This window comes from Sphingomonas spermidinifaciens (genome assembly GCF_002351485.1).
In the GTDB taxonomy this organism is placed as follows: domain Bacteria; phylum Pseudomonadota; class Alphaproteobacteria; order Sphingomonadales; family Sphingomonadaceae; genus Sphingomonas; species Sphingomonas spermidinifaciens.
In genome coordinates, this window is the sequence record NZ_NWMW01000003.1 from 285,128 (window position 1) to 341,671 (window position 56,544).

The following is a 56,544-nucleotide window of genomic DNA, read 5'->3' on the forward strand; positions in this document are numbered from 1 at the left end:
TAACTTTCCGTTAATTTGCGCGCCGGGGCCAAACGACCCCGCTGGAGAAAAATGATGCATGACGTCCTGTTCCGGGAAATCTACGGCGACACGCTTCGCCCCTTCTGAAATCCTGAAACGGTCTCGGATCGATGCGCGCTGCGGATCGATCCGAGCCTTTCCTTCCGAGTTGATCTCGACAAAGGCATCCCGAGGGGTGCCTTTTCTCGTTGCCGTGGCGATGGTTGACCCTCCGGCTTGCCACTGGCAGTGGCCCAAGTTTAGGCGCTCAGGCCGAGCGGCGGCAGCAAGGGTTCGACATGCGCATTGTGATGATCGGTTCGGGCTATGTCGGCCTCGTGTCGGGCGCGTGCTTGGCCGATTTCGGCCATGACGTGGTTTGCGTGGACAAGGATGCGGGCAAGATCGACCGCCTGAAGGCCGGCGGCATCCCGATCTATGAGCCCGGCCTCGATGATCTCGTTGCCAAGAATGTGGCGGCCGGCCGGCTGTCTTTTACTACCGATCTGGCCGGCCCGGTTGGCGAGGCCGAGGTCGTGTTCATTGGCGTCGGCACGCCGACGCGCCGCGGCGATGGCCATGCCGACCTCTCCTATGTCTACGGCGCCGCGCGCGAGATTGCGGCGGCGCTCCGGCGATTCACCGTCGTCGTTACAAAGTCGACCGTCCCCGTCGGCACCGGCGATGAAGTCGAGCGAATCATCCGCGAAACCAATCCCGCCGCCGAGTTCGCGGTTGCCTCGAACCCAGAGTTCCTGCGCGAGGGCGCCGCGATCGAGGACTTCAAACGTCCCGACCGTATCGTCGTCGGCATCGAGGACGAGCGGGCCCGCGCGCCGATGGAGCAGGTCTATCGCCCGCTCTATCTCAACAAGGCGCCCGTCCTGTTCACTCGCCGTCGGACGAGCGAGCTCATCAAATATGCCGCTAACGCCTTTCTCGCGATGAAGATCACCTTCATCAACGAGATTGCCGACCTGTGCGAGAAGGTCGGCGCCGACGTGCAGGAAGTGTCGCGCGGCATCGGCCTCGACAACCGGATTGGCGCCAAGTTCCTCCACGCCGGCCCCGGCTATGGCGGCTCCTGCTTCCCCAAGGATACGCTAGCGCTGGTCAAGACTGCGCAGGACTTCGACAGCCCGCTGCGGCTGATCGAGACCACTGTCGCGGTCAACGACACGCGCAAGCGGGCGATGGCCCGCAAGGTCGTCGCCGCCATGGGCGGCGATGTCCGGGGCAAGACGATCGCGATGCTCGGGCTGACCTTCAAGCCCAACACCGACGACATGCGCGAGGCGCCGTCGATCTCGATCATCCAGGCGTTGCAGGACGCCGGCGCCACGATTCGCGCCTACGACCCCGAAGGGATGGAGGCGGCGCGGCCGATGCTGGAGAACGTTCATTACGCCAGGTCGGCCTATGACGCGGCGGAGGGTTCGGCGGCGGTCGTGATCGTCACCGAATGGGATGCCTTCCGTGCCCTCGACCTCGCGCGCCTGAAGTCGCTGATGGCCGAACCGCTGCTCGTCGATCTGCGCAACATCTACCGCGCGGAGAATGTCGTTGCGGAGGGGCTTCGTTACGTCAGCATTGGCCGGCCACAGGACGAGGATGGCGAAAAGCTCGCTGCCGCCGCCGAATAGTCATATGCCGCCGTCGGTCACGTCGTGACCGGCGACTTCCAGTCCCGCCGTCAGCGCCGCGACACAGGCATCGACCGTCGCCGGATCGGTGCCGCGCACGACGAAGTTCGCGCCGGTCCGCCCCTCGCGGAAGAAGGGGTAGCTGCCGATCGCGACGGCCGCTTCCTCGCCGTTCCCGCGAAAGCCGCGCTCGGTCTGGCGGAGGAGGTCGGCGACCTCGCTCTCGGCCACCCAGCAGCCGATCGTCCGCGCGATTACCGGGCGGCCGCCCTCGAGCGTCCCCGTCAGCGCATCGAGCATCCCCGCGGTGATGTGCGGCACGCCGGCCAGGATGAAGATGTTGCCATGGCGGATCCCCGGCGCCCCCGACACTCGATTGACGATCAGCTCGGCCCCCGCCGGCACCCGCGCCATCCGAAGCCGAGCTTCGGTCAGGCCGCCGCGCGTCTCATAATATTTCTCTAGCACCGCCCGAGCCTCGGGATGAATAACGACCTCGACGCCCAGCGCCACTGCGATCGCATCGACGGTGATGTCGTCATGCGTCGGCCCGATCCCGCCGGTGGTGAAGCAATAATCGCAGCGGTCTCGGATGGCGTTCACCGCCTCGACGATCGCCGCCTCGCGGTCGGCGACCACGCGCGCCTCGGTCAGGCGGATGCCCTGAACGTTGAGCCAGGTCGCAAGCTGGGCAATGTTCTTGTCCTGCGTCCGGCCCGACAGGATTTCGTCGCCGATCACCACAATGCCGGCGGTCCAGATACGCTCGCTCATGACGCGGGCCATAGCGCGCGCCCGCCCCCTCGCAAATCCCCCGCCAAAGGGCTATGTCGCAGGCATGACCGAGTATGTGACCGTTGCCCCCGACCAGCCACTCTCGCGCAGCGGCGCGATCCACCTTTACGGGCGCGAGGCCTTCGAGGGGATGCACCGCGCCGGCCGGCTTGCGGCCGAAATCCTCGACGCGATCGTGCCGCTGATGGTGCCGGGCACCGAGACGCGGACGATCGACGATGCGATCCGCACCAAGATGCTGGCGGCGGGCGCCGTGCCCGCGACGCTCGGCTATCGCGGCTACACGCACAGCTCGTGCATCTCGATCAACCATGTCGTTTGCCACGGCATTCCGTCGGACCGCATCCTGAAGGACGGCGACATCGTCAATGTTGACGTGACCCCGCTCCTCGACGGCTGGCACGGCGATACCAGCCGCATGTACCTGGTCGGCGATGTCGGGCTGAAGGCGCGGCGGCTGGTCGACGTCACTTACGAATGCCTGATGCTCGGGATCGAGCAGGCGCGGCCCGGCAATACGCTGGGCGACGTCGCCCATGCGGTGCAGCGCCATGCCGAGAAGCACCGCTACGGCGTCGTGCGCGATTTTTGCGGCCATGGCGTGGGCCGCCTGTTCCACGACGCGCCCGAGGTCGTCCATGTCGGCAAGCCCGGCACCGGTCCCGAGCTGCGTCCCGGCATGATCTTCACCGTCGAGCCGATGATCAACATCGGGCGCCCCGACGTGAAGCTGCTCGAGGACGGATGGACCGCGGTGACGCGCGACCGCAGCCTATCAGCGCAGTTCGAGCATTCGATCGGCATTACCGAGGACGGTTGCGAGATCTTCACCCTGTCGCCCGCCGGTTTCCATCAGCCGCCCTACGGCTGAGCCTGCCCGCCAAGCGGGCATCGACCCGCCCGATGCCTGCTTTTACGGCAATGCAAGCGGCGGCAATCGCGAGAACGCGCGGTTTTTTGGCTGGCACACTTGATGCAAAGCCCCGCGCGAGGGATGTTGGACACATCTGTTCCAACAGGCGGGGATTCGTCGCGTGAAGAAGATCGAAGCCATCATCAAGCCGTTCAAGCTCGATGAGGTGAAGGAGGCGCTGCACGATGTCGGCGTCTCGGGCATCACCGTGACCGAGGCCAAGGGCTTCGGCCGCCAGAAGGGCCACACCGAACTCTATCGCGGCGCCGAATATGTCGTCGACTTCCTGCCCAAGGTGAAGCTGGAAGTGGTGGTCGAGGATGGCCTGGCCGACCGTGTGGTCGAGGCGATCGCCGCGGCCGCGCAGACCGGGCGGATCGGCGACGGCAAGATCTTCGTCATCCCCGTCGAAACGGCGCTGCGCATCCGCACGGGCGAGCGCAACGACGACGCCATTTGACGCGACGCAGCAAAGACGCTTTGGTCAATTAGACCGCGACATTTCGTTGCGCGATTCGCGCAACCGACTTTTTGAAACGAAAGGGACTCTGAATGGCCACCGACGCCGGCACGATCGTCAAGCGCATCAAGGACGAGGAGATCGAGTGGGTCGACCTGCGCTTCACCGACCCCAAGGGCAAGTGGCAGCACCTTTCGATGGTCGCCTCGGCGCTCGATGAGGACCAGCTGACCGACGGCCTGATGTTCGACGGTTCGTCGATCGAGGGTTGGAAGGCGATCAACGAGTCCGACATGGTGCTCAAGCCAGACCTCGACGCAGTATACATCGATCCCTTCTCGGCGACGCCGATGATGATCATCTTCTGCGACGTGGTCGAGCCCTCGACGGGCGAGCTTTATGCCCGCGACCCGCGCTCGACCGCGAAGCGCGCCGAGGCGTATGTCAAGACGACGGGCATCGGCGATACCGTCTATGTCGGTCCCGAAGCCGAGTTCTTCATGTTCGATGACGTTCGGTTCGAGAACACCTATTCGTCGAGCTACTACAAGATCGACGATGTCGAGCTGCCGGGTAATTCGTCGAAGGAATATGAGGGCGGCAATATGGGCCACCGCCCGCGCGCCAAGGGGGGATATTTCCCCGTCGCGCCGGTCGACAGCGCCGTCGATATCCGCGGCGAGATGGTCTCGACCATGCTCGAAATGGGCCTGCCCTGCGACAAGCACCACCATGAGGTCGCCGCCGCGCAGCATGAGCTGGGCCTCACCTTCGGCACGCTCGTCACCACCGCCGACCGCATGCAGATCTACAAGTATGTCGTGCATCAGGTCGCGCATGCCTATGGCAAGTCGGCGACGTTCATGCCCAAGCCGATCAAGGACGACAACGGGTCGGGCATGCATACGCACATCTCGATCTGGGATGGCGGCAAGCCGCTGTTCGCGGGTGACGGCTACGCGGGCCTGAGCGACACGTGCCTCTACTTCATCGGCGGCGTCATCAAGCATGCGCGCGCGCTCAACGCCTTCACCAACCCGACCACCAACAGTTACAAGCGGCTGGTGCCGGGCTTCGAGGCGCCGGTGCTGCTCGCTTACTCGAGCCGCAACCGTTCGGCCTCGTGCCGCATCCCCTATGGCACGGGCGCCAAGTCGAAGCGCGTCGAGTTCCGCTTCCCCGACGCGCTCGCCAACCCGTATCTCTGCTACGCAGCGCTCCTGATGGCCGGCCTCGACGGCATTCAGAACAAGATCCATCCGGGTGAGGCGATGGACAAGAACCTCTACGACCTGCCGCCCGCCGAGCTGGTCAACGTCCCCACCGTCTGCGGCTCGCTCCGCGAGGCGCTGATCGCGCTGCAGGAGGACCATGAGTTCCTGCTGAAGGGCGATGTGTTCACCAAGGACCAGATCGAGGCCTATGCCGAGATCAAGTGGGCCGACGTGATCCGCTTCGAGACGACGCCGAGCCCGGTCGAATACGACATGTACTACAGCGCCTGATCCGCGCTGCGACCGCGCCCGTCGCAGCACGACAGGCGCGGTCGGCCGACGCAGGCGACCGGCGAGGCAAGCTCGCCGCGAGGCGACGTGAAAGGAGCGGGCGTCCGGCATCACCGGGCGCCCGTTTCGCGTTCGACGGAACCCATTGCCCTGCCCGCCATTCCCGCTGTCGGCAGCGTGAAAGGACAGCGCATGAGGGCAGGAAACGCAGCGATGATCGGCGGGCTGGTGGCGGGTGTCGTCACGACTGCGGCGATGTGGACCGGCCGCAAGTCCGGCGTCCTCCACAAGACGCTTGATCGCGATGCGGTCGACTGGATCGACGACACCACGGGCTCGCGCTCGCGGATCGGCGACACTGGCACGAGCCTCGTCGAGTTCGGCAATCATCTGGGCGCGTCGGCGGCCTTTGCCGGCCTCTATGCCAAAATGCGCGAGGCGTTTCCCGACGTGCCGCCCGCCGCGCTCGGCGCGCTGTTCGGCACCGGTCTCTATCTCGTCAACATTGCCGGCATTGCGCCGCTGATCGGGATTACCGAGGGCGAGGCGAAGGCCGGCCCGCAGAAAGCGACCGAGCGCTGGGCGGTGCATGTGATCCAGTCGGTCGTGACGGCGCTGGTGATGGAAAAGCTTGCCGACCGACCGAAACACGCTTGAGGACTTGGCAGCGCGGGTCGCCGCGGCCTAGCCTGCAGGTCATGAGCAAGCTCGCCCTCGCGCTCGCCGCCCTGCCCCTGCCCGCGCTCGCTCAGACACCTCCGCAGGTCGAGGCGATGCGACGGGCGGTCGCCGCCGATGCGCACCGCAACGAGGAACTGCTGGAGCGGTTGGTGACGCAGAACTCGGGCACGCTCAACCTGCCGGGCGTCAAGGCGGCGGGCGAGATCGTGCGCGCCGAGCTCGAACCGCTGGACTTTGCGGTGCAATGGGTCGAGCAGGCGAAAGTGGGCCGCGCGGGGCACGTCGTCGCACGGCACAAGGGCGACGGGCGCGGCAAGCGGCTGCTGCTGATCGGTCATCTCGACACGGTGTTCGAACCGTCCTCGTCCTTTACCGGCTTCAGGCGCGAGGGCGGGCGCGCAATCGGGCCGGGCGTGGGTGATGACAAGGGCGGCGTCGTTATCATCGTCGCGGCGCTGCGGGCGATGCAGGCGGCGGGAACGCTCAAGAATGCCGACATCACCGTTTATCTTACCGGCGACGAGGAACGCACCGGCGAGCCGCCCGAGAAGGCGCGCGAGGGCCTCGTCGCGGCTGCGCGCGCCAGTGACATCGCCCTGGAATATGAGAATCTCGCGACCGACAACGGGGTCGAATACGGCACCGTCGCACGGCGCAGTTCGACCAGCTGGGAGCTCAAGACCAGCGGCGTCACCGGCCATTCGAGCGGCATCTTCGGCGAGAGCCTGGGCTATGGCGCGATCTACGAGATGGCGCGGATCCTCGACGGGTTCCGGCGCGAGCTGCCCGAGAAGAACCTGACCTACAATGTCGGGGTAATGGCGGGCGGTACCCCGGCGGCGCTCGACGCGGCGGGCGTCGCCGCGAGCGGCAGCGGCAAGACCAACATCGTCGCCGAGACTGCGATCGCGCGCGGCGACCTGCGCACGCTGACGCCCGAGCAGGATGCGCGGGTGCGGGCGAAGATGGCGGCGATCGTCGCGCAGCACCTGCCGAAAACGGGCGCGACGCTGACCTTCTTCGACGGGATGCCGCCGATGGCGCCGAGCGAAGGCAACCGCGCGCTGCTGGCGACGCTCAACGCGGTCAATCGCAACCTGAAGCTGCCTGAAATGCCCGAATACGATCCCGCCAAGCGCGGCGCGGCGGATTCAGGCTGGGTCGCGGCGATCGTGCCGACGCTCGCGGGACTGGGGCCGGTCGGCGGCAAGGCGCATGCCGAGGGCGAGTGGGTGGACCTCTCCAGCCTGCCGCGGCAGGCGATCCGAAATGCCGTATTCCTGACGCGCCTGTCGAAGGAACCGCGAAGCCGTTGATTTGTCTTCCTGATCTATCTCAGGAGAACATTGGATGGCCCTCACCGCGCTCGCGCTCAACTGTACGCTCAAGCCTTCGGGAGAATCCTCTACCGACGCGATGATCGCGGTGCTGGCGGATGCCTTCAAAGTACACGACGTGACGATCACCGAGACGATCCGCGTCGCCGCGCATGACGTGAAGCCCGGCGTCAGCAGCGACGAGGGCGAGGGTGACGCCTGGCCCGCAATCCGCGAAAAGATCCTTGCCGCCGATATCCTGATCTTTGGGGGCCCGATCTGGATGGGCCAGATCGGCAGCGTCGCCAAGCGGGTGCTCGAACGGCTCGACGCCTTCCTTTCTGAAACCGACGATCAGGGGCGGATGCCGAGCTATTCGAAGGTCGCGGTCGCCGCGATCGTCGGCAACGAGGACGGCGCCCACTTTTCCTCGGCGCAGCTGTTCCAGTCGCTCAACGACGTCGGCTTCACCATTCCCGCGGTCGCCGCCTGCTATTGGGTTGGCGAAGCGATGGGATCAGTCGACTTCAAGGACCTGGACAAAACCCCCGAGAAGGTGACTGAGACCGCGAAGATGGTGGCGTCGAACGCCGCGCATCTGGCCGGGTTGCTGAAGGACGCGCCCTATCCGGGATAGCGCCCGGCTCACCGTCACCCCGGACCCTGTTCCGGGGCGACGGTGCAGGTCACGGGATAAGCACCGTGCTCCCGATCGTCGTGCCCGCCTCCAGTTCCTCATGCGCCTCGGCCACCGCTTCCAAGGGGAAGCGCTGGCCGATCTCCGCGCCGATCGCCCCTGAACGCAGCATCGCGAACACCTTGTCAGCATAACGCTGTCGCGCCTCGGGCGTCGTGGCATAGTGGAACAAGGTCGGCCGGGTGACGAACAGCGAGCCCTTGGCTGCGAGCACGCCGAGGTTGACGCCCTCGACCGGGCCGCTCGCATTGCCGAAGCTGACGATCAGCCCGCGCGGGGCGGCACTGTCGAGCGACGCGCTCCAGCTGGCCTTGCCCACGCTGTCGAAGATCACCGGCACGCCCGCGCCGCCGGTGATTTCGCGGACGCGCGCGGCGATGTCCTCGGACTTGTGGAGGATGACGTGGTCGGCGCCCGCCTCGCGCGCACGCGCGGCCTTCGCCTCGCTGCCGACAATCGCGATGACGTTCGCACCGACCGCCTTTAGCCAGCCGGTCAGCAGAAGCCCAACGCCGCCCGCCGCGGCCCAGACGAGGACGGTCATCCCCGCCTCGACTTTCGCGCAATCCTCGACCAGCATCGCCGCGGTCGCGCCCTTTAGCATCAGCGCAGCGGCGTCGTCGTCGCTCACGTCGTCGGGAAGGCGCACGAGCTGATCGGCGGCCACGGTCCGATGCGTCGCATAGGCGCCGCGGGTGGTGAAGGTCCCGACCCGATCGCCGACGGCGAAACCGGTCACACCCTCGCCCAGCGCCTCGATCACGCCCGCACCTTCGGACCCCAGCACCGCGGGCAGCTCGATCGGATAAAGTCCCGAGCGGTGATAGGTGTCGATGTAATTGAGCCCGATCGCCGTTGCGCGCAGCCGAACCTCGCCTGGCTCTGGCTCGGGCAACATGGTGCCGACAAAGCCGAACACCTCCGGCCCGCCGGTCTTCTCGATGCGCTGGACGTGGGTCTGCATGGGACGACTCCGATCAGTAATCGCGCGAGACGCGCACGTTGACGCTTTGCCGCCCGATCGTCGAGATGGTCGAGAGCACCGACAGCCACCTCGTGAACTGGAACTCGGCGCGCGTCGCCGAATAGCCCGCCCCGTCGCTGATGATCTCGACATAGGCGCGGCGAGTGATGAACTTGCCCGCGGCGATCGCGGTCTGCTGCCCCGTCTGCGGATCGGCGGACAGGATGCGCAGGCGGTCGAGCCCAGCCGCACGGCGCAGTGCATTGATCGGGTTGAGCCCGTCGCCCCCCTCCTGCAACGCGGCAACCGCGCCCGCCAGTTGCAGCGCCTCTGGCGCGGACAGGCTGGTGATCGAGGTGCCGAACAGGAGCCGCGAGAGAAGTTCGTCCTCGGGCAACGCAGGCACGCTCGAAAAGCCGATCTCGGGCTTCAGCGCGGTGCCGGTCACGCGGATGGTTGCATTCAGGCCCTGCGTGTCGGCGTTCGCCTGAATGTCCAGCGCGGGGTTGGCGGGGACCGAGCCGTCGAAGCGGATCGCCCCGCGCTCGAGGTCGAAGTCGCGGCCGGCGAACTCGTAATCGCCGCGGATCAGGTCGGCGCGCCCCCGGATGCGCGGGTTGGTCGGCTCGCCGTCGATGCGCAGGTTCGCCGACCATTCGCTGTCGAGGCCGAGGCCCGTTACCGACATGCCGCCCGGCGCCCGCGCGCGCAGGTCGAGCTGCCAGGGTGTGGCGACGGACACCTCTTCCTCGCCCTCGGGCAGATTGATCTCCGTGATGTTGAGCCGCGGGATCGCCGCCGCCGCCGTCGCGCGTCCAAGGCGGTAGCGACTCGAATCCAGCGTCACCTCGCCCGCGATCGTGCCGCCCGCGCCGTCGCTCCTGATGGTCACCGGGCCGCTGACCGTCGCGCCGATATCGTCGCGGTTGATGACGAGCGCATTCCGCGCCTCGAGCCTCAGGTCCATGCCGAAGCCGCGCGCGGCAGCGAGGTCGAAGGCGCCGCTGCCGCTGATCGTCCCCTGCTTGCCGTCACTCGCCTCGAACCGCTCGATGACGAGGCGCGAGCCGTCGAAACGGCCGGCGGTCTTCACGCCCGTCAGCACGGTACCCATGACCCCGCTGGCGATCCGGGCATTGTCGCTGCGGACGAGACCGCGGATGCGCGGATCGGACAGGCGGCCCGACACGTCGGCACCGATCCGCACCGGGCCGGAAAGGTCGAACAGCTCGATGCCCGTCAGCCGCCATAGCGTGTCGGCCGGCCCGCCATAGCGAAGCTGCGCAAACAGCGGTGCATTGGCGAGCCGCTCGGCCAGCGTGCCCCCGCCCAGCGGGCTCATCCGCGCCTGAGCCCGCCCGACGATGCGCCCGCCCGATGCCATGACCGCGCGGAAGCCCGCCCGGTCGGCACGGAGCACGCCGCGCAGCCCGACGTCGATCGGCGTCGCCGAGAGGACGAGGCCCGCGCGGCTGAGGCCGCGGACGGTCATGTCGATGCTGCCGGTGGGTGCGGCGCCCGGCACGCTCGCGTAGCTCAGCTTGCCCGAAGCCGATCCGCCGAGGCCGAGGCCAGGATAGCCGATATCGAGCACGCCGAGCGGCATCCGGGTCAGGCTCGCGTCGATCGTCAGTGCGTCGCCGAACCGGCCGGAGAGCTGCGCCTCGCCGCCCGCGAACGCGAATTTGGTGGGGGCGAGCGTCCAGCCATCGCCCGCGCGCCTCAATTCGGCGGCGCTCAGGAGCTTGAGCGGCCGCCCGTCGAGCTGCCCGCCGCCCGACAGCGTGTAGCGATCGGGTGCGACGCCCACATCGAAGTCGAGCGCGAAACGGCGGCCGCGGGCACCCGCCAGCGACACCTTTCCGCTGCCCGACCCGGCGCGCAGCGCGACGCTGCCGTTGAGGCGCGCGAGGCTGAGGGCACCGCGGCTGAGCCCGCGCACCTGCGTGTCGGCGGTGAGGTCGGTGCCGTCGGGGTCGAGCCGCACCGCGAAGCGCAGCCGCCCCGAGCGGACACGCGCGCCGGCAATCGCTGCGCCCTGTGCGGCGAGGTCGCCCTCGATCCGCTGAATCTCGCCCTCGGGCACGAAGCCGATGCGGCCGGACAGCCCGCCGCCCGCCACCTGGATCGCACCTGAAAAGCCGCCGGGCACGATGTCGAGCGCGCCCTGCCCGCGCGTGCCCGCCACGTCGAGCCGATCGACGACCACGCGCGCCTGCCCCCCGCGCGGCAGCAGGATCGTGCCGTTCGCGGTGAAGGGCCCCAGCCGCGAGCCGCCCGCGGCACTGTAGCGATAGCCCTCTGCCACCGGATCGAGCGCAGCAGTCACGTCGGCGAGGCCCAGCGTCTCCTGCGGCCGGGCGAGGCGAAGGCGTACGGCTGGTCGCTCGATCCGGCCGTCGAGGCTCAGCACCACCGGGCCGTATTGGCGCGACACCCCCTCCCCCGCGAAGACGAACGTCCCGTCGATCCGGCGATAGCCGTTGCCGCGCAGGTTGAGCCCCGGCGAAACGAGGCGCAGGTCGACGAAGCGGAGAATACGGTCCGGCCCCCGCTCCAGCCGGGTGACGATCCGCGGCAACCCCTGTGTCAGCGAGCGGAAGAAGGCGTTCTCAAGGCTCAGCATCCGCGCGGTACCGGTGCCGACGATCCGCGTCCCCCGACCGCCTGCGCCGGGCACGACCGATAGCCTTGTATCGACCTCGACGAGGCCAAGGCCGGGGATGCGGTAGCGGCGGAGGCCGCCCGCGAGACCGACTTCGTAGCGGCCGGTACGCAGGTCGAGGAACAGCATCACCCGGCCGTTCAGCTGGTCCGACCGCACCTGAAGCGCGTCTGCGGTGACGGCGGTGCTCGTCACCTTGAGCGGTCCGGTGACGCTTAGGTTGCGAAGGATGCCGCCCGCCACGTCGCCCACGCCCGTCACGCGCGCGGCGGTGAGCGACAGCGGCACCGTCACCGGTGTCTTCGACAGGCGGCCGCCGCCGGCGGCGCGCACCACCTCGAACCCCGTCTGGTCGAACGCCGCGCGGTCGGCGGTCAGGCGATAGTCGAAGCTCGCCCGGTCGAACGCGCCGTCCAGCGTGACGCGCGCGCGGATGTTGCGGCCGGTCATGTTAGGGAACAATGCGGGCGGGCGCAGCAGGCGGATATCGGTGACGAGATTGCGCCAGCCACTGGTCGCCAGATCGACGCCGCCCCGGCTGTCGATCGCAAGCGACGCGGTGCGCAGCGACAAGGTGCCGGTCAGCCGGCGTTCGGCAAGCGTCGCCTGTCCCGCGACCCGGATCGAGGGATGCGACAGGCGCTGGAGCCGCCCCTTAAGCAGGCTGGCGGGGGCGAGCGTGCCGTTCAGCGCATAGCGGCCGGCATCGGCGCCCAGCCGCAGATCGACGATACGCGCGGTGCCGACCTCGGCCCTTGCGGCACCGCGCCAGCGCGACCAGCTGCCGTCACCCGCGACCGCGAAGCCCACCGGCGCGCGCGTGCCGATCATTCGCGCCAGAACGCCCTCACTGCGCCCCCTGCCCCGTGCGGCAAGGTCGAAGCGGTCGCGGTCGGGCGCGGCGTCGAGCTTCAGGCGGACGAAATCGCTTCCCTGCACCAGCCCGGTCAGGTCGATCAGCGCGCGCCGATCGCGCACGGCGCCGCGCCCTACCAGCTTCGCCACGCGCCGCTGCCCCGCCACCGCCGGCGCGAGTTCGAGCCGCTCGGCCCGCAACATGCCGACATGAATGTCGAACCCGGGCAGGATCGGCCCGCGCCGTCCCGTCGGGCTGGGCTGCGGCAGCTTGTGGAGCGTCGCCACCGGCACGATCAGGCTGCGAATGTCGAGGGTGTTGCGCGCCCACGCCAGCGGCCGCCAGTCGAGCTCGGCGCGCGGTGCGCTGAAGACCAGGCCCCTCGGATCGCGGATCGTCACGTCGATCAGCGTCGCGCGGCCGTAGATCGAGCCCTCGATCCGCCCGACGCGGTACTTCATCCCGTCGCGCGGGCTAAGCGCGGCGATCCGGTCGGCGATGAAGCGGTGTCCGGGCTGGGTATCGATCAGCAGCAGCGCCGCGCCGACCGCGAGCAGCAGCACGGCGACGAGGCCGAGCAGCCAGCGCCACCAGCGGCGAGGCCTGCGCGGCGCGGGCGGCGCGGACTCGTCGTTCAAAATGCCTGCCCCAGGCTGACATAGACGGCAATGCGCGAATCGCCTGGCTGCGGGTTGATCGGCGTGCCGACATCGACGCGGATCGGGCCGAAGTTCGAATAATAGCGCACGCCGATCCCGGCCCCCACGCGGAAGTCGGTGAACTTGGGCAAGGGCGAGGTATAGATGTTGCCCGCGTCGATGAACGGCACCACGCCAAAATTGCCGAACGCCTTGACCCGCGCTTCGATCGAAAACTCGGTCAGGCTGCGCCCGCCGATCGGATCGTTGTTGAGGTCGCGCGGGCCGATCGACTGGAAGCCGTAGCCGCGCACCGACGCGCCGCCGCCCGCATAGAAGCGCCGCGAGGGCGCGATCGCGTCACGCGGCGCACCGACGATCGTGCCGAGCCGGGTGCGCGCCGCGAGCACGACGCGATCGGTAATGGGGCGATAGATGCTGGCGTCGAGCTGCGTCCGTGCATAGCCGAAGGTCGCGCCCGACAGCGACACCTCGGGCGACAGCCGCCCGCCCAGTCTGAACCCGCGCGTCGGGTTCAAGAGGTCGTCGGTGCCGTCATAGGTCAAGCTCGTCGGCAGCGCGCCGATGAAATAGGTGCGCTCGCGCGGCTCGCCGGTCGCGAGGATGACGTCCTGCTCGCGGCTGGCGGCGAGCTCGGCACCAAGCGACCAGATCCAGGCCTTCTGAAAGAAGATGTTGGTCTGTCGCTCCATCGTTCCCGCCAGCAGCAGCGTGTCCGCCGAATAGGCGTCGCGCTCCAGATGCGCCGCGGTCGCCTGCAGCGTCAGCACGCGGTCGCGTTCGTGGAAATTGTTGCGGCGGAAGGAGACACCCGCCAGCTGCTCGCGCGTGCCCGCGACGCCGCGCAGCGTCAGCGCGCCTTCGGGCGGGAACAGGTTGCGATGCGTCCAGCTCGCCTCGACCCGCGCACCCTCGCCCGTGCCATAGCCGATCTCGCCCGCGATCGTGCGCGGCGGCGCGGGGGCCATGCGGACGGCGAGATCGACGGTGCCGGGCTCGGCGCCCTTGACCGGCTCGATCCGGACGGCGCTGACCAGACCGGTCTGGATGATCGCACGGCGCAGGTCATCGACCGACCCCTGGTCGAAGCTTTCGCCCGGCTTGAAGCGGGCGATGTCCTGCACATGATCGCCGTCAAACACGCGGTTGTCGCGCGTGGTGATCCGGCCGAAGCGCAGCGCCTCGCCCGGCGTCACCTTCACGGCCAACGTTGCCGTGCGCGTCGCGTGATCGACGACGATGCGGCTCTCGCCCACCTCGGCGAAAGGAAAGCCCTCGCGCCCGATCCGCTCCTTGAGGTTCGCTTCGGCCGCGGCGATCGTGTCGGCGTTGACGGGGTCCCTCGGCTCGACCGCGAACGCCTTGCGCAGCGCCTCGGCCTTGGCCCCCGCGGGTTCGAGGCCCTCTAGCGTCACTCCGGCAAAGCGATATACGTCGCCAGGCACCGCGGTCAGTAGCACGGTCACGTCGCCCGTCACCGCCTCAACCCGCGTCTGCACCTCGGCATCGTAATAGCCCTCGGCGCGGAGCAGTTCGTTCAGCAGCCCCGCGTCCTCGCGCGCGCGGCGGTCAAGCTGGGCGGCATTTGCGGGCTTGTCCTCGCCCGCCCGAAGCGTCGAGGCCTCGTTGAAGCGCTGGCGCATCAGGTCGGTCCAGACGCCGTCCATTCCCTCGACGCGATAGCGATAGCGCGTCTCCGCCGCGACCTGTGGCACGCTGTCGGCAATCTGGGCGGGATCGGCCTTCAGGTCGGGCCAGTCGAGGCCAAGCTCGGGCATCGGTGCCAGCGGATCGCCGAAATCGAGCAACCCTTCGTCGGCTGGGCGCGCCTGCTCCTGTGCCCATGCACACGCGGGCGACAGGGCGATCAGGCCGGCGGCGGCAACGGGCCAGCATCGCCGGCGGACGGCACTCGACATGGCCATGAGCCCTATTGCGTCACCGACGCGGCGGCAATGGGGTCAATCGGCGGCGGCCAGCGCCTCCACGCGCGCCCGGTGCTCGGCCGCGCCGAACGGAAAGCGCAGGAACAGCCACGCCGCCGTCAGCGACAGGGCGAGATAGGTCCCCGCGAACAGGATCGTCAGCCAGTCGAGCGTCGCCGCCCCTACCTGCCCCGGCTTCGCCCCCTCGGGAAACCCGACCGCGGCCAGGATGAGGCCCGAGACGAAGATGCCGATGCCGCTGGTGCATTTCTGGACGAAGAACGCGCCGGCGAAGAACACGCCCTCGCTGCGCTTGCCCGTGCGCACCTCGCTATGCTCGACCACGTCGGCCATCATCGACGCGCCGAGGATCGCGGTGCCGACGCTGACCGCGGTGTTGAGCGTGTAGATCGCGAACAGGATCGGCAGCATCGCCGGCTCGCCCGGCTCGGGGAACAGCTCGGCGAGGCGAAGCGCGAAGGGCGTTGCCTGAAGCACGCCGGCGGCGGCGATCATCGACGCGGCGGCGCGCGGCTTGCCAATGACGCGCGCGAGGGCCGGTGCGCCAACAAAGGCGATGACGACGCCCGCGAACAGCACCGCCGCCAGCCAGGCGAAGGTCGCCGTCTCGAACCGCCAGACGAAGGTGTAGAGATAGTTGGACAGCGCGAAGCTGATCCCTTGGTTCGTATAGGCGAACAGCCCCGCCGCCATGAGGATGAGGAAGGGGCGGCTGCGCACCGCACCCGTCAGCTCGCGAAAGGCGGTGCCGACGCCGCCCGGCTCGATCGCCGGCCTGGGCAGGCGGGCGATCTCGCGGTGCGTGCCGATCGCCGAAACGAGGATCGCGACGAACATCGCTGCCGCGCCCGCGATGGCAAAGCCGCGATAGCCGTCCCGGTTTAGCAGGCCGTTGGTCTGCCCCGACTCCGGCACGAGGAACAGCTGATAGGCGGCGAGGAGCATCAACAGGCCGCCCGTCCAGCCGAAGATATAGCGATAGGCGGTGATCCGCGTACGCTCGTCATAATCGGCGGTCAGCTCGGGGGTCAGCGCCTGGCTCGGCACTTCATAGGCCGACACCGCCGTCCGCACGACTACGGCCGCGCCGAACAGCCAGGCGAGCGTCCAGCCCGAACTCAAGGCGGGCGGGTTCCAGAGTGCCACCCAGCCGAGCGCGATCGGCAGCGCCGCGGCGTACATCCAGGGATGACGCCGCCCCCAGCGGCTGCGCGTCCGGTCCGAGGCCACGCCAATCATCGGATCGATGACGGCGTCGAGCAGCAGCGCGCACATGACGACGAAGCCGACCTGCGCGGATGGAAGCCCCACCACCTGATTGTAGAAGAGCAGAAGGAAAGTGCCGAAGCCATTGTCCTTCACCCCATAGGCGACCGCGCCGAAGCCATAGGCGAGCGTCGTCGCGGCGGCGATGCGGCGGACGGGCGGCAGCGCATGTGCGTCGCCGCTTCGCATATCGGGTACCGTATCGCTCATCGAGAGGTGAGCCGATCAAGCCGTTTTTGGAAGATCGGGTATGTATTCGGACTTGCCATCTCGCCCCGCTTTGTCCTAGCGCTCGACACGCATAACGAAACGGGTGCGTACCGGCTCCATCGGCCCGGTCCAGCCCCGACGGAGAGGATGCCGCCCATGGCGCTCGACGCCGAAACCTTCGATACGCTGCTGGAGGCGGTGCGCCGCTTCGTCGCCGAGCGACTGCGCCCGCTGGAAGCACAGGTCGAGGCCGACGACGCGATTCCCCCCGACATCGTCGCCGAGATGCGCGACATGGGCCTGTTCGGCCTGTCGATCGCTCCCGAATATGGCGGCCTCGGCCTGTCGATGATCGAGGAAGTGCGCGTGGCGATGGAGACGGGGCGCACCACCCCGGCCTTCCGCTCGGCCTTTGGCACCAATGTCGGGATCGGCAGCCAGGGTCTCGTCATCGCCGGCACGCCCGAGCAGAAGGCCGAATGGCTGCCGCGCATCGCCAGCGGCGAGATCGTCACCAGCTTCGCGCTGACCGAACCCGATGTCGGCAGCGATTCGGGGAGCGTGAAGACTCGTGCGGTGCGGGAGGGGGACACCTACCGGCTGTCGGGGACCAAGCGCTACATCACCAATGCCGACAAGGCGGACCTGTTCACCGTCATGGCGCGCACCGGCGAGGCGGCGGGCGGACGCGGGGTCAGCGCGTTCCTCGTGCCCCGCGACCTGCCCGGCCTTCGCGTCGGGCCGCCCGAGAAGAAGATGGGACAGAAGGGCGCGCATGTCTGCGACGTCCATTTCGACGACGTGCCCGTCCCCGCCGCCAATCGGCTGGGCGAAGAGGGCGAGGGCTTTCGCATCGCCATGCAGGTGCTCGACCGCGGGCGGCTGCATATCGCCGCGGTTTGCGTGGGCGTTGCCGAGAGGCTGATCGCCGACACCGTCGCCTATGCCGCCGAACGCCGCCAGTTCGGCAAGCCCATCGCCGAGCACCAGCTGGTGCAGGCGATGATCGCCGATTCGAAGACCGAGGCGCTCGCTGCCCGCGCACTCGTCCTCGAAACCGCCGCATCGAAGGATTGCGGCAACGACGTGGTGCTCGAAAGCGCGGCGGCCAAGCTGTTCGCCAGCGAAATGGTAGGCCGCGTCGCCGACCGCGCGGTGCAGGTGCATGGCGGCGCGGGATATATCGCTGATTACGGGATCGAACGGCTCTATCGCGATGTGCGGCTTTTCCGCATCTATGAGGGGACGACTCAGATCCAGCAGATCATCGTCGCGCGCGAAACGATGAAGCGGGGAGGTTGATCATTCATAAGCTGGTCCTCGCCGCACTTGTCCTGACACCACCCGCTTTGGCGCAGGACCGCCCGGTCCCCGTGGCTGCTCGCGGCGATCACGTCGCAATCTCGGTCAGCGACCTCGACCGGAGCGCCGACTTCTACACGCGCGTGTTCGGCTTTCCCGAGTTGAAAGCGCCGGTGAGGAACCGCCGCTGGCTGGACCTGGGCGGAGGGTTCGCAATGCACCTGATCCCCGACAGGACCGCACCGGTGGGAGTGGATCGCGGCAACCACTTGGCCTTTGCGGTCGCCGATTTCGACGGCTTCGTCGCGATGCTGGTGCGTGACGGCATCCCCTTCACCGACTTCGAGGACAAGCCCTCGACCATCCAGCGCCTGCGCACCGACGGCGTGCGACAGGTCTATATCCGCGATCCCGATGGCCACCGGATCGAGGTCAACGACGCCGCGCGCCAGCGCTGAACAGGAGCACGCATGGATACCAACAGCCTCTTCCGCCTCGACGGTCGCGTGGCGCTCGTCACCGGCGGGTCGCGCGGCATCGGCCGGATGATCGCGACGGGCTTCGTCGGCATGGGTGCGCGCGTCTATGTGAGCTCGCGCAAGGCCGACGCGTGCGAGGCGACTGCGGGCGAGCTAGGCGAGAACGCCATCGCCCTGCCCGCCGATGTCTCGACGGTCGAGGGCTGCCGCGCACTCGCCACCGCGATCGGAGAGCGCGAGGGGGCGCTCGACATCCTCGTCAACAATGCCGGCGCGGCGTGGGGAGAGGCGTTCGACACCTTCCCCGAGACGGGCTGGGACAAGGTGATGAACCTGAACGTCAAGTCGCCCTTTTTCCTGACGCAGGCGCTTCACTCCCTACTGAAGGCGAGCGGCGCGGGCGGGCGGCCGGCCAAGGTCATGAATATCACCTCGATCGACGGCCAGCGGCCCAACCCCTGGGAAACCTATAGCTATCAGGCGTCGAAGGCGGCGCTCATCCACCTCACTCGCCGCATGGCCGCGCGGCTGATCCGCGACAATATCGCCGTCACGTCGCTCGCGCCCGGCGCCTTCGCCAGCGACATGAACAAGGCGGCGCGCGACCATGGTGAGACTGTAGCCAAGGCAATTCCCGCAGGCCGCATCGGCGAAGCGGAGGACATGGCCGCGGCGGCGATCTACCTCGCGAGCCGCGCGGGCGATTATGTCGTGGGAGAAACACTGACCGTCGACGGCGGACTGGTGAACGCATCGCTGGGCGTCAGCATCGACGCCTGAATCGCTCCGTACGCGCTGAGCTTGTCGAAACGCTGCCTTTCTCTACCAAGATGCAGAAGAAGAGGCAGAGCTTCGAGAAGCTTAGCCCCACCGACGATACGGGTCGGGATCAGACCGCCGTCGCATAGTTGGTAAGCGCCTGACCGGCACCGACCAGCAGCCCGGCGAGCAAGAGCGCACCGACGACCATGGCAATGACGAACCCACGCGATTTGGCGCGGACGATGGGGTTGAACCGCATCACGAACCTCCTCTTTCCCGCCGTATAGCACGGCTACGCTAACGCAGGATGAACCGGGCCTATCGCGGGGCGGAAAGCGCCGCTAACGCGGGCCACATGACCACTGCCAAGATCTGCGGCCTCCGGGCGCCCGACACGCTCGACGCGGCGATCAGCGGTGGAGCGAGCCATGTCGGCTTCGTCTTCTTCGCCTCTTCCCCCCGCCACCTGTCGTTCGATGCGGCGGCGGGGCTGGCGGCGCGGGTGCCGGGGCATGTTGGCCGCGTGGGCGTGTTCGTCGATCCGGCCGACGACCTGCTGGAACCCGCCATTGGCGCCGGACGGCTCGACGTGCTGCAGCTTCACAAGACCGCGCCCGAGCGGATCGCCGCGATCCGCGCGCGTTACCGCCTGCCGGTCTGGGCCGCGGTCGCGGTCAAGGCGCGCGCCGACCTCGATGCCGCGCGCCCGCTCGCGGGCCTTGTCGACCGCATCCTCTACGACGCCAAGACGCCCGAGGGCGCAACCCTGCCCGGCGGCATGGGCGTGCGCTTCGACTGGGGGCTGCTCGAAGGGATCGCGCACCCTGCCCCCTGGGCGCTGTCGGGCGGGCTCGACGCAGGCAATGTCGCCGAGGCGATCCACGGGACGGGCGCCGAGATCGTCGATGTGTCCTCGGGCGTCGAAAGCGCGCCGGGCGTCAAGGACCCCGCCAAGATCAGGGCGTTCCTCAAGGCGGTATCCGCCGCCTGACCCGCGGGCTTCCGTTCACGGCCCGTCGTCGCTAAGTGGCGGCCATGAACGCCCCCAACAGCTTGCGCCAGCAACCCGACGAGCGCGGCCATTTCGGCGAGTTCGGCGGCCGCTACGTCGCCGAGACGCTGATGCCGCTGATCCTCGACCTCGAGCGCGAGTATCGCGCGGCCAAGGCCGATCCCGCTTTCGCCGCGCAGTTCGACGACCTGCTCGAACATTATGTCGGCCGCCCCAGCCCGCTCTATTATGCCGAGCGACTGACCGAAGCGCTTCGGGAAAGCGCCGAGCCGGGCATGGGCGCGGAGGTCTGGTTCAAGCGCGACGAGCTCAACCATACGGGCGCGCACAAGATCAACAATTGCGTCGGCCAGATCCTGCTCGCGATGCGGATGGGCAAGACGCGCATCATCGCCGAGACGGGCGCGGGCCAGCACGGCGTCGCCACCGCCACCGTCTGCGCGCGCTTCGGCCTGCCCTGCACCATCTTCATGGGCGCGACCGACGCCGCGCGCCAGCAACCGAACGTGTTCCGCATGAAGCTGCTGGGAGCGGAGGTGCGCCCCGTCACCTCGGGCTCGGCAACGCTCAAGGACGCGATGAACGAGGCGCTGCGCGACTGGGTCGCCAACGTCCACGACACCTTCTACATCATCGGCACCGCCGCCGGCCCGCACCCGTACCCGGAGCTCGTCCGCGATTTCCAGAGCGTGATCGGGCGCGAGGCGCGCGAGCAGATGCTGCGCCGCACCGGCCGCCTGCCCGACCTGCTCGTCGCGGCGATTGGCGGCGGGTCGAACGCGATCGGGCTGTTCCACCCCTTCCTCGACGATGCCGACGTCAAGATGCTGGGCGTCGAGGCGGCGGGCCATGGCCTCGACAAGCTGCATGCCGCGAGCCTCGCCGGCGGCGCGCCGGGCGTGCTCCACGGCAACAAGACCTATTTGCTTCAGGACGAGGACGGCCAGATCGCCGAGGCGCATTCGATCTCGGCGGGCCTCGACTATCCCGGCATCGGGCCGGAACACGCGTGGCTGAAAGAGATCGGCCGCGTCGAGTATACATCGATCACCGATACCGAGGCGCTCGACGCCTTCCAGCTCCTCTGCCGGACCGAAGGGATCATTCCCGCCCTCGAACCCGCTCACGCCATTGCCGCGGTGGCGAAGCGTGCGCGCGAGATGCCGCGGGATAAGGTCATCCTGGCCAACCTGTGCGGGCGGGGGGACAAGGACATCTTCACGGTGGCGGACGCGCTGGGGGTGGCGATTTGACCCGCCTCGCCGCCGCCTTTGCCAAGCCGCACGCCGCCCTGGTCGCGTTCGTGACGGCGGGCGATCCGACGCCCGCTGCGACGCCCGCGATCCTCGATGCGCTCGTCGCGGGCGGAGCGGACGTTATCGAGCTTGGGATGCCGTTTACCGATCCGATGGCCGATGGTCCCGCGATCCAGGCGGCGAACATCCGCAGCCTCGGCGTGGGCACGACGACGGCCGACATCCTGTCGATCGCAAGCGGCTTTCGCGACAGGCACCCGGACGTGCCGCTCGTCCTGATGGGCTATGCCAACCCGATGCTGCGCCGCGGGCCGGAATGGTTCGCCAGCGCCATCGCCGAAGCCGGCGTCGACGGCGTCATCTGCGTCGACGTGCCGCCCGAGGAGGACGACGCGCTCGGCCCGGCTCTCCGCGCGGCCGGGATCGACCTGATCCGTCTCGCTACCCCGACCACCGACGTGGCGCGACTGCCAGCGGTGCTCGAGGGGGCATCGGGCTTCGTATATTACGTCTCGGTCGCGGGCATTACCGGGCTTCAGCAGGCCGCGCAGGCTTCGATCGAGGACGCCGTGCGGCATCTTAAGGCCGGGACCGACCTTCCCATCGCAGTCGGTTTCGGCGTGCGCACTCCCGATCAGGCCGCCGCGATCGCGCGCGTTGCCGACGGCGTCGTCGTCGGTTCGGCGATCGTCGAGATCGTCGCGCAGCACGGCAGCGCCGCCGCCCCCCACGTTACCGACTATGTGCGTTCGCTGAAGGACGCGATCGAAACCTCCAGGATTCCCGCATGAGCTGGCTCAACCGTGTCCGCAACGCTCTCGCCTCGGTCGTCCCGACCAAGGAGACGCCCGACAATCTGTGGCACAAGTGCAAGGGCTGCGGGCAGATGATCTTCAACAAGGAATATGAGGAGAATCTGTCGGTCTGCCCCCTGTGCGACCATCACGGCCGCATCGGGCCGAAGGCACGCTTCGCGCATTTGTTCGACGAGGGGACGTGCAAGCTCCTCCCCGCTCCGCGCGTCGCCGAGGATCCGCTCAAGTTCCGCGATACCAAGCCCTATGCCGGGCGGCTGAAGGCGGCCCGGGCCGACACCGGCGACCAGGACGCCTTTGTGTCGGCGCGCGGCAATATCGAGGGTCGGCGCGCTGTCGTGGGCGTCCAGAACTTCGCCTTCATGGGCGGGTCGATGGGCCAGGCGGTGGGCGAAGGCTTCATCGCCGGCGTCGAGGCGGCGATCGCCGCCCGCGCGCCCTTCATCGTCTTTACCGCGAGCGGCGGTGCGCGGATGCAGGAGGGCATCCTCAGCCTCATGCAGATGCCGCGAACCACCGTGGCGATCGAGATGCTGCACGATGCGGGCCTGCCCTATATCGTCGTGCTGACCGACCCGACCTCGGGCGGAGTCATGGCCGCCTATGCGATGCTCGGCGACGTGCAGATCGCCGAACCCAAGGCGACGCTCGCCTTTACCGGCCGCCGCGTGATCGAACAGACGATCCGCGAGAAGCTGCCCGAGAACTTCCAGACCAGCGAATATTATCGCGACCATGGCCTCATCGACATGGTGGTCGAGCGTAAGGACCTGCGCGGGCGCCTGGCGACGCTGATCGACTATCTGGCGCACGACCGGGCGGCGGCTTGACGCTCCTCCTGCTGCACGGCCCGCCGGCCAGCGGCAAGCTGACGATCGGGCGGATCGTCGCCGAGCGGACCGGATTCGCGCTGTTCCACAATCATCTGGTCGTCGACGCGGTGACCGCGCTGTTCCCGTTCGGCAGCGAGCCGTTCGTGCGATTGCGCGAAGCGACGTGGCTCGCCCTGCTGGGCGAGGCAGCAGCGGCGGGACGCGACACGATCTTCACCTTCGCGCCCGAACCGACCGTGACGCAGGCGTTCATCCCGACCCTGGCGGAAGCCTGGCACAAGGCAGGCCGCAGGACGCTCGTTGTCGCGCTGACGATTGACGTGGCAGAGCAGGAGCGCCGCCTGGTCGAGGCGGATCGCCGGGCGTTCGGCAAGCTGACGGATGTCGAGCTGCTGCGCGGGCTGCGATCCGAGATGGCCGCTTGTGGCGCCGTAATGCCGCCCGCCGATCTGACAATCGACACCGGCAACGTCCCTCCGGATAAGGCCGCATCGCGCATCGTCGCGGCGATCGGTTGATGGCCGATCACGCCCGCTCCGACGATCCGTTCGTCCAGGCACAGTTCGACCGGCTGAATGCGCTCGGCCCCGGCGCCGACACTCTGGGGCTCGACCGGATCGCACGACTGCTCGCGCGCGTCGGCGATCCGCACTGCGCGCTGCCGCCCGTCTTCCATGTCGCCGGGACCAACGGCAAGGGATCGACCTGTGCCTTCCTGCGCACCGCGCTGGAGGCGGCGGGCTATCGGGTGCATGTCTATACCAGTCCGCACCTCGTCCGCTTCAACGAGAGGATCCGGGTGGCGGGGACGTTGATCGACGACCGGACGCTCGCCTCGCTGATGGCCGAAGTGCTCGATGCGGGCGGCGAAATCGGCGCGAGCTTTTTCGAGGTGACGACGGCGGCCGCCTTTCTCGCCTTCGCGCGTGCGCCTGCTGACGCCTGCGTGATCGAGGTGGGGCTCGGCGGGCGACTCGATGCGACCAATATCATCCCGGTGTCTCTGGTCGGCGCGATTGCAAGGCTGGGGATCGACCATCAGGCATTCCTGGGCGACACGATCGAGGCGATCGCAGGCGAGAAGGCGGGCATCGCGCGAGCCGGCGTGCCGCTGGTGACACTCGACCAGCCGGAGAGCTGCGCCGCAGTGATCGAGGCCGTAGCCGAGCGGACGGGCGCGGTGCTTCATCAACGCGGCGTCGAATGGCGGTCGTGGACCAAGGGTGATTCAATCAGGTTCGAGGACGCCCGCGGATCGCTCGAGCTACCCGCACCGAACCTTCCAGGCGTCCACCAGCACGAAAATCTGGCGCTCGCCGCTGCGATGCTGCGGGCGCAGGACGCTATCCGAGTCCCTGACGAGGCGATCAAGGCCGCCGCGACGCGCACCTTTTGGCCCGCGAGGATGCAGAGGCTGCGGCCCGGCCCGCTCGCGAGCCGGGTCAGGGGCGCAATGCTGCTCGACGGCGCGCACAACCGCAACGCCGCCGATGCTGCGGCCGCCCATCTGGCGATGCTGCCCGCCAAGCCGGCCCTGATCCTTGGCGTGCTCGCGAACAAGGACGCGGGCGGCATCCTCGACGCGCTGGCCGCGCATGTCGGGCCGGTGCGGGCGGTGCCCGTCCCCTCGCATCCCTGCCATTCGCCCGAGGCGCTCGCCGCGATGGCGCGCGAACGCGGGCTTGAGGCCCAATCGGCGACTGACGTCCTCGCTGCGGTCGACAGCCTGTCGGACTGGCCCGGCGACGTGCTGATCCTCGGCTCGCTCTATCTTGCCGGCCGGGTGCTCGAGATGAACGACGAAGCGCCAAGCTGATCCTTTATTGATATTGACTATCAATAACTGAGCGGCGACAAGGAGCGGGTCAGCGAAAGGACCCCGCCTTGACGCGCACGCTCGAAACCCTGTCGGCGCCCCTGCCCCATCTCCAGCCCGGCGATCCCGCCGCGCGCCTGATCCTGTTCGGCATCCGCCAGATGGGCGCGCAGGGCCTTGACGAGGCGACGGCCGCAAACGCCTTCCTCACCGCCTTTGGCGTCGATTTCCGTCGGCCGCTGATGCTGCTGCGCGTGCTGATGCACGAGCTGTCGGTGTCCGCCGCCCGGCCGATCCCGATCGCGCCGTGGTGCTGCCCGCGCATGACCGCGGCCGAAGCGACGCTGATCGAGGCGCTTCGCGGCTTCGACGCCAATCCCGGCCGATCCGCCTATCTGATCGCCGACCTGATCGGCGTACGACAGGCGGATGCGGCGGTCTGCGCGCTCGCTGCCGTGGTAAGCGCCTTTGCCGATCTCGGCCTGCCGATCAGGCGGGACTGACCTCGGGCTCGTCGGCGAGCACGGGCCCGCGCGCCGCCCCGCGCCACCATTCGGCGAGCACCAGCAGCACCGCGATCCCGCCCAGCCCGGCGGTCACGAAAAAGACGTTGGCATAGCCATAGACGTCGATCGCCTCGCCCGTCGCCGCTCGTCCCAGCGCGCCGACCAGGAAGGTCATCGACGACAGCAGCGCATATTGGACCGCGCTGTATTCGCGCGCGGTAATCGAGGAGATGTAAGCGACGAACGCGGTGCCCGCGAGCCCGCCCGCGATGTTCTCGCCGCAGATGGCGATCAGGAGCCGCATCAGCCGCGGATCGACGCCCACGCTGTCGAGACCCACCAGCCGGGCGAAGCCGTCGATCCCCGCCCCGCCCAGCGCCATGTCGGCATAGAGAAGGTTAGAAAGCGCAGCGACCACCCCGCCCGCCACCAGCGTCGGCATCCGCCCCCATGTCGCGAGCAGGAAACCGCCCAGCGCCACGCCGCCGATCGTCATCCAGACGCCGAACAGTTTCGAGGCAAACGCCACCTCGTCGTTCGAATAGCCGAGGAAGTCGAGATAGAAGGGAAAGGCGAACGGCGCCCAGATCGAATCGGCGATACGATAGAGCAGGATCACCGCGAGCACGAGGATCGCACCCCATTTCAGCCGGTCGACAATCTCGGCGAGCGGCAGGATCAGCGCGCGATAGCTGTGGTCGGCCGCGGCGCGTGCGCCGCCCATCGGCTCGCCCCCGCCCTGATGCTGGGGCAGGCGGCGGGTCCAGCCGGCGACCAGCGCGGGAATGATGACGGTAGCGACGATGATCCACGGTCCGGTCATCCGCGTGAAGTCGCTCGCCGAGGGCGCAGGTACGCCCGGCACCGGCGGCTGCAACGCGGAGATCATGAAGCCGCCCAACGTCACGATCGCCCAGGTCCAGCAGATTGCGACGATCGCGAGCGCCACGCGGCGCTTCGCGCGATCGGGCACGGCGTGGCCCGCCAGCGGCTGTGCGGCATCGGCGGCGTCGAGCTTCGCCTCGGGCAGAAACAGCGTCACCGCGACCGCGACCAGCATGACGAAACCGAAGCCGACATAGACGCTCGGCCAGTCGAGCCGCGCCGCGAGCACCAGGGCGAGCGCCCCGCCCGCGAGGGCCGCGAGCCGGTTGCCGAGCTGCTCGACCGCGGCGAGGAACTCGACCGAGGCGGTCTCGTCGGCCGATTCGATGCGCCACGCAGCAATGGCGATATCCTGCGTCGCTGATAGAAAGGCAGCGAGCACGGCGATTCCCGCAAACGACCCGATCGACGTCAGCGGATCGGTGGCGGCGAGGCCCCAGAGCGCCACGGCGAGCAGCCCCTGACACAGCACCAGCCACGATCGCCGTCGCCCCAGCGCGCCGATCAACGGCAGCCGCAGCCGATCGACAACGGGCGACCAGAGGAACTTGAAGGCATAGGCGAGACCGATCCACGACAGCACGCCGATCGTCGCCAGGCTGACCTTCAATTCGCCGAGCCACGCATTGAGGGTGCCGATCAGCAGCGTGAACGGCAGGCCCGAGGCAAAGCCGAGGACGAGCATCGCCGCCGTCTTGCGATTGGTCAGCGCCGCGCGGAACAGCGCGACCCCCTTTAGCTTCCGATCCGTCACCCGCCCACCTTCTGGTTGAGGCGGCACCCTATCGCAACTTTCCGACAAGCATAGCCCCCCGCACGTCCCGCCACCGCAGGCGCGACCCGCGATCTCGCTTCTTTCTTCTTGCCCTGCTTTGAGGGGAAGCAAGGGACCCAGCTTCAAGTCCGGGGTAACGCAATAGCCGAAACATGGCCGCGCGTGGATCAGCCCGACAACAAGCCGTGCTTTCTCAGCGCGTGGCGCAGCTGGTCGTAGGTAAGCCCCAGCGCCTCGGCCGTCGCGCGCTGGTTGTAGCGGTGTTCGGCCATCGCGCGCGTGAGAAGGCGGCGTTCGTAGGTCGAGACGCGGGTGCGGAAATCGCCCTCGATCGGCGGCTCCGACGGCTTGCTCGGCGCAGGCGTCGAAACCTCGCCCTGCTCAGCGGCCGCGGGCGGGTTGATGCCTCCGCTCGACGCCGGGCGCCAGGGCGAATCGAACGGGTCGATCTGGATCATGTCGACCGGCCCGTCGCGCTCCCAGCGATAGACCGCCCGTTCGACCGCGTTGCGCAGCTCGCGGACATTGCCGGGCCAGCGATGGTTCTCGAGCATCTCGATCGCCTCCGGCCCGAAACCGTGCCAGCGGTCACGCCCCAGCTCGGCGGCCATGCGGCGCCCGAAATGGTCCGCAAGGACGAGGATATCGCCGCTGCGTGCCCGGAGCGGCGGCAGCGTCACCACCTCGAAGCTCAGGCGGTCGAGCAGGTCGGCGCGAAACGTCCCCTTGAGGACGCGGTCGGGCAGATGCTCGTTGGTCGCCGCGACGATGCGCACATCGACGCGCAGCGGGCGCGACGAACCGATGCGCGTGATCTCGCCATATTCGACTGCGCGCAGCAGCCGGTCCTGCGCCGCCATCGACAGCGTTCCCAGTTCATCGAGGAACAAGGTACCGCCATCCGCCTCCTCGAAGCGGCCCGCCCGGGCCTTCGAGGCGCCGGTAAAGGCGCCTGCCTCGTGCCCGAACAGCTCCGCCTCGATCAGCGTCTCGGGCAGCGCGGCACAGTTCATGATCACGAGCGGCTGCGACCAGCGGCCTGACAGGCGGTGCAGGCGCTCTGCCACCAGTTCCTTGCCCGTCCCCCGCTCGCCGATGACGAGGACTGGGCGATCGAGAGGTGCCGCGCGGCTGGCGCGTTCGAGCGCGTCGAGAAAGGCGGTCGACTGGCCAATGACCGGAGCTGCACGTTCCATGCACCGCTTGATGGTGGATTTTGCCAATGCTTGGCAACCGAAATCGCAGACTTGCTGAACCGATCGACAGAAATGCGAGGGAAATTGCTCGCCGGCGAAACTGGCACGCCCCGTGCAGAGCATGCTTCGACCACCGCAGAGTGGCAGGAAGAACAGCCAAGGTTCAGGGAGAACCCCCAATGTTTGCGAAGGCCAGCCAGAATGTTCGCCAACCGATCCTGTCGCTGCTCGGCGCCGTCGCCGCCTCAACCCTCGCGCTGGGCCTCGCCGTCGCGCCGGCACGCGCCACGGGCGACGAGCGCCGCGAATGGACGGCCCGCGTGAGCGGCTCGCTCCAGAATCAGGTTCGCGATGTGCCGTCGGTGCCCGCCGCGATCCGCACCCAGAAGGCAGCGATCGTCGCGGCGCATTTCGACCGCGAGGGTCGGCTTTATGCCACCTCGCTCGACGTGCCGACCGGCAACCGCATCCTCGACGACGAGGCGCTGCGCGCGGTCAATGCGACTGCCTTCCCGCCGATGCCCGCGTCGATGCGCGGCCGTGTGCGGGTGGTGCCGGTCGAGGTGTTCTTCTCGACGCCCGGCGCCAATCGGGCCCGCCCCCAGGTTCGCCGGACGGCGCTGGACCTGGCGGCGCGCATCCAGAAGTTTCATGCAGAGGTTCCCGCCGGCCAGCCCCAGGGCTGACCGGCCCCTGGCCGGGGCGAGGCCCCCATCCTCGCCCCGGATTTTTAGAATTACACGCAAGGAGTTCGTTTAAATGGGCATTTTCTCCCGGACGCGCGACATCATCGCCGCCAACGTCACCGACCTGCTCGACAAGGCCGAGGACCCGGCGAAGATGATCCGTATGATCATCCTCGAGATGGAGGAGACGCTGGTCGAGGTACGCGCGTCGGCCGCCCGGACCATCGCCGACCAGAAGGAAATGCGTCGGCACATCTCGAAGCTTGAGAAGCTGCAGGAAAGCTGGACCGAGAAGGCCGAGCTCGCGCTGTCCAAGGACCGCGAGGACCTGGCCAAGGCGGCGTTGATCGAGCGCCAGAAGGCCGCCGACATGGCCGAACAGCTCCAGGCCGAGATCAGCGTGCTCGACGATGCGCTCAAGGCGTCGGAGGCAGACATCGCCAAGCTCCAGAACAAGCTTCGCGAGGCGCGTGCCCGCCAGAACTCGATCGCGACCCGGCTGGAAAGCGCCGAGAACCGCTATCGCCTGCGCGAGATGTATGCCGGCGAGCGCGTGGCCGACGCCTTCTCGCGCTTCGACACGCTCGAGCGCCGCGTCGATCTGGCCGAGGGCCGCGCCGATGCCGCAGGGATGAACGGGCCGAAGAGCCTTGAGGAAGAGATCGCAGAGCTCAAGTCGGCCGAGAAGGTCGATGCCGAGCTCGCCGCGCTCAAGGCCCGCCTCAACAAGGAGGGCTGATCGATGGAAGACGTTTTCCTGCCGATCGTGATCTGCGGCATCCTGTTCGTCGGCATGCCCTGGATCATCCTCCACTATCTGACCAAGTGGAAACAGGCGCCGACGATGACCGGCGAGGACGAGAAGCTGCTCGACGAGCTGCACCACCTCGCCCGCCGGCTCGACGAGCGGCTCGAGACGATCGAGCGCATCGTCGCCGCCGACAACCCCGACTTCCGTCCGAGCACGCCGCGTCCGCGCGACGAGGACGAGCGGTCCAACTATGATTTCTCGAGGAGGAATTGATGTCTGCCAGCCGCACCAAGCTCTATGTCGACAAGCAGAACGGCAAGTGGATGGGTGTCTGCGCCGGCATCGCGGACTATACCGGGGTCGATGTGATCTGGGTCCGCGTCGGCGCGGTGATGCTGACGCTGCTCGGGGGCTTTCCCTGGACGCTGGTCGCCTATGGCATGATCGCCTGGATGGCGCCGGCCAAGCCCTACGGCCTCTATGAGAGCCCCGAGGACGAGAAGTTCTGGCAGCGCGTCCGCTCAAACCCCAAGCGCTCGACCGCCGAGGTCCGCTCGAAGTTCCGCGACATCGATCGGCGCCTCGCCGAAATCGAGAGCTTCTATGTGGGGCGCAACACCCGCCTCGCCGACGAGATCGACCGGCTGCGCTGAGGCGCGCAGGTCAAAAGGGAGAAGACTGATGCAGTATAGTTGGCTGGTCCCCGTCCTTATTGTCGCCTCGATCAGCATCAGCATCGCATTCAGCACCTGGGTAAAGGCCAAGCATGGCTACCCGCTGACGGATGACAATGGCCGGACCGTCCACAAGAGCGGCGGCCCCGATGCCGAGCGCAAGATCGAGCTGCTGACCAGCGAGAACGAGCGGCTGGTCGGCCAGATCGGCCGGCTCGAGGAGCGTATCGCCGTCCTCGAGCGGATCGCCACCGATCCCGCCGAGCGGCTGAACCGCGACATCGACGCGCTGCGCTGAAGGGAGTATCCGAGACATGGCCGAGAACGTCATCATTCCGAACCTGCCCTGGATTATCGCTGGCGGCATGAGCATCGGCGCGCTGGGCCTGATCGCCTGGATGTTCACCACCTGGCTGCGCATCAAGAACGGCTACCCGCTCGACGGCGCCTGGGGTCAGGCGATCTATCCCAAGCGCGACGACGAGGCGATGGAGCGGATCAAGCTCCTGAGTCAGGAAAACGCGCAACTGCGCGCCGAGCTGGGCTCGATCAAGGACCGGCTCGCCAATGTCGAGCGGATCGTCACCGACAGCGCCCACAGCCTTGACCGCGAGATCGAGCAGCTGCGCGGCAGTCGTTCGAACTGAGAAAGGACCGGCGATGAACATGACCGCAATCGCCTTTTTCATGATCGTCGTGGGCATTCCCGTCAGCGCCGGCGTCGGCGGGGACATGTTCAAGCGCTGGCTTCGCCACAAGGAAGCGATGACGACCGCGCTCAATGCCCAGACCGCCGAAAAGGCCGCGCAATATGCGGCGCATGTCGAGCGGCTGGAGGAGCGAGTGCGGGTGCTCGAGCGGATCGTCACCGATCGCGGCATGGCCCTTGCCGACGAGATCGAGCGGTTGCGGGACGCGCCGCTCAACTGAACGAGAACGGAAGGGAGTTGAAGAGATGGACCCGTTTTCGATGGTCGTCGGGATCGTGGCGGTGGTCACGATCGGCAAGATCGTCCAGGCCAAGGTCAAGGCTCAGGGAAGCCAGCCCGCCGACCACCCTGACGCAATCCGGATGCGCGAAGAGATTCGCACACTGAAGGAGCGCGTCGCCGTCCTCGAGCGCGTCGTCACCGACAGCGAGGACAGCGTCCGCCTCGACCGAGAGATCGCGCGGCTGCGCGACGACAACCGCGCCTGATGGCGCCCGTGTTCAAGCTGGGAGAAGCTGCGATGCAGGACCCCCAATTCTATCTCGTGATGGCTGCCGCGGGCCTCGTCGCGCTGGCGATGGTGACGGCGGGCATGCTCACCGCATGGCGCGGCTGGCTGGCGCTCAAGCAGCAGCAGATGGCGCTTGCCGGGAATCACATGCCCAGCGACATGCCCGGCCCCTCGCCCACGCAGCGGATCGAGATCGCCGACCTCAAGGAGCGGATCAAGAAGCTCGAGGCGATTGCGGCGGGGGTGGATCTGTGAGCCCTGTGCTTCCGCAAAAGCGGGAGCCCAAGGCCGAGCAGGACAGCGTGTCGAAGCCTTGGCTCCCGCTCTCGCGGCAGCTTGAGGATCAGGCCGACGCCTTTCGCCCGTACCGTCCCCAAGTGAAGCGCGACGACAGCGCGAAGTTCCACACTGCCCCCACCACGATCCCCGCGATCGCCGAGAGCGCCCAGTACCCTGCGCGCACATCATGGAGGAAGGCTGCGACGCCGACATTGGCTGCCGCCCCCACCGAGCAGACGACGCAGAACGACACCCAGCCGTCGAACAGCGCCCTAGCCCCCTTCAACCGCCGGTCGCGATAGGTGAGCGCGTTGTTGAGGAAGAAGTTGAACGTCATCGCGACCACCGTCGCCACGATGGTCCCGAGGATGAAGCTCGCGCCCAGCCCGACATAGAGCGCCGACAGGATCGTCATGTGGACGCCCGCCCCCAGCGCGCCGATCGCCGAGAACATCGCGAAGCGGACGGGCACGATCTTGCCGAACATCCGGTCGTAGAGCGCGATTAGATATTCCATGGCCACCACGTGATCGAGCTTGCTCTCACCCTCGGTCCGCGTGCGAAAGACATAGGGCAACTCCTTGAACCGGAGCGGCCTTTCGCTCGCGGTCATGATGTCGAGCAGGATCTTGAAGCCGATGCCCGACAGCTTGGGCACCAGGGTACGGAGCAGGTCCGAACGGATCATGAAGAAGCCGCTCATCGGATCGGAGAGGTCCGCGTTGAGGACGCGGCGAGAGAGCCGGGTCGCGAACTCGGACTTGGCCACGCGGTCACGGTCCCAGTCGCCGGTCCCGCCCCCCTCGACGAAGCGCGAGCCGATGACGAGGTCGAGGGTGTGGTCGCCCGCCAGCGCGTCCGCCATTGCGGGCAGCAGGGACTCGTCATGCTGCATATCGCCGTCAATCACCGCGACCAGCGGCGCGGCGGTCGCGCACATCCCCTCGATGCACGCGGTCGACAGCCCACGCCGGCCGATCCGCTGGATCACCCGGACCCGCGGATCCACCTGCCCGAGTTCGCGTGCGACCTCAGCGGTGCCATCGGGACTGTCGTCGTCGACGAAGATGACTTCCCACATCCGCCCGGCGAGCACCTGATCGAGGCGCGCGACCATCGTTGCGACGTTCTTCACCTCGTTGAACACGGGCACGACGACCGCGAGTTCGAGCATCGGGCGTGTCAGAGCCCGGCGAGGATGCGATCGGCCATCCCGCGTGTGGACAGGTTGCCGCCGAGGTCCGCGGTGCGGGCGCCGCCGGCGATCGCCGCGGCCACCGCCGCCTCGATCCGGTCGGCAGCCGCGGCCTCGCCCAGCGAATGGCGCAGCAGCATCGCCGCCGAAAGAATCGCTGCGCAGGGATTGGCCTTGCCCTGTCCCGCTATGTCGGGCGCGGAACCGTGGATCGGCTCGTACAGCCCCTTGCCGGTCGCGCCGAGCGCGGCGGAGGGCAGCATCCCGATCGACCCCGCGCACATCGACGCCTGATCCGAGAGGATATCGCCGAACAGGTTGCCGGTGACGATCACGTCGAACTGCCCCGGATCGCGCACCAGCTGCATCGCGGCATTATCGACATACATGTGGGTGAGCGCCACGTCGGGATAGTCGGCCGCCACCTCGATCACCACGTCGCGCCACAGCTGCGAGGTTTCGAGGACATTCGCCTTGTCCACCGAGCACAGCCGCGAGCCCCTTGTCCGCGCAGTCTCGAACCCCACCCGGGCGATGCGCGCCACCTCGGCCTCGTCATAGCGCATCAGGTCGCGGCCCTCGCGCAGCCCCTCGGCGCTGGTGCCGCGGGACTTGAGCCCGAAATAGACGTCGCCGGTCAGCTCGCGGACGATGACGAGGTCGATCGTCGCGGCGATCTCGGGCCGGAGGGCGGAAGCATCCTCCAGCCCGTTGAACAGCTTGGCCGGACGCAGATTGGCGAACAGGCCGAGTTCCTTGCGCAGTCCCAAGATCGCCTGCTCGGGCCGCAGCGCCCGCTCCAGCCCGTCGTAGCGCGCGTCGCCGACCGCTCCGAACAGGATCGCATCTGCGCGATGCGCGAGATCAAGCGTCGCGGGCGGCAGCGGATGGCCCGCCGCGTCATAGGCGGCGCCGCCGACGGGCGCTTCCTCGAAGACGAGGTCGAGGCCAGTCGCCTCGAGCACGCGCCGCGCCTCGGCGGCAACCTCGGGGCCGATGCCGTCCCCCGGCAACACGGCGATCAGATGCGGCATGAACCCTCCCTCTTGAGGCCCGCCAATGCCCTAGCCCGCGGCGCGCCGCAACCGGTCGATCAGCCGCGCTCGTGCCGCCAGCGCCTCGACCGCGCGGCCCGTCACAAGATCGCGTTCGAGGAAATGGCCGGTGATGGCGAGGGCGCCGAAGATCGCCGGCCAGTCGGGCGCCTCGCCGCCCGCGACCAGGAAGGGCGGCAGCGGGAACAGCCGCGCCTCATAGCCGTGCGCCGCGCCGCGCGAGACGGCCGCGCCGCTCTTGGGACTGACGAAGGCGAGATCCTCGCGCGATCCCGTCGCGGCGCACTGGTCGAGCGCGAGGCCGAAGCCGAGTTCGGCGAGCAGCAACAGCTCGTAGCGCGCGACCAGCCCCGCCCAGCCGCGCGCCGCAGGCGCCGCCTCGACCGCGGCGATGACGGCGTCGAGCGCGGCATAGAGGCGCGGATAGCCCTGCCCCTCGGGCAAGGTCGCAACGGTGAGCGCGGTCAGCCACTCGATCGCGCCGGCGGGCAGCGCCTCGGCAAAGAGGGGCGCGCGGCTTTCGATCAGCTCGACCGTCAGCGCGGCGAGCTGGCTATCCGCCCGCGCCCGCCAGTCGCCGCGGACGAGATTGCCCGGCTGGAGCACTGGTCGAAGCGCCCGCGACCGCCCGCCGCGGACATAGCCCGGCTGTACCCCGTCCGCGGGGGTGAGCGCGCGCACCACCGCGCCATGCTCGCCATGCGCGCGCACCGAGAGGACGATCGCGGTGGCGTCGATGTGCATGCGACTATCGAAGGCCCAGCAGCTTGTGCGTCTGGAGCGACAATCGCCATTTCGGCCGTTCCATCGCGAACGCGGTCGCCGCGTCCCAGTTCGCCTGACCCGCAGCATCGTCGAGCGGCTGGACAAGGAAGTGGCGGAAGTCCCACCGCTCGATCTCGGCAACATCGGTGCCCGGCTGCGGCCAGACGAGCTTCAGTTCGTCGCCGGACCGCTGGACGACCTCGCTCCCCGCCTTGGGGCTGATGCACACCCAGTCGATGCCGGGGTGGACGGGCAACGTGCCGTTGCTCTCGATCGCGATCGTAAAACCGGCATCGTGGAGCGCATGGACGATGGCGTCGTCGACCTGGAGCATCGGCTCGCCCCCGGTCAGCACGACGAAGCGGCGCTCGGCCCCCTGCCCCCAAGCCTCGACCACCGCCGCCGCCAGCGCACCCGCATCGGCGAAGCGCGCGCCGCCGCCGCCGTCCATGCCGACGAAATCGGTATCGCAGAACTTGCAGATCGCGGTTGCACGGTCCTCCTCGCGCCCTGACCAGAGGTTGCAGCCGGCGAAGCGCACGAACACCGCACGCCGCCCGGCATGGAACCCCTCGCCCTGCAGCGTCAGGAAAAGCTCCTTGACGGCGTAGCTCATGGCCGCGCCGCGTAGATCGTCGGGTCGGGTAATCCCGCTTCCTCGAAGCCCTTCGAGCGCAGGCGGCAGCTGTCGCACAGGCCGCAATGCATGCCGCCGGGCGCGGGGTCATAGCAGGACCAGCTCATGCCCGCGTCGAGGCCAAGCCGCGCTGCCTCGCGCGCGATATCGGCCTTGGTCATGTGCTGGAGCGGGGCATGGATGCGGAACGGCTCGCCCTCGACCCCCGCCTTGGTCGCGAGTTCGGCCAGCCCCTCGAACGCGGCGATGAACTCGGGCCGGCAATCGGGATAGCCCGAATAGTCGAGCGCGTTGACGCCGATGAACAGGTCGCGGGCGCCCGCCGCCTCGGCCCAGCCCAAAGCGAGGCTGAGGAAGATCGTGTTGCGCGCGGGCACATAGGTGACGGGGATATCGTCGCCGACGCCGCCCTTAGGCACCTCAATTTCGGCAGTCAGCGCCGAGCCGCCGAAGGCCGACAGGTCGAGCGGCAGGACGACGTGGCGCTTCGCCTCCAGCGCGCGGGCGATGCGGCGCGCGGCGGCAAGTTCGACCTGATGGCGCTGGTTGTAGTCGACGGACAGCGCGAGGATGTCGAACCCCGCCTCGCGCGCCCGCCCCGCCGCGACCATCGAATCGAGCCCCCCGGAGACGAGGACAACGGCAAGCGGCGCGGCGGACATGGGGCGGTTCTCGAACTGTGAAAAGGGGCGCGGCTCTCCCGGGCGTCGCGCACCCCTTCTTTGGTATCGCTGCCCCGCCCTGTCTAGTCCTCGCCGATCGCGCTGTTCGCGCGGGTATCGCGCATGCGCAGGTACACGATGAGCGAGACACCGATCATCGCGGTCACATACCAGTAGAAGCCGCGTTCCCATCCATTGTTCTTGAACGACAGCGCGACATATTCCGCCGTCCCGCCGAAGATCGTGTTGGCGAGCGCATAGGGGAGCGCCACCCCCAGCGCGCGGACATGCGCGGGGAACAGCTCGGCCTTCACCACCGCGTTGATCGAGGTATAGCCGGTGACGATCACCAGCGCCGCCATCACCAGCGATCCCGCAACCCACACGTCGCGTGTCTGCTCCAGCGCGGCGAAGATCGGGTAGGTGAACAGGACGCCCGCAATCCCGAAGCCGACCATCAACGGCTTGCGCCCCACCCGGTCGGACAGCCCGCCCGCCAGCGGCTGAAGGCACATGAACACGAACAGCGTGGCGGCATTGATCTGGCTCGCCGCCTCGCGGCTGAAGCCGCTGGTATTGACCAGGAACTTCTGCATGTAGATCGAATAGGCGTAGAAGGCGAGCGTGCCCCCCGCCGTCAGGAGCATGACCAGCGCGAACTCGCGCGGGTGCCGCCGCAGCAGCATCAGCGCCCCCGACTTCTCGGCGCCGCTCTCTTTCGCGTTCTTGTAGCTCTCGGTCTCGGCCAGCCCGCGACGGATGCGGAAGACGACGACTGCCAGCACCGCACCGATCGCGAAGGGAATGCGCCAGCCCCACGCCTCGAGCGCCTGCGGAGACATGCTCGCCTGGAGGATGAGGAGCAGCGAGATGGCAAGGAGCTGGCCCGAGATCAGCGTGACGTATTGAAAGGACGAGAAGAACCCGCGCCGGTCGCGCCCCGCCATTTCCGACAGGTAGGTCGCCGAGGCGCCGTACTCGCCGCCGACCGACAGCCCCTGCATCAACCGCGCGAGCACCAGAAGCGCCGGTGCCGCCAGCCCGATCGTCTCGTAGCCCGGCGTCAGCGCGATGATGAGCGAGCCCGCGCACATGAGCGTCACCGACAGGGTGAGGCCCGCCTTGCGCCCATGCCGGTCGGCGTAGATGCCCATGATCCACGCGCCGACCGGCCGCATGATGAACCCGACCGCAAACACGGCAGCGGCGCTCAGGAGCTGCGCGGTCTGGCTGCCCTTCGGAAAGAAATGCGGCGCGAAATAGAGGGTGAAGGCCGAATAGACGTACCAGTCGAACCATTCGACCATGTTGCCGGTCGATCCACCGATGATCGATTTCAGTCGGTGGCGGCGATCGCTGGTGGTGGCATTGGTCATTGCATTCTCCACGGACGCCATCAGAAGCGAAAGCTCAGCCAGCCGGCAAGGAAATCCGAACTCGAATAGCCCGCATTGCGCAGCGCCGGCCCCGCGATCAGATGCTCGTACCGGCCGGTGAAGGATAGCTGGGGCGTGATCGTCCAGACAATCTGCGCGCGCAGCGTGTCGGCGATCTTGCGCCCGTCGGCGTTCTGCGTGCCGGCGAATGCCTGTCCACTGGCGCGATAGACGGCGTCGCGCACGTCGTCGCGCCACGACAGCTGATATTCGAGCGAGGCACGCACCTTCTTCGCCGGCGTGAAGCTGACGTTGGGCGCAACCGCGATCAGGTTGGTCGGCGTCGCAAAGAGCTGGTAGCTGTAATAGATGTTGTTACCGAACGGCGCGAGCGAGGTGCGCAGCGTGCCATCGCCATAGGCCCCGCCGCCCGAGGCATAGTCGGCATGGAAGCCCACCCGCGGCGCGGTCGCCCCCTTGCCGATGCGGTAGCTTTGCGCGAACAGCAGGAGCCAGGCGGAAATGTCACGGCCGTCATAATCGCCGGTCTGACGGTTGACCGTCCAGTCGATGGTGACCGGTCCCGCATCACCCCAGACGTGCAGGCCATAGAAATTGCGCACTTCGCGCGCCGGCTGCCCGCCCCACACCGCGGCGCGGTTGCGGAGGCGCCAGACGAAGGGGTCGACATAGAGTTTCGAGTTGCCGAACAGCGTCTCGGGTACGACCAAACCGGCGGACACGCCCGAGAAGCGTCGGCCGTCCTCGTTGAGGTCGTCGCCCGTGCCGCCCTGTCCCAGTCGCGTGGGAGTGAAGTCGAACAGGTCGACGCGCGCGGTCTTGCCACGGGCCCAGGCGCGCACGCCGTTGAAGCTGAACAGGATCGTGTTGTTGTCGCGCGGCACGACGAGCAGGTTGGGGCCGTCGGCAAATGTCTGACGCCCGTAACGAATGCCCAGATCGACGCCGCCGACTTCGGCATCGGCCTCGACGAAGGATTGCTGGATGACCAGGTCGTTCCTGAGGAAGCCGGAGGGCGCGCCGATGTTCGGGCCGCTGATTCCGGCATGCGCCACCTCGCCGAATGCGCGAAAATGCTTGCCGATGTGCAAGTCAGCCCCAGCGACGACCCGGTTGATGTCCTGCCGCTGCGCCTCCCGCTCGCGAAGGTCTGGATTGGTGGTCAGGTTGGTGCGGAGCCGAAGCTCGCCGGACAACGTGACATAGACGTCGTCGCCCGCCAGCGGTAGGAACTTCAGCCGGTCGATGGCGCTGGTGCGGTTGGCCGGATTGCGCATCCGGCTCCAGTCCTCGGCCCAGCGCGACTGGTTGTAGCCGCCGCTGGTGACGCCGTCGCCGACCGCGGCCTCCGGATAGGACTCCGACAGCGGGGCCGCCAGCTGCTGGCGGGTGCGATCCTGCGCGGGAGTCGCCGCCTCAGGCGAGGGGCCGGTCTGCGCGGCGGCCGGTGCCACCGGAAGCAGGCAGAGCGAGGCCGTGGCGCCCAAGCGGGCGCGGATGGTGCGGATCATGGGAAGCCTCCTTATTCGGCCGGGACGGCGTCGGCGGTCATCTGATCGACGCGGGGGCTGCGCCCCGCCAGCGCGGCGGCGAGTTGCTCGCGGTCGAGCCGCCCCTCCCATCGCGAGACGACGATCGTGGCGACCGCGTTGCCGATGAAGTTGGTGAGGCTGCGGCACTCGGACATGAAGCGATCGACGCCGAGGATCAGCGCCATGCCAGCAACCGGTACCGTCGGCACGATCGACAGCGTCGCCGCGAGCGTGATGAAGCCCGCGCCGGTCACGCCAGCCGCCCCCTTCGACGAGAGCATCGCCACCCCGAGCAGCAGGAGTTGCTGGCCGAGCGTCAGGTCGACGCCCACCGCCTGCGCGATGAACAACGCCGCCAGCGTCATGTAGATGTTGGTCCCGTCGAGGTTGAAGCTGTAGCCCGTGGGCACGACGAGGCCGACGATCGACTTGGGACAGCCCGCCCGCTCCATCTTCTCGATCAGGCTCGGCAGCGCGCTCTCGGACGAGGAGGTGCCAAGGACGAGCAGCAGCTCGGCCTTGAGATAGGCGATCAGCTTGAAGATCGAGAAGCCCGCCCAGGCCGACACCGCGCCCAGCACGACGATCACGAACAACAGGCTGGTGAGGTAGAAAGTGCCGACCAGCGCGGCGAGGTTGGCGAGGCTGCCGACGCCGTACTTGCCGATCGTGAACGCCATGGCGCCGAACGCGCCGACGGGCGCTGCCTTCATCAGGATCGCCACCACCTTGAACACCGCGAGCGACAGATCCTCGAGTGCGTTGGTGATGCGCTCGCCCCGCTCGCCGATCAGAGCGAGACCGATGCCGAACAGGATTGCGACGAACAGCGTCTGGAGAATGTTGCCTGCCGCGAGGCCGCTGACGAAGCTATCGGGGATGATGCTCAGGAGAAAGCCCGTCAGCGTCGTCTCGTGCGCCTTGGCGGCGTAGTCGGCGACCTTGCCGGCGTCGAGGCTGGCGGGATCGATGTTGAGGCCCGCGCCCGGCTGGACGACATTGGCAACGACCAGCCCGACGATCAGCGCCAGCGTCGAGAAGAAGAGGAAATAGGCGAAGGCCTTGCCCGCGACGCGGCCCACCGAGGCGAGGTCGCGCATCCCCGCGATGCCGGTGACGATCGTCAGGAAGATGACGGGAGCGATGATCATCTTCACGAGCTTGATGAACCCGTCGCCGATCGGCTTCATCGCCTCGCCCGTCGCCGGATAGAAATGCCCGAGCAGCACGCCGGCGGCGATCGCCACCAGCACCTGAACATAGAGGTGCCGATACCAGGGCTTGGGCGCCGGGGGCGGGGTGGCGTCAGGGGCGATCATCTTACCTCTCCTTGCCGCTCTCGGGGCGGACCATTGGACGTGCCCAGCCTGAGCCACTGCCAGTTGCGGCGACGAACAATAAAGCGTCTCCGCCAGAAGCCCGGAAATCCGCCGATTGTTCCGGCCGTGGCCGGGCAATGTGGTGCAAACAACTGCACAGCTCCAACGCCGATCGTGCAAGGATTTGCACAGACCCCGGCTATAGCTAAAGCGACGTCATGACTCGCGCGGCCCGGACGACCTTTGGCTGGCTGATCGCCGTCGCGCTCGCTGCGGCGCTGGCGGCATTGATCGCCGGGCTGGTGACGCGCGAGCGTGTGCGTGCCGGGCTTGCCGAAAGCGTGATGGCCGATGCGCGCCTGCGCGCCGCACTGCTCGACAGCGAGCTCGCGCGATACCGGCTGATGCCGCTGGCGCTTGCCGACGACCGCGACGTGGTGGCCGCGCTCGTGGGGACGGCCGGCGCGGCGCGAACGCTCGACCGCAAGCTCGAGGCGCTCGCCGCCGCGACCGGCGCCTCGGTCGTCTATGTCGTCGACGCGCGCGGCATCGCCATCGCCGCCAGCAACTGGCGCACGCCGGTCAGCTTCGTCGGCAACGACTATCGCTTTCGCCGCTATGTGCGCGAGGCCCAGCGGACGGGATCGGCGGCGCAATTCGCGCGCGGGACGGTCAGCGGCCGTCCCGGCCTGTTCTTCGCGCGCCGCGCGTCGGCGGGCGGCGTCGTGGTCGTCAAGCTCGAGTTCGATCGCATCCAGGCCGACTGGGCGCGCGCGGGCGGCGACACCTTCGTCGAGGACCGCGAGGGCATCGTGATGGTGTCGAGTCGACCCGAATGGGTGTTCACGCGCACGCGCCCGATCGACGCCCGCCACCTGGCTGAGCTGCGCGCCGACGCCAGCCTGTCCGACGCGGCGCTCCGCCCCCTGCCCGCGATGCGCGATTCCATCACCGCGCGCGTGCCCGCCGCGCAGCCGGGCTGGACGCTCACGCTGCGCCGCGCCGCCGCGCCGCTCGTCTGGCCCAGCGTGCGCATCGCCGCGATCGGCGCGGCGCTCGCCGTCTTTGCCGTGGGCGCGCTCGCCTGGGGCCTCGGCCAACGCGCCGCGCTCGCCCGTCGCCGTACCGCCGAGCTGGAGGCTGCCGTCGCTGCCCGCACCGCGGCACTGACCCGCGAGATCGAGGAGCGTGCCGCCAGCGAGGCGCGCGCCGCCGAGCTTCGCGAGGGGCTGCGCCAGGCCAACCGCCTCGCGACGCTGGGCCAAGTGACCGCGAGCGTTGCGCATGAGACCGCCCAGCCGGTCGCCGCGATCCGCACCTATGCGCAGACGAGCGCGACGTTGCTCGACCGCGGCGAGACAGAGGCGGTGCGCGACAATCTGGCGACGATCGCGCGCCTGTCCGACCGGATCGGTACCGCGACCGAGCGGCTGCGCGGCTTCGCCCGACGGCGTCCCGGCCCACTGCGCCCGGTACCGCTGGCCGAGGTGGTCGAGGGCGCGGCGCTGATCCTCAAGGAACAGCTGCGCGGCGTCACTTATCGGGCCCCGGCAATCGACACTGAGCTGCAAGTGATCGGGGGGCGGGTCCGGCTGGAGCAGGTACTCGTCAACCTGATGCAGAACGCGCTCGAGGCGCTGCGCGACCGGCCCGACCCGCGCCTGACGCTGACGGTCGATGACGAACCCCAGCGCGTCGTCCTCGCGGTCGAGGACAATGGCCCCGGCATTCCAGCCGACCTCGCCGAGCGGCTGTTCACGCCCTTCGTCACCAGTCGTGCCGAGGGCCTTGGTCTGGGGCTCGTCATCGCTCAGGACATCATGGTCGAGATGGGCGGCTCCCTCCGCCACGTCACCACGCCCGCGGGCGCGCGGTTCGAGATCGAGATGGTGCGCGCATGACCGGCGCCCCGCTCGTCGCACTGATCGACGACGATGACGACCTGCGCCGCGCGACCGCGCAGCTCCTGACGCTGGCGGGGCACGAGGTGCGCACCTTCGCCGCGGCCGAACCGGCGCTCGGGGCGATCGACGGCGGTTTCCCGGGTATCGTCGTTACCGATATCCGCATGCCCGGCATGTCGGGACTCGAGCTGTTCCGCGCCCTCCATGCCCGCGATGCAGAGTTGCCGGTGATCCTCGTCACCGGGCATGGTGATGTCGACATGGCCGTGTCCGCGATCAAGGCGGGGGCCTGGGACTTCCTCGCCAAGCCGTTCGGCCCCGACGCGCTGCTTGCCGCAGTTTCGCGCGCGGCGGCCACGCGGGCGCTGACGATCGAGAACCGCCGGCTGCGCGCCGGGAGCGCGCCATCGGTCGGCGACGAACTGATCGGCCGCAGCTCCGCGATCGCGCGGCTGCGCGCCACCCTGCCGACGCTCGCCGACGCGGGGCTCGACATCGTGATCGAGGGAGCGACAGGTACCGGCAAGCGGCTGGTCGCGCGGCTGATTCACCGCGCGGGCAAGCGCGGGCGGCATCGCTTCGCGACGATCGACTGCGCGACGGTCGCCGACGCCGATGCGCTGTTCGAGGCTCGCGGCCCGATTGCCGGCGCAGACCGGGGCACGCTGTTCCTCGACCATCTCGACCGCGCTTCGCCCGCGCTTCAGCACCGCCTTGCCCAACTCGCCGAGCGACGCGCCGTCGCGCTGGACAGCCGCGAGCCCCTCGGTATCGACGTGCGCATCATCGCTGCCATCGACGAGGGTGCGAGGGAGCGGGTCGAGCCGGCGCTTTACCACCGCCTCGCCGCCGTCGCGCTGCGCCTGCCGCCGCTCGCCGAGCGACCCGAGGACGTGCCGCTCCTCGCCGCACATTTTGTCGCCACGATTGCCGAGGCGCGCAAGCTCGTGCGCCCGCCCGATGCCGCCACGGCGGCACTCGCCGCGCGATCCGACTGGCCGGGCAATGTCCGCGAACTCGAAATGGCGGCGGAGCGGCTGGTCCTCGGCCTCGGCGACGGCGAGGCGCTGTCCGCGGCCGACCTGCCCCTGCCCGAGCGCGTCCGGGCGTTCGAGCGGGCGGCGATCGTCGATGCTGTGCGCCGCACGGGCGGCGAGGTCGCGGCGGCCACTCGTCTGCTCGGCATCCCGCGCGAGACCTTCTACTACCGGGTCAAGCGCCTCGGCATCGACTTGAAAGACCTGCGCGACGAGCGGCGCTAGCTAGCGCGGGCGCCGACCAGCGGCATGCCGAAGCGCCGGAGCAGCTCGCCCTCGGGCATTGGCCGGCCATAGCGATAGCCCTGTGCCTCGTCGCAGCCGAGCCGTTGTAGCAGCGCCTCCTGCTTCGCGGTCTCGACGCCCTCCGCGGTGACATGGAGTCCGAGGCTGTGCGCCATCGTCACTACTGCCCCGACGATCGCCGCATCCCCCGCCCGGCGGTCGCTCGCGGCGATGAAGCTGCGGTCGATCTTGAGCCGCGTCAGCGGATAGCGCTGGAGCAGGCTGAGCGAGGCGAAGCCCGTGCCGAAATCGTCGAACGCGACCTGCACCCCCAGCGCCTTCAGCCGCCGCAGCGCGCGCGTCGAGCGGCTGTTGTGCTGGAGCACCGTCGTCTCGGTGATCTCGAGCTCGAGCCGGGTCGGATCGAGCCCGTGCCGCGCCAATGCCGCAGTCGTGACCGCATGCAGCCGGTCGGCGCGAAGCTGCTCGGCGAACAGGTTGACGCCGACCCGGACCGTACCCAGCCCCGCTGCCGGCCACGCGCCCGCCGCGGCACAGGCGCGATCGATGATCCAGTCGCCGACCGCGCCCGCCACCGCGCTGTGTTCGAGCACGTCGATAAAGGCGCCCGGCTGCAGCAGTCCGTGCTCGGGATGGCGCCAGCGCAGCAGCGCCTCGACCCCCGCCAGCGCGCCGTCGCCGACGCGCACCTGCGGCTGGTACCAAAGCTCGAATTCGCCGCGCCGGAGCGCATGCCGCAGGTCGATGCCGAGGCGGTGACGCTGCTCCGACCGGCTCTGCATCGTGCGGGTGAAAAAGGCGCGATTGCCCCCGCCTTCCGCCTTGGCGCTGTAGAGCGCGAGATCGGCATGGCTGAGCAGTTCCTCGGCATGGCCGGCATCCTGCGGGGCCAGGGCAACGCCGATGCTGGCGTCGACAAACACCGACTGGCCCCCGAGGTCGATCGGCTCGCGCAGTGCCGCCAACGTCCGTTCGGTAAGCGCATGGAGCGCGAGGGGATCGCCCTCCCCGGTCACCAGGATCGCGAACTCGTCGCCGCCAAGCCGCGCCACGAAATGCTCCTTCCCGACCGCGGCATCAAGGCGCGCTGCGACCTTGGCGAGCAGCGCGTCGCCCTGCGAATGACCGAGCGTGTCGTTGACATGCTTGAACCCGTCGAGGTCGAGCATCATCAGCGCGCACGGCCCCGCGGCGAAGGCGGCCTCCAGCCGGGCCTTCAGCGCATGACGGTTGGGCAGCGAAGTCAGCGTGTCGCAATGTGCCAGATGCTCGAGCCGCCGCTGCGCCCGCGCGCGGTCGGTGACGTCGCGGATCAGCGCGCCGAACATCGGCGCGCCGCTCTCGAACCACAGCGATAGCGACAGGTCGATCGGGAACTCATGTCCGTCGGCATGGCGCGCGAGGATCTCGACCGAGCGCCCCGCCAGCCGTGCCTCGCCGGCCCGCGCCGCGCGCGCCAGACCCGCCTCGTGCGCGGCGCGGAAACGATCGGGCATGATGATCGAGAGCGGCTGGCCGATTGCTGCCGCCGCTGGATAGCCGAACAGCGCCTCGGCCGCCGAGTTCCAGGCGACGATGCGGTTGTCCGGCCCGGCACAGATCGCCGCCGTCGCCGAGCGGGCAAGCATCTGCTCGTAACGAACCCCCGACTGCTTGGCTTCGATCATCGATGCGCGCCTCTCCCGAGATGATCGAACGGCCTAGCGGCGCAGCCGTAAAGAGCGCGTAAGCGATCGGCGCGGGCGCTGGCATCGACCCTAAAGAGATAGATCCGCAACGCGACCGGCGACGTGGCGCCGGGCTCGGCTACTGGCCGGGGGGCTTATCACCCGGCGGATTGGGTCTGGCGGGCACGACCGACGGCACCGTACTGGCGCCCGCCTTCGAGGGAGAGATGCGGATGATCGTCATGCGATCGCGCACGCCGCCGGCCTCGACTTCGATCGTGTTGGCGCCCATCGCCAGCGCGACGCCGGGCCAGCGGGCGATATGATCCTCGACCGCGACCGTGCCGACGGATCGGCCGTTCACCTTCAGCATCGCCGTCGCCGCATTGGTGAAGGCGCGCAGATCGGTCGCTGCCTCGGCCCGGCGATCAAGCCTGCGATCGGTGAGGTGCACCATCGGCGCGGCCGACCAGTTGGCCCGATACCAGTGATAGGCGTCCTTGCGGATCGCGCGATCATAGGTGACGAGCCCCTTGTCGTTGATCCCCGGCCGATCGCCCTCGCCCCGCCCGTCCGAAGCAAGATCGAACGCCACCCAGATGAAGCTGCCGCCGAGATAGCGCCGCGCCGCCAGCTGGCGCCAGTTCGCGACATGATAAGCCGTTTGCGCCTGCTCGGGATGCCAGCCGCTCTCGGGCCGGTTCTCGGCCGGCGGGGGCAGTTGCTGGTGGCGGATGCTGCCGCCCGCGCCATATTCGCCGACGAGAAAAGGGCGTTCGGGGTTTGCCGCTCGATAACCGTCGGCCCAACTGCCGATGTCGCCCGCCTGGCCCGGATACCAGCCGAAATAACGGTTGAAGGCGGCGACATCGCTGATCCGCGCCTTATCGTCGTCGTCCGCCTGGCAGCAATGCGCATAGACGGTCGGGCGGCTCGCATCCTCTGCCCGGGCGACTGCCTGGACCGCGCGGAGGATGCGCGTGACCTCCGGCGTGGTGGCATAGACCTCGTTGCCCAGCCCCCACAGGGCGATCGAGGGATGGTTGCGCGTCTGGCGGATCAGCTCGCGCAGCTGCGTCGTCACATTGTCGAGGAAGGGCTCGCCCGGATCGACGATCCCGTTGAGCCCGATCTCGGTCCAGACGATCAGGCCGCGGCGGTCGGCCTCCTCATAGGCGGCGGGCGGATGCTGGAAGTGGACGAAGCGCAGCGCCGTCGCGCCCATTTCCTCCATCGTCGCGATATCGTCGACGATCTCGGCATCGGTGACGGCAAGCCCGCGACCCGGCCGCCCCGGATGGAAGAGGTTGACCCCGCGTAGCGGATAGGGCCGGCCGTTCAGCAGGAAGCCGCGCTCGGGGTCGAAGGCCGTGCTGCGCAACCCTAGCGGCACGCGTACCTCGTCCGCGCCGGCCACGCGCGCCGCGATGGTGTAGAGATAGGGGTCGGCGCGCCCGTTCCAGCGTCGGGGGCGAGAGATCCTGAGGTCGAGGGTGACCGGCACGGTCGCGCCCGGCGGGATGCGCACCGTTCGGCTGCTTGCGGCGACCGCCGCGCCACCGGCCTCGAGGACCGCTGCGCCGACCGGCACGCGGCGCGCGCGGTCGCCGTCGTTGCGCACGCGCACCGTCACGCCGACCGTCGCCGCCGCGTCGCCGAGCGAAAGCGTGCGCACCGAAACCCCCGGCCCGCCATGATCGGCAAGGTCGACATGCAGCTCGGGCACCTCGACCAGCCAGACATGGCGATAGAGGCCGCCGAAGACCGTGAAGTCGCCGCCCAGCGGCGCGACGTGCGGCAGCCGGCTATTGTCGGAGCGGACGGCGATCAGGTTCCGCCCGGGGCGCAGCACCCCCGTCACGTCGAAGCGGAAAGCGGCGTGGCCGCCCTCGTGCCGGCCGACATGCCGACCGTTGACCCACAGGTCGGTCGCAAGCGCCGCGCCGTCGAACTGGAGCCACAGCCGCCGCCCCTCGGGCACCGCGGCGAGGTCGAGCACCCGGCGATACCAGCCCGGCCCCCGATAATAGCCGCCGCCATCGTCGCCGTCGGCGCCGTTGAAGCTGTGCGGCAGCGTGACCTGCGCCCAATCGCTATGGTCGGTCGCCGGCGCCGCCGCGCCCGGCACCTCGCCCCGCTGGAAGCGCCAGCCGGCGTCGAGCGAGGTCGTGCTGCGTTTGTCCGCCGCTCTGGCGGCGGAGGTCGTCAGAATGAGCAGCGCGACCAGCCACAGCGCCCATGAAAACCGCATGCCCCTCCCCTCGGCCGTTGCCCGGCGACGCGGCTTGTCGCGCGGCCGCACCAACGGGGCAAGCGGGACTTACTGGTCGATCCGCTCGAAAGCCGGCGCCTCGACCGGGCCGATCGCCGCGCCGTCCGCTTCATCATCTGCTTGATCCGGCCGGTAACATTTCCGGGTCGCGGCCGGACGGCTTGCTTGTCAGTCGCCGCGATCGGGACCGATAACACCGACAAACAAGCGCGGCCGATGCCGCCGCCGGAAGCCGGAAGACCGGCCCGGACGGCGAACCGCTCCATGCGGACGAACAGGCGAAGCGCAAAGAGAAAGCCGGCGATGCGACCCCCAACGGCGCCTCGACCGGTCGGTGCGGGTGGAGAGGAGTGCATGAACATGAAACTTAACCGGTTCGCGGGGCGACGTCTGGCGTGGGTATTGGTCGCGGGGGTCAGCGCGTCGGCGCTGGCATGGACCGTCGGCAGCCCGACGAGCGACACGCCTTCACCATCGGCATCTTCGACCGCCCCGGTCAGCAGCGCGCCGACCCCGATTGCGCGATCGTCGGCAATGACGCTCGGGCCGGGGATCGTGATCGACCAGTTCGGCTACCTCCCCTCGCACCAGAAGGTCGCGGTGATCCGCGATCCGCAGACGGGATACGACGCGGGCGATTCGCTGACGCCCGGCGGCACCTATCAAGTGGTGAACGCCGCCAATAACGCGGTGGTCTTCACCGGATCGCCGGTGGCCTGGAACAACGGTGCCGAGGACAGCACGTCAGGCGACAAGGTCTGGCATTTCGACTTCAGCGGCCTCACCGCGGCGGGCACCTATTTCGTGCGCGATCGCGACCGCGGGGTGGTGTCGCCGCGCTTCAAAATCGGCACCAACCTCTATACCCCGGTGCTGAAGGCAGCGGTGCGCACCTTCTTCTATCAGCGCGCGGGACAGGTGAAGACGGCGGCGAATGCCGGCACCGGCTGGGCCGACGGCGCATCGCATGTCGGGCCGGGCCAAGACCGCAACGCCCGCCTCTACAGCGCCAAGACCAATGCCGCGACCGAGCGCGACGTGTCGGGCGGCTGGTACGATGCCGGGGACATGAACAAGTATACCAGCTGGACCGCCGGCTATGTCGTCGATCTGCTCCACTCGTATCTGGGCAATAAGCCGGTCTGGACCGACGACTACAACATCCCCGAATCGGGGAACGGCGTGCCCGACATCGTGGATGAAGCCAAATGGGGCCTCGACTGGCTGGGCCGGATGCAGCAGTCGAACGGATCGGTGCTGTCGATCGTCGGCGTCAGCCACGCCAGCCCGCCCTCGTCGGCGACCGGCCCCAGCTATTACGGGCCGGCCAGCACCTCGGCCACGCTCAACGCCGCCGCGGCCTATGCAATCGGTTCGAAGGTGCTGGGCGGCTTCCCGGCGCATTCGAATTATGCCGCGACGATGCGCACGCGGGCCGAGAATGCGTGGAACTGGGCGGTCGCCAACCCGAACGTCACCTTCCGCAACAACGATCCCGCCAACGGTTCGGAGGGGCTGGGCGCTGGCCAGCAGGAAACCGATGACTATGGCCGCTTCACCGCAAAGCTGATCGCTGCCATCTATCTCTACGATGCGACGGGCAAGACCGTGTACCGAGATTTCGTCGATGCGAACTACAATCAGGCGAACCTGATCCGCTGGTACAATTATGTCTCGCCCTATGATGCGAACATGCAGCTGGCGCTACTCTATTATTCGAGCCTGTCCGGCGCAACGGCATCGACCGCGACGGCGATCCGCAACGCTTACAACAGCGGGATGGAATCCCAATATCTGTGGGGCAAGATCACCGGCAAGGCCGATCCGTACATGGCCTATATTCCCGACTATATCTGGGGCAGCAACGCCATCAAGGGCGTGGAGGCCAATCTCTATCTCGACCTGCGGCGCTTCGGCGTCGGCAATCGCAGCGAGGCCGACGTGATGGCGGCGGCGGGCGGCTATGCCCATTACCTCCACGGCGTGAACCCGTTCGGCAAGGTGTACCTGACCAACATGTACAGCCTGGGCGCGACCAATTCGACCAACCAGATCTTCCACGCCTGGTTCACCGACGGCTCGGCCAAGTGGGACGATGCCAAGAACTCGACCTACGGGCCGCCGCCTGGCATCCTGGTGGGCGGGCCAAACTACAACCAGTGGGACTGGGACTCGCGCTGTCCGGGGATCAGCGCGGCGTGCGGGACCGAGCGCCCGCGGCCGCCCTATGGCCAGCCGCCGCAGAAATCGTACAAGGACTTCAACGACGGCTGGCCACTCCAGTCGTGGCCGATCTCCGAAAACTCCAACGGCTATCAGGCGTCGTACATCCGGATGCTGTCGCGCCTGAAATGACGAGAGCGTGCGATGCCGGTTCGGGGGCTCTCCCCTTGGCCCGGCATCGCCGCCACTCCGCCGCCCGCGCAGGGCAGCCCGCTTGACGCCGACTTTCCTCGACCGGCTCGTCTCGGGACCTAAGATCGCGCCGGTCACATCGGCGCCGATGTTAGCGCGAAACCCTCGCCCTGCGCGGTGTAGGGCGTCAGTGGTGTGCTCAGGCAGCCTTCTGCGGCTCGGCGCCATGCGCCTGAACTTCATTCCACATTCCGATTTGTTCGTTAGCGGGTGGCTTTCCGTTGCCAACATGCGCCAGATGATGATGAAAGCGGTCGGAGCGGGGTGATATGTGCAGTTGACCGAGTTCTGGCAGGCGGCATCCGCGCGATGGGCGGCGATCCCGTCGCACGATCTGATCGCCGCCGCGGCGATCCTCGGCTTCTCGGTGCTGCTGGGCGCCGTTACCGCCAGCCTTGCCTGTCGCTATCTCTACTCGGCGTCGGGGCCGCGATGGGCGGCCGGGGTGATGCCGCGAATGTCGGCCCTGGTGCGCTCGGCCACTGCAACACTTGCTCTCGTCGCCTTCGCCGGTGTGCGGGGGCTGGAGCCGGGCGCCGACCTGTTGCTGGCGGCAGGGCTGGCGCTGGCCGTTGCCAGCCTTGCCTACCAACTCACGCGCGTCGTCGGACAGCGGGGCGGAGCGGCGTTCGCGGCGGCGGCGACGGCGTTCGTGATCGTGCTGGCCGGACGGCTGGGTGGACTTGAGCCGCTCGTCGACGGTCTCGAAGGGGCTGCGGTAACTATCGGAAAGCGCCGCCTGTCGCTCCTGGACCTGTTCACTGCGGCGGGACTGTCGCTTCTCCTGTTCTTTGCCGTGAGGGTGCTGCTTCGCCTGGCAGCCCGCTGGATCGACCATGTCAGCATCCTCGATGGTGCGCAGCGCGTGCTGTTCCAGAAACTGGCGCAAATCGCGATCGTCGCGGTGGCAATCTTTCTGGGCATCGACCTGCTCGGCATCGACCTGACCGCGCTGGCCGTCTTTTCCGGCGCCTTTGGTCTGGCGATCGGCTTCGGGCTTCAGAAGACGTTCGGCAACCTGATCTCCGGGCTGATCCTGCTTCTGGACCGGTCGATCAAGCCCGGCGACGTGATCGCGGTGGGGGACACGTTCGGCTGGGTGAACAAGATCGGCGTGCGCGCCGTCTCGGTGCTTACCCGCGACGGCAAAGAACACCTGATCCCGAACGAAAAGCTGATGACCGAGGAGGTCGAGAACTGGTCCTATTCGAGCCGCGACGTCCGCGTGCATGTCGGCTTCCACGTGGCCTATGACTGCGATCTACGGCTTGCGCAGCGGCTGGCGGTGGAGGCGGCGGACGTTTCCCCGCGCGTGCTGCGCAGTCCCGCGCCCGTTTGTTGGATCAAGGAGTTCGGCGATCGAGGCGTCGAGTTCGATCTGCGCATCTGGATCGACAGCCCCGAGGCCGGGGTCGGCAACGTGACCAGCGAGGTGCTGTTCCGCATCTGGGACCTGTTCAAGGCGAACGGGGTCACGCTGCCTGTTCCGCAACGCGATGTCCGCATCGTCCCAGCGCCATTCGCTTCCGACCAAAACTGACGCGGCGAAGCCCGGCGGTCTTCAGCGGGACGGGCGGTCGGTGCGATGATCGTCGACACGCAGTCAGAACGGGAAGAACACTCTGATCGCCAGGATCGCCACGACGAAGGTAAGAAGATTGAGCGGCAGGCCGACCTTCACGAAATCGACGTAGCTGTAGCCCCCCATCTGATAGACAATGACGTTGGTTTGGTAACCGAACGGGGTGGCGAAGGCGGCACTGCCGGCCATCATCACCGCCACGAGGAACGGCCGCGGACTGACGCCAAGGCTTTCGCCCAATGCGACGGCGATCGGGGTCACCAGCACCGCCACGGTCGCATTCGATAACAGTTCGGTCAGCACCATCGTCAGGGCATAGAGGACGATCAGCGCCGTCAGCGGTCCGACGTGGCGCATCGACCCCACCAGGGCGTCGGTGGCATCGGCGGCGAGGCCGCTTTCCTCCATGGCGATGCCGATCACGACCATGCCCGCGATCAGAATGAGGATCTGGGGGCGCAAGCCGCCATAGGCCTCGTCGGGACTGATGACGCGCAGCAGGATGAGCAACACGGCACCCGCAAAGGCCGACGCCGCGATCGGCACGATGCCGCCCGCTGCCAGCGCGATCGCGCCGACGAACACGGCCGAAGCGATCATGGCCTTGACCGGCTGAAAGGGGCGCGGTTCGGCAAACAGGCTGGCGTTGCCGATCTGCGCACCGGGAACGTCGATTTCAGACGGTGCGGCATCCGGCGCGGGGCGCGTCATCGATTTGCCCATCAGCTTGCCGCTGAACAGGAACAGGTACAGCGCGCCCGCCAACGCCATCGGCAGGCCGACGGGCGTGATCTCGAACATGCCGAAGCGCGGCTGCCCGGCGACCCGTGCCATGTCGTCGACGAGGAGGTTGGTGGACGTGCCGATCAGCGTGCAGCAACCCGTAAGCACCGTCAGATAGGACAACGGCATCAGATAACGCTTCGGCGGCAGGCCGAGCGTCTTGGCGACATCGCGAACGACGGGCGCGCCCAGAACGACGATCGGGGTGCTGTTCAGGAAGCTCGAAAGCAGCCCGATCGCCCCGAGCATCAGCCAGATGCCGGTCGCGCCGAGCCGCCGGCACATCGCGACTGCCAATTCGATCGCTCGATCGAGCAACCCGGACAGTTCGAGCGCGTAGGCGATCACGAACAGCGACGCGAGTGCGATGATTGCGGGGCTCGCGAAGGCGCCCTGCACCTCCACCGGCCGAACCACGCCCGTCATCAACAGCACCGCCGCACCGGTCAGCGCGACGACGTCCGCACGAACCTTGTCCCAGATCAGTGCCCCAACCACGGCGACGAGCACCACTAGCGTCAAAACTTGTTCGATTGTCACCGCGACAGGATGGCGCATTCCGGCTGCATGGCCAAGCGGCGCACCGGTCAGGCCGCGGAAATCCCTTTCCTCCAACCTTTGGAACAGGCGTGGAGATTTGCTATCGCTAAGGTCATGCAGGAGCCGAGCGTACGAAAGAGCCGTCTGACGCTTGCCGCCCTCTTGGCCGCTGTCGCGGTGATTGGCGGAAGCGGTTTTCTGATCGGGCGAGCCAGTGTCGATCCCGAGCCGCCAGCGCCAAAATCCGTGCCGACAGTCATCGCGCCGGCGCTTCCGACGCCCACGGCAGACGACGACCCTCGCGACGACGTGCTGGGTCGCCGCGACCTGATCGCGCTTGCGGGACTGGCGGCCGACGCGGTGGCGGCGGGAACGCGCGTTCCCGCCGATGTGGGAGAGGCCGTGGGCCGGCGCTTTCGCCTTGATCTGCCGTTCGGATGCGACGGCCCAACTTCGGCCGAGAGCAACGCGCCGATGGGATGGCGATACGATGCGGAGCAAAAAACCTTGCGGGTCAGCGTCCGACCGGTCGTCTGGCAGCCCGGCGATTGGTCAACGCGCCCGGCAACGACGGAGGCTGACGAGCGCGATGATGCGGAAGCGGTCGAAGGTTACTGGGTACCTCGACCCTGGACGAGCAGCGAGACGTGCCCGCCGCGGCGGCAGGCAACCATTACCGGTGCGGAGGCAGTAACGCTCCCTGGCCAGACCCTGGCGCTCGCGCAGTTCTTTGATGCTTCAGATTCGCGTCAGGCGAGACGCGGCGACAAGCCGTTTGAGAGCGTCACGCGCGTCGCCCCGGAGGATGTCCAAGCGGAGCGTGGCTTTCACCTGCGAATCAGCGGGCGTGTCGCGGAGACGCCGGATGGCTCGCCGATCGCCTGTCGACAGCCCGCCGGATCGGAGCAGCGCCCGATATGCGTCATCGCGGTGAAGATCGACGAAGTGGCCATCATCAATCCTGTGCGCGAGGAGACGCTGGCGACCTGGACCACTGCTCAGCCCGAAGCGCGCTGAAGACAGCATCGATCCCCACTTGGATTAGGAAGTTCGAGGGGAACCTTCGTATCGACCATCGGTATCCCTAGTCAGCTAACTGATTGAATGGGGATTTTTATGCTGAAAGGCGCCGCGCTTTTCGCAATTATCGCATTGGTTCTGGCCGTATTGGGCTTCGGCGGGATCGCCGGTTTTGCGTGGGACATCGCCCAGATCCTGTTCTGGATTGCGGTTGCGATTGCTGTCCTGCTGGGTGTGCTGGGACTGACGATCTACAAGAAGGTAACCTGACGCAAAGTCGCCGACGACATCGACTGCGAACACCGCGACGCAAGGTTAGGCACGACCCGTCTTGGGCTCGGCGCAAGCCTGACCGGATGACCGAAGGCGGGTCAGGATTGCCGAGCGGTTGCGATGCTCGACAGGTCCGTCGCCGGATCGATCGGCAGTCCGGCTTCCTTTCGCTCGGAGTAGCGGTCGACAAGCTGGGCGGTGTGCGGACGCAGGAGCACTGTAAAGCGCACCAGCTCCTCCATCACGTCGACGATCCGGTCGTAATAGCTCGACGGCGTCATGCGACCGAAATGGTCGAACTCGTTGAACGCCTTCGCGACCGATGACTGGTTGGGAATCGTGAACATCCGCATCCAGCGACCCAGGACGCGCAGCGTATTGACGCTGTTGAACGACTGCAAACCGGCCGACACCTGCATGACAGCGAGCGTGCGTCCCTGCGTCGGACGCATCCCGCCCATCGACAGCGGCAAGTGATCGATTTGCAGCTTCATGATGCCGGTAATCTGCCCGTGACGTTCAGGGCTGCACCACACCTGCCCCTCCGACCACATCGAGTGTTCGCGCAGCTCATGCACGGCCGGATGATCGTCGCCGGGATACTGGTCCGGCAGCGGCAGGGTGGACGGGTCGAAAATGCGCGTCTCGCAGCCGAAGAAGCGCAGCAACCGCGCCGCCTCTTCGATACACAGCCGCGAATAGGATCGTTCCCGAAGCGACCCGTAGAGGAGCAGGATACGCGGGGGCGGATCGCCGGCCCCCAGGCCCAGGGCGGGACGTTCAAACACATAGCGCCGGTCAAGCGCGGGCAGATGATCGGGGTCGGCAATGTCGCGAAGAGGCATCAGGCAAGTCCGATCCGCAGCGCGAGCGCTGCCAGCGTTACAAGCAGGACGGGCACGGTCAGCGTGATCCCGACCCGAAAATAATAGCCCCAACCGATCCGAACGCCCTTTTGCCCGAGTACGTGCAGCCATAGCAGCGTCGCGAGCGAGCCGATCGGGGTGATCTTGGGGCCGAGGTCGCAGCCGATCACATTGGCGTAGATCATCGCGTCCTTCACCGCACCGGTCGCCTCAGTGGCTTCGATCGAAAGTGCGCCCACCAGAACGGTCGGCATGTTGTTCATGACCGACGACAAAAGGGCGGCGATGATCCCGGTGCCGAAGGCGGCGCCCCAGACGCCGCCTTGCGCTGTGCGGTCGAGCACGGCGGCGAGCTGATCGGTAAGCCCGGCGTTCCTGAGGCCATAAACGACAAGATACATGCCGAGCGAGAAGATCACGACCTGCCACGGCGCGCCCCTGACCACCCTGCCCGTCTGGATCACCTGGCCGCGTGCCGCCACCACGAGCAGCAACGCGGCACCGGTCGCCGCAACGACGCTCACCGGTACGCCGAGCGGTTCGAGCAGGAAGAAGCCCGCGAGCAGCAGCGCGAGCACGACCCAGCCAGCGCGGAACGTGGCGCGGTCGCGGATCGCAGCACCCGGCGCTTGCAAGGCCGCCACGTCGTAGCGGCCGGGAATGTCGCGTCGGAAGAACAGCAAGAGCGCGGCCAGCGTCGCCGCGATCGACACGAGATCTACGGGCACCATGACCGCGGCATATTCGCCGAAGCCGATCCCGAAGAAGTCGGCGGACACGATGTTGACGAGGTTCGAGACGACCAGCGGCAGGCTGGCGGTATCGGCGATGAACCCCGCCGCCATGACGAAGGCCAGCGTTGACTTGGGGCCATAGCCGAGCGCGCGCAGCATCGCGATGACGATGGGCGTAAGGATCAGCGCCGCCCCGTCATTGGCAAACAGCGCGGATACCGCCGCGCCCAGGAGAACTACGAGCGCGAAGAGCCAAACGCCGCTTCCCCTGCCCCAGCGTGCGACGTGCAGCGCCGCCCATTCGAAGAAGCCGGCTTCGTCGAGGATCAGGCTGATGATGATGATCGCCACGAACGCGGCGGTCGCGTTCCAGACGATGTTCCAGACCACCGGCACGTCGCCGAGCGAGACGACACCGAGCAGCAGGGCCACGATCGCGCCGCCCATCGCGCTCCAGCCGATACCCAGACCGCGCGGTTGCCAGATGACGAGCGTGATCGTCACGGCGAAGATTGCGAGCGCAGATAGCATCAGGCGACGCGCGCGCCGGTATCGTCGATCACCCGCTCGCCATCCTCCTTCGCGAACGCGCCGCGCTGGGGCGCGGGCAGCAGGTCGAGCACCACCTCCGAAGGCCGGCAGAGCTTCACGCCCAGCGGCGAGACAACCAGCGGACGATTGATGAGGATCGGATGCGCCATCATCGCGTCCACCAGGGCTTCGTCGGACAGCGATGCGTCGCCAAGCCCGAGTTCGGCATAGGGCGTGCCCTTTTCGCGCAGCAGTGCGCGGGGCGTGATCCCGGCGCGCTCGATCAGC

The 56,544-nt window shown here is 68.2% G+C and carries 54 protein-coding genes (1 of these 54 running past the window's edge); 32 read left to right on the plus strand and 22 right to left on the minus strand.

The window, feature by feature from the left end:
• Positions 1-299: 299 nt before the first annotated feature.
• Positions 300-1,643, plus strand: a complete 1,344-nt coding sequence (locus tag COC42_RS16700) for a UDP-glucose dehydrogenase family protein (protein WP_096344492.1) — start codon at positions 300-302, stop codon at positions 1,641-1,643.
• Here COC42_RS16700 and COC42_RS16705 read toward each other — a convergent pair whose 3' ends face one another.
• On the minus strand, positions 1,644-2,417 hold the full coding sequence (locus tag COC42_RS16705) for a competence/damage-inducible protein A (protein ID WP_096344581.1): 774 nt from the start codon (positions 2,415-2,417) through the stop codon (positions 1,644-1,646).
• A 64-nt stretch (positions 2,418-2,481) separates the two neighbouring features.
• Here COC42_RS16705 and map point away from each other — a divergent pair, with 64 nt between their 5' ends.
• From map to COC42_RS16735, 6 genes are all read left to right on the plus strand, one after another.
• Positions 2,482-3,309 (plus strand): type I methionyl aminopeptidase, encoded by an 828-nt coding sequence (gene map / locus COC42_RS16710; protein WP_096344580.1) that lies wholly within the window; start codon positions 2,482-2,484, stop codon positions 3,307-3,309.
• 163 nt (positions 3,310-3,472) lie between these two features.
• Positions 3,473-3,811 (plus strand): P-II family nitrogen regulator, encoded by a 339-nt coding sequence (locus COC42_RS16715; protein WP_096344493.1) that lies wholly within the window; start codon positions 3,473-3,475, stop codon positions 3,809-3,811.
• 92 nt (positions 3,812-3,903) lie between these two features.
• On the plus strand, positions 3,904-5,316 hold the full coding sequence (gene glnA / locus COC42_RS16720) for a type I glutamate--ammonia ligase (RefSeq protein WP_096344494.1): 1,413 nt from the start codon (positions 3,904-3,906) through the stop codon (positions 5,314-5,316).
• Between the two features lie 192 nt (positions 5,317-5,508).
• Positions 5,509-5,973: a hypothetical protein gene (locus COC42_RS16725; protein WP_096344495.1), complete on the plus strand. Its 465-nt coding sequence runs from the start codon at positions 5,509-5,511 to the stop codon at positions 5,971-5,973.
• A gap of 41 nt (positions 5,974-6,014) precedes the next feature.
• On the plus strand, positions 6,015-7,313 hold the full coding sequence (locus COC42_RS16730) for a M20/M25/M40 family metallo-hydrolase (protein WP_096344496.1): 1,299 nt from the start codon (positions 6,015-6,017) through the stop codon (positions 7,311-7,313).
• Positions 7,314-7,347: 34 nt separating this feature from the next.
• Complete coding sequence (locus COC42_RS16735) at positions 7,348-7,950, plus strand: flavodoxin family protein (RefSeq protein ID WP_096344497.1); 603 nt, start codon at positions 7,348-7,350, stop codon at positions 7,948-7,950.
• Positions 7,951-7,999: 49 nt separating this feature from the next.
• On the opposite strand, the gene COC42_RS16740 is transcribed toward COC42_RS16735, so the two are convergent.
• The 4 genes from COC42_RS16740 to COC42_RS16755 are packed head-to-tail and all read right to left on the minus strand — an operon-like array spanning position 8,000 to position 16,555.
• Positions 8,000-8,974, minus strand: a complete 975-nt coding sequence (locus COC42_RS16740) for a quinone oxidoreductase family protein (protein ID WP_096344498.1) — start codon at positions 8,972-8,974, stop codon at positions 8,000-8,002.
• Positions 8,975-8,987: 13 nt separating this feature from the next.
• A complete protein-coding gene (locus COC42_RS16745; protein ID WP_096344499.1) occupies positions 8,988-13,133 on the minus strand; it encodes a translocation/assembly module TamB domain-containing protein in 4,146 nt (1,381 codons plus the stop codon).
• Positions 13,130-15,073 (minus strand): autotransporter assembly complex protein TamA, encoded by a 1,944-nt coding sequence (locus COC42_RS16750; RefSeq protein ID WP_096344582.1) that lies wholly within the window; start codon positions 15,071-15,073, stop codon positions 13,130-13,132. Before COC42_RS16750 ends, COC42_RS16745 begins: the two co-directional genes overlap by 4 nt.
• 42 nt (positions 15,074-15,115) lie before the next feature.
• The gene (locus COC42_RS16755; RefSeq protein WP_096344583.1) at positions 15,116-16,555 is read right to left on the minus strand and encodes an MFS transporter; all 1,440 of its coding nucleotides are present in this window, start codon (positions 16,553-16,555) and stop codon (positions 15,116-15,118) included.
• A 177-nt stretch (positions 16,556-16,732) separates the two neighbouring features.
• Here COC42_RS16755 and COC42_RS16760 point away from each other — a divergent pair, with 177 nt between their 5' ends.
• From COC42_RS16760 to COC42_RS16770, 3 genes are read left to right on the plus strand one after another with little or no spacing between them, the layout of a single operon-like run.
• Positions 16,733-17,878 carry an acyl-CoA dehydrogenase family protein gene (locus COC42_RS16760; RefSeq protein WP_096344500.1) on the plus strand — a complete coding sequence of 382 codons (1,146 nt, stop codon included), beginning with the start codon at positions 16,733-16,735 and terminating at the stop codon, positions 17,876-17,878.
• Entirely contained in the window at positions 17,875-18,336 is a 462-nt protein-coding gene (locus COC42_RS16765) for a VOC family protein (RefSeq protein ID WP_096344501.1), read from the plus strand. The genes COC42_RS16760 and COC42_RS16765 overlap by 4 nt, the downstream gene beginning before the upstream one ends.
• Before the next feature lie 12 nt (positions 18,337-18,348).
• Entirely contained in the window at positions 18,349-19,137 is a 789-nt protein-coding gene (locus COC42_RS16770) for an SDR family oxidoreductase (RefSeq protein WP_096344502.1), read from the plus strand.
• A 109-nt stretch (positions 19,138-19,246) separates the two neighbouring features.
• Here COC42_RS16770 and COC42_RS18145 read toward each other — a convergent pair whose 3' ends face one another.
• Positions 19,247-19,378 carry a hypothetical protein gene (locus COC42_RS18145; RefSeq protein ID WP_281253119.1) on the minus strand — a complete coding sequence of 44 codons (132 nt, stop codon included), beginning with the start codon at positions 19,376-19,378 and terminating at the stop codon, positions 19,247-19,249.
• Between the two features lie 96 nt (positions 19,379-19,474).
• On the opposite strand from COC42_RS18145, the gene COC42_RS16775 reads away from it, so the two are divergent.
• The 7 genes from COC42_RS16775 to COC42_RS16805 all read left to right on the plus strand — a co-directional run bounded on the left by COC42_RS16775 (position 19,475) and on the right by COC42_RS16805 (position 25,354).
• The gene (locus tag COC42_RS16775) at positions 19,475-20,110 is read left to right on the plus strand and encodes a phosphoribosylanthranilate isomerase (protein ID WP_096344584.1); all 636 of its coding nucleotides are present in this window, start codon (positions 19,475-19,477) and stop codon (positions 20,108-20,110) included.
• A 44-nt stretch (positions 20,111-20,154) separates the two neighbouring features.
• Positions 20,155-21,384 carry a tryptophan synthase subunit beta gene (gene trpB, locus COC42_RS16780; protein WP_096344503.1) on the plus strand — a complete coding sequence of 410 codons (1,230 nt, stop codon included), beginning with the start codon at positions 20,155-20,157 and terminating at the stop codon, positions 21,382-21,384.
• The gene (gene trpA, locus COC42_RS16785) at positions 21,381-22,178 is read left to right on the plus strand and encodes a tryptophan synthase subunit alpha (RefSeq protein WP_096344504.1); all 798 of its coding nucleotides are present in this window, start codon (positions 21,381-21,383) and stop codon (positions 22,176-22,178) included. Before trpB ends, trpA begins: the two co-directional genes overlap by 4 nt.
• Positions 22,175-23,032 (plus strand): acetyl-CoA carboxylase, carboxyltransferase subunit beta, encoded by an 858-nt coding sequence (gene accD / locus COC42_RS16790; RefSeq protein ID WP_096344505.1) that lies wholly within the window; start codon positions 22,175-22,177, stop codon positions 23,030-23,032. Before trpA ends, accD begins: the two co-directional genes overlap by 4 nt.
• Entirely contained in the window at positions 23,029-23,553 is a 525-nt protein-coding gene (locus tag COC42_RS16795) for a nucleoside/nucleotide kinase family protein (RefSeq protein WP_096344506.1), read from the plus strand. Before accD ends, COC42_RS16795 begins: the two co-directional genes overlap by 4 nt.
• On the plus strand, positions 23,553-24,851 hold the full coding sequence (locus COC42_RS16800; RefSeq protein ID WP_096344507.1) for a bifunctional folylpolyglutamate synthase/dihydrofolate synthase: 1,299 nt from the start codon (positions 23,553-23,555) through the stop codon (positions 24,849-24,851). Before COC42_RS16795 ends, COC42_RS16800 begins: the two co-directional genes overlap by 1 nt.
• Before the next feature lie 68 nt (positions 24,852-24,919).
• A complete protein-coding gene (locus COC42_RS16805; protein ID WP_096344508.1) occupies positions 24,920-25,354 on the plus strand; it encodes a DUF6628 family protein in 435 nt (144 codons plus the stop codon).
• Here COC42_RS16805 and COC42_RS16810 read toward each other — a convergent pair.
• Together COC42_RS16810 and pspF are read right to left on the minus strand one after the other, a co-directional pair.
• On the minus strand, positions 25,341-26,996 hold the full coding sequence (locus tag COC42_RS16810) for an AmpG family muropeptide MFS transporter (protein ID WP_342747323.1): 1,656 nt from the start codon (positions 26,994-26,996) through the stop codon (positions 25,341-25,343). The two genes, COC42_RS16805 and COC42_RS16810, sit on opposite strands and share 14 nt — an antisense overlap.
• Positions 26,997-27,184: 188 nt before the next feature.
• A complete protein-coding gene (gene pspF, locus COC42_RS16815) occupies positions 27,185-28,213 on the minus strand; it encodes a phage shock protein operon transcriptional activator (RefSeq protein ID WP_096344509.1) in 1,029 nt (342 codons plus the stop codon).
• Positions 28,214-28,392: 179 nt separating this feature from the next.
• Here pspF and COC42_RS16820 point away from each other — a divergent pair, with 179 nt between their 5' ends.
• From COC42_RS16820 to COC42_RS16860, 9 genes are all read left to right on the plus strand, one after another.
• Entirely contained in the window at positions 28,393-28,899 is a 507-nt protein-coding gene (locus COC42_RS16820; RefSeq protein ID WP_176484726.1) for a TonB C-terminal domain-containing protein, read from the plus strand.
• 73 nt (positions 28,900-28,972) lie between these two features.
• The gene (gene pspA / locus COC42_RS16825) at positions 28,973-29,638 is read left to right on the plus strand and encodes a phage shock protein PspA (protein WP_096344511.1); all 666 of its coding nucleotides are present in this window, start codon (positions 28,973-28,975) and stop codon (positions 29,636-29,638) included.
• A 3-nt stretch (positions 29,639-29,641) separates the two neighbouring features.
• Positions 29,642-29,923 carry an envelope stress response membrane protein PspB gene (gene pspB, locus COC42_RS16830; RefSeq protein ID WP_096344512.1) on the plus strand — a complete coding sequence of 94 codons (282 nt, stop codon included), beginning with the start codon at positions 29,642-29,644 and terminating at the stop codon, positions 29,921-29,923.
• A complete protein-coding gene (gene pspC, locus COC42_RS16835; RefSeq protein ID WP_096344513.1) occupies positions 29,923-30,303 on the plus strand; it encodes an envelope stress response membrane protein PspC in 381 nt (126 codons plus the stop codon). The genes pspB and pspC overlap by 1 nt, the downstream gene beginning before the upstream one ends.
• A 28-nt stretch (positions 30,304-30,331) precedes the next feature.
• Positions 30,332-30,622, plus strand: a complete 291-nt coding sequence (locus COC42_RS16840; protein ID WP_096344514.1) for a hypothetical protein — start codon at positions 30,332-30,334, stop codon at positions 30,620-30,622.
• Positions 30,623-30,638: 16 nt separating this feature from the next.
• Positions 30,639-30,971, plus strand: coding sequence for a hypothetical protein (locus COC42_RS16845; protein ID WP_096344515.1), 333 nt, complete (start codon positions 30,639-30,641; stop codon positions 30,969-30,971).
• Between the two features lie 19 nt (positions 30,972-30,990).
• Positions 30,991-31,254 (plus strand): hypothetical protein, encoded by a 264-nt coding sequence (locus COC42_RS16850; RefSeq protein WP_176484732.1) that lies wholly within the window; start codon positions 30,991-30,993, stop codon positions 31,252-31,254.
• 25 nt (positions 31,255-31,279) lie between these two features.
• Positions 31,280-31,522 (plus strand): hypothetical protein, encoded by a 243-nt coding sequence (locus COC42_RS16855; RefSeq protein WP_176484727.1) that lies wholly within the window; start codon positions 31,280-31,282, stop codon positions 31,520-31,522.
• Positions 31,523-31,554: 32 nt separating this feature from the next.
• Positions 31,555-31,800 carry a hypothetical protein gene (locus COC42_RS16860; RefSeq protein WP_096344587.1) on the plus strand — a complete coding sequence of 82 codons (246 nt, stop codon included), beginning with the start codon at positions 31,555-31,557 and terminating at the stop codon, positions 31,798-31,800.
• A gap of 88 nt (positions 31,801-31,888) precedes the next feature.
• On the opposite strand, the gene COC42_RS16865 is transcribed toward COC42_RS16860, so the two are convergent.
• The 8 genes from COC42_RS16865 to COC42_RS16900 all read right to left on the minus strand — a co-directional run bounded on the left by COC42_RS16865 (position 31,889) and on the right by COC42_RS16900 (position 40,386).
• The gene (locus COC42_RS16865) at positions 31,889-32,998 is read right to left on the minus strand and encodes a glycosyltransferase family 2 protein (protein ID WP_096344517.1); all 1,110 of its coding nucleotides are present in this window, start codon (positions 32,996-32,998) and stop codon (positions 31,889-31,891) included.
• Positions 32,999-33,006: 8 nt separating this feature from the next.
• Entirely contained in the window at positions 33,007-34,053 is a 1,047-nt protein-coding gene (leuB, locus tag COC42_RS16870) for a 3-isopropylmalate dehydrogenase (protein ID WP_096344518.1), read from the minus strand.
• A 30-nt stretch (positions 34,054-34,083) separates the two neighbouring features.
• Complete coding sequence (gene recO / locus COC42_RS16875; protein WP_096344519.1) at positions 34,084-34,818, minus strand: DNA repair protein RecO; 735 nt, start codon at positions 34,816-34,818, stop codon at positions 34,084-34,086.
• 4 nt (positions 34,819-34,822) lie between these two features.
• Positions 34,823-35,455 carry a 7-carboxy-7-deazaguanine synthase gene (gene queE / locus COC42_RS16880; RefSeq protein WP_096344520.1) on the minus strand — a complete coding sequence of 211 codons (633 nt, stop codon included), beginning with the start codon at positions 35,453-35,455 and terminating at the stop codon, positions 34,823-34,825.
• On the minus strand, positions 35,452-36,138 hold the full coding sequence (queC, locus tag COC42_RS16885) for a 7-cyano-7-deazaguanine synthase QueC (protein ID WP_096344521.1): 687 nt from the start codon (positions 36,136-36,138) through the stop codon (positions 35,452-35,454). The genes queE and queC overlap by 4 nt, the downstream gene beginning before the upstream one ends.
• Positions 36,139-36,221: 83 nt before the next feature.
• On the minus strand, positions 36,222-37,514 hold the full coding sequence (locus COC42_RS16890; RefSeq protein ID WP_096344588.1) for an MFS transporter: 1,293 nt from the start codon (positions 37,512-37,514) through the stop codon (positions 36,222-36,224).
• Between the two features lie 20 nt (positions 37,515-37,534).
• Complete coding sequence (locus tag COC42_RS16895; protein ID WP_096344522.1) at positions 37,535-39,046, minus strand: alginate export family protein; 1,512 nt, start codon at positions 39,044-39,046, stop codon at positions 37,535-37,537.
• Between the two features lie 11 nt (positions 39,047-39,057).
• Entirely contained in the window at positions 39,058-40,386 is a 1,329-nt protein-coding gene (locus tag COC42_RS16900; protein WP_096344523.1) for a dicarboxylate/amino acid:cation symporter, read from the minus strand.
• A gap of 218 nt (positions 40,387-40,604) precedes the next feature.
• Between COC42_RS16900 and COC42_RS16905 the strand changes: the two genes are divergently transcribed.
• Together COC42_RS16905 and COC42_RS16910 are read left to right on the plus strand one after the other, a co-directional pair.
• Entirely contained in the window at positions 40,605-42,287 is a 1,683-nt protein-coding gene (locus COC42_RS16905) for a sensor histidine kinase (RefSeq protein WP_096344524.1), read from the plus strand.
• Positions 42,284-43,552, plus strand: coding sequence for a sigma-54-dependent transcriptional regulator (locus tag COC42_RS16910; RefSeq protein ID WP_096344525.1), 1,269 nt, complete (start codon positions 42,284-42,286; stop codon positions 43,550-43,552). The genes COC42_RS16905 and COC42_RS16910 overlap by 4 nt, the downstream gene beginning before the upstream one ends.
• On the opposite strand, the gene COC42_RS16915 is transcribed toward COC42_RS16910, so the two are convergent.
• Both COC42_RS16915 and COC42_RS16920 read right to left on the minus strand, forming a co-directional pair.
• Entirely contained in the window at positions 43,549-45,240 is a 1,692-nt protein-coding gene (locus tag COC42_RS16915) for a putative bifunctional diguanylate cyclase/phosphodiesterase (protein ID WP_096344526.1), read from the minus strand. The two genes, COC42_RS16910 and COC42_RS16915, sit on opposite strands and share 4 nt — an antisense overlap.
• A 139-nt stretch (positions 45,241-45,379) precedes the next feature.
• Positions 45,380-47,491 carry a glycoside hydrolase family 2 protein gene (locus COC42_RS16920; protein ID WP_141395883.1) on the minus strand — a complete coding sequence of 704 codons (2,112 nt, stop codon included), beginning with the start codon at positions 47,489-47,491 and terminating at the stop codon, positions 45,380-45,382.
• A 375-nt stretch (positions 47,492-47,866) separates the two neighbouring features.
• On the opposite strand from COC42_RS16920, the gene COC42_RS16925 reads away from it, so the two are divergent.
• The gene (locus COC42_RS16925) at positions 47,867-49,867 is read left to right on the plus strand and encodes a glycoside hydrolase family 9 protein (RefSeq protein ID WP_217991309.1); all 2,001 of its coding nucleotides are present in this window, start codon (positions 47,867-47,869) and stop codon (positions 49,865-49,867) included.
• 427 nt (positions 49,868-50,294) lie between these two features.
• Entirely contained in the window at positions 50,295-51,467 is a 1,173-nt protein-coding gene (locus tag COC42_RS16930; RefSeq protein ID WP_245844342.1) for a mechanosensitive ion channel family protein, read from the plus strand.
• A gap of 63 nt (positions 51,468-51,530) precedes the next feature.
• On the opposite strand, the gene COC42_RS16935 is transcribed toward COC42_RS16930, so the two are convergent.
• Positions 51,531-52,832, minus strand: a complete 1,302-nt coding sequence (locus tag COC42_RS16935; RefSeq protein ID WP_096344591.1) for an SLC13 family permease — start codon at positions 52,830-52,832, stop codon at positions 51,531-51,533.
• A gap of 474 nt (positions 52,833-53,306) precedes the next feature.
• Here COC42_RS16935 and COC42_RS17545 point away from each other — a divergent pair, with 474 nt between their 5' ends.
• Positions 53,307-53,849 carry a hypothetical protein gene (locus tag COC42_RS17545; RefSeq protein ID WP_141395884.1) on the plus strand — a complete coding sequence of 181 codons (543 nt, stop codon included), beginning with the start codon at positions 53,307-53,309 and terminating at the stop codon, positions 53,847-53,849.
• A 99-nt stretch (positions 53,850-53,948) separates the two neighbouring features.
• Positions 53,949-54,122 carry a DUF1328 domain-containing protein gene (locus COC42_RS16945; RefSeq protein WP_096344592.1) on the plus strand — a complete coding sequence of 58 codons (174 nt, stop codon included), beginning with the start codon at positions 53,949-53,951 and terminating at the stop codon, positions 54,120-54,122.
• Positions 54,123-54,223: 101 nt separating this feature from the next.
• On the opposite strand, the gene arsH is transcribed toward COC42_RS16945, so the two are convergent.
• The 3 genes in view from arsH to arsC are tightly spaced (each overlapping or abutting the next) and all read right to left on the minus strand, a layout consistent with a single transcriptional unit that may run on beyond the window.
• The gene (gene arsH / locus COC42_RS16950; protein ID WP_096344529.1) at positions 54,224-54,970 is read right to left on the minus strand and encodes an arsenical resistance protein ArsH; all 747 of its coding nucleotides are present in this window, start codon (positions 54,968-54,970) and stop codon (positions 54,224-54,226) included.
• Entirely contained in the window at positions 54,970-56,256 is a 1,287-nt protein-coding gene (locus COC42_RS16955) for an arsenic transporter (protein ID WP_096344530.1), read from the minus strand. Before COC42_RS16955 ends, arsH begins: the two co-directional genes overlap by 1 nt.
• A protein-coding gene (arsC, locus tag COC42_RS16960) for an arsenate reductase (glutaredoxin) (RefSeq protein WP_096344531.1) crosses the window boundary here: on the minus strand, positions 56,256-56,544 show its 3' portion. It continues 140 nt past the right edge of the window; the window shows 289 of its 429 coding nt (coding positions 141-429); its start codon lies off the right edge, out of view — the gene reads right to left on this strand; its stop codon occupies positions 56,256-56,258. Before arsC ends, COC42_RS16955 begins: the two co-directional genes overlap by 1 nt.

Excerpts from the sequence above, each read along its gene's own strand:
- COC42_RS16840 (WP_096344514.1), top strand. The coding sequence starts at position 30,332 with ATGCAGTATAGTTGGCTGGTCCCCGTCCTTATTGTCGCCTCGATCAGC.
- COC42_RS16755 (WP_096344583.1), bottom strand. The coding sequence starts at position 16,555 with ATGCGAAGCGGCGACGCACATGCGCTGCCGCCCGTCCGCCGCATCGCC.
- COC42_RS16855 (WP_176484727.1), top strand. The coding sequence starts at position 31,280 with ATGGACCCGTTTTCGATGGTCGTCGGGATCGTGGCGGTGGTCACGATC.
- pspB (WP_096344512.1), top strand. The coding sequence starts at position 29,642 with ATGGAAGACGTTTTCCTGCCGATCGTGATCTGCGGCATCCTGTTCGTC.
- COC42_RS16845 (WP_096344515.1), top strand. The coding sequence starts at position 30,639 with ATGGCCGAGAACGTCATCATTCCGAACCTGCCCTGGATTATCGCTGGC.
- glnA (WP_096344494.1), top strand. The coding sequence starts at position 3,904 with ATGGCCACCGACGCCGGCACGATCGTCAAGCGCATCAAGGACGAGGAG.
- queE (WP_096344520.1), bottom strand. The coding sequence starts at position 35,455 with ATGAGCTACGCCGTCAAGGAGCTTTTCCTGACGCTGCAGGGCGAGGGG.
- COC42_RS16700 (WP_096344492.1), top strand. The coding sequence starts at position 300 with ATGCGCATTGTGATGATCGGTTCGGGCTATGTCGGCCTCGTGTCGGGC.
- arsH (WP_096344529.1), bottom strand. The coding sequence starts at position 54,970 with ATGCCTCTTCGCGACATTGCCGACCCCGATCATCTGCCCGCGCTTGAC.
- pspA (WP_096344511.1), top strand. The coding sequence starts at position 28,973 with ATGGGCATTTTCTCCCGGACGCGCGACATCATCGCCGCCAACGTCACC.
- COC42_RS16860 (WP_096344587.1), top strand. The coding sequence starts at position 31,555 with ATGCAGGACCCCCAATTCTATCTCGTGATGGCTGCCGCGGGCCTCGTC.
- COC42_RS16740 (WP_096344498.1), bottom strand. The coding sequence starts at position 8,974 with ATGCAGACCCACGTCCAGCGCATCGAGAAGACCGGCGGGCCGGAGGTG.
- COC42_RS16725 (WP_096344495.1), top strand. The coding sequence starts at position 5,509 with ATGAGGGCAGGAAACGCAGCGATGATCGGCGGGCTGGTGGCGGGTGTC.
- COC42_RS17545 (WP_141395884.1), top strand. The coding sequence starts at position 53,307 with ATGGGATGGCGATACGATGCGGAGCAAAAAACCTTGCGGGTCAGCGTC.
- accD (WP_096344505.1), top strand. The coding sequence starts at position 22,175 with ATGAGCTGGCTCAACCGTGTCCGCAACGCTCTCGCCTCGGTCGTCCCG.
- COC42_RS16775 (WP_096344584.1), top strand. The coding sequence starts at position 19,475 with ATGACCACTGCCAAGATCTGCGGCCTCCGGGCGCCCGACACGCTCGAC.
- COC42_RS16770 (WP_096344502.1), top strand. The coding sequence starts at position 18,349 with ATGGATACCAACAGCCTCTTCCGCCTCGACGGTCGCGTGGCGCTCGTC.
- COC42_RS16850 (WP_176484732.1), top strand. The coding sequence starts at position 30,991 with ATGACCGCAATCGCCTTTTTCATGATCGTCGTGGGCATTCCCGTCAGC.
- pspF (WP_096344509.1), bottom strand. The coding sequence starts at position 28,213 with ATGGAACGTGCAGCTCCGGTCATTGGCCAGTCGACCGCCTTTCTCGAC.
- COC42_RS16955 (WP_096344530.1), bottom strand. The coding sequence starts at position 56,256 with ATGCTATCTGCGCTCGCAATCTTCGCCGTGACGATCACGCTCGTCATC.
- COC42_RS16735 (WP_096344497.1), top strand. The coding sequence starts at position 7,348 with ATGGCCCTCACCGCGCTCGCGCTCAACTGTACGCTCAAGCCTTCGGGA.
- pspC (WP_096344513.1), top strand. The coding sequence starts at position 29,923 with ATGTCTGCCAGCCGCACCAAGCTCTATGTCGACAAGCAGAACGGCAAG.
- leuB (WP_096344518.1), bottom strand. The coding sequence starts at position 34,053 with ATGCCGCATCTGATCGCCGTGTTGCCGGGGGACGGCATCGGCCCCGAG.
- COC42_RS16820 (WP_176484726.1), top strand. The coding sequence starts at position 28,393 with ATGTTTGCGAAGGCCAGCCAGAATGTTCGCCAACCGATCCTGTCGCTG.
- COC42_RS16890 (WP_096344588.1), bottom strand. The coding sequence starts at position 37,514 with ATGACCAATGCCACCACCAGCGATCGCCGCCACCGACTGAAATCGATC.
- COC42_RS16705 (WP_096344581.1), bottom strand. The coding sequence starts at position 2,417 with ATGAGCGAGCGTATCTGGACCGCCGGCATTGTGGTGATCGGCGACGAA.
- COC42_RS16910 (WP_096344525.1), top strand. The coding sequence starts at position 42,284 with ATGACCGGCGCCCCGCTCGTCGCACTGATCGACGACGATGACGACCTG.
- COC42_RS18145 (WP_281253119.1), bottom strand. The coding sequence starts at position 19,378 with ATGCGGTTCAACCCCATCGTCCGCGCCAAATCGCGTGGGTTCGTCATT.
- COC42_RS16925 (WP_217991309.1), top strand. The coding sequence starts at position 47,867 with ATGAACATGAAACTTAACCGGTTCGCGGGGCGACGTCTGGCGTGGGTA.
- COC42_RS16750 (WP_096344582.1), bottom strand. The coding sequence starts at position 15,073 with ATGTCGAGTGCCGTCCGCCGGCGATGCTGGCCCGTTGCCGCCGCCGGC.
- COC42_RS16920 (WP_141395883.1), bottom strand. The coding sequence starts at position 47,491 with ATGCGGTTTTCATGGGCGCTGTGGCTGGTCGCGCTGCTCATTCTGACG.
- map (WP_096344580.1), top strand. The coding sequence starts at position 2,482 with ATGACCGAGTATGTGACCGTTGCCCCCGACCAGCCACTCTCGCGCAGC.
- COC42_RS16905 (WP_096344524.1), top strand. The coding sequence starts at position 40,605 with ATGACTCGCGCGGCCCGGACGACCTTTGGCTGGCTGATCGCCGTCGCG.
- COC42_RS16800 (WP_096344507.1), top strand. The coding sequence starts at position 23,553 with ATGGCCGATCACGCCCGCTCCGACGATCCGTTCGTCCAGGCACAGTTC.
- COC42_RS16865 (WP_096344517.1), bottom strand. The coding sequence starts at position 32,998 with ATGCTCGAACTCGCGGTCGTCGTGCCCGTGTTCAACGAGGTGAAGAAC.
- recO (WP_096344519.1), bottom strand. The coding sequence starts at position 34,818 with ATGCACATCGACGCCACCGCGATCGTCCTCTCGGTGCGCGCGCATGGC.
- COC42_RS16915 (WP_096344526.1), bottom strand. The coding sequence starts at position 45,240 with ATGATCGAAGCCAAGCAGTCGGGGGTTCGTTACGAGCAGATGCTTGCC.
- COC42_RS16730 (WP_096344496.1), top strand. The coding sequence starts at position 6,015 with ATGAGCAAGCTCGCCCTCGCGCTCGCCGCCCTGCCCCTGCCCGCGCTC.
- trpB (WP_096344503.1), top strand. The coding sequence starts at position 20,155 with ATGAACGCCCCCAACAGCTTGCGCCAGCAACCCGACGAGCGCGGCCAT.
- COC42_RS16895 (WP_096344522.1), bottom strand. The coding sequence starts at position 39,046 with ATGATCCGCACCATCCGCGCCCGCTTGGGCGCCACGGCCTCGCTCTGC.
- COC42_RS16900 (WP_096344523.1), bottom strand. The coding sequence starts at position 40,386 with ATGATCGCCCCTGACGCCACCCCGCCCCCGGCGCCCAAGCCCTGGTAT.
- COC42_RS16945 (WP_096344592.1), top strand. The coding sequence starts at position 53,949 with ATGCTGAAAGGCGCCGCGCTTTTCGCAATTATCGCATTGGTTCTGGCC.
- COC42_RS16760 (WP_096344500.1), top strand. The coding sequence starts at position 16,733 with ATGGCGCTCGACGCCGAAACCTTCGATACGCTGCTGGAGGCGGTGCGC.
- queC (WP_096344521.1), bottom strand. The coding sequence starts at position 36,138 with ATGTCCGCCGCGCCGCTTGCCGTTGTCCTCGTCTCCGGGGGGCTCGAT.